We start from the raw sequence: 57,671 nt of genomic DNA on the forward strand, positions 1-57,671 counted from the left end.
GGTTTTGTGGCGCAAATAGCGCCGTTAGATCCTTTAACATTGTTGCTCCGTTATAGAGTCAGCGCCTCTTGCCGGTTGAGAGTGCTGTATAGATAGAGATCGAGGAGTCTATACATTTCTTGCCGGGCTTACACTTTGAAATTGCAGGGGTATGTCATCAACGATGCCACTCCTGATGCGGCAGTTAATAATGTGGGGTGGCTAACAGGGGCGCTGGTCAATTCACAAGAAGATTGATGCACTTTTAAAAGCGATGGCGCTGGCACGTGTTCTCACCTCTGACAATTGGCTTTGCGCGGACCAGTCAAGACCTGCAACAACCATCACAGGTAACTCATCGAAAAACGCTATGAAAATCTTGTACATGAAATTACATTGGTACAAGTTTTATGGCTGCGGAGCATCGGATAGCTGGACCTGATGTGCTGGCTGCAGCCTGACGCCACAGCTTTTCAGATCCTTGCAGACGCCATGCGGAGCCTCTCCATTGACTCAACCCCCTCGTCTCCACCTTGTCCTCGGCGATCAGCTTTCCTTCGATCTCGCGTCTCTGAAAGACCTGAACCTTGAGCGCGATACGGTCCTGTTGGTCGAGGTGATGGAGGAGGCGAGCCATGTGCCGCATCATCCGCAGAAAATCGTGCTGATCTTCAGCGCCATGCGTCATTTTGCCGAGGCGCTGCGTGAGCGCGGCGTTCGGGTGCAGTACGTCACGCTCGACGATCCGCAGAACACAGGCTCAGTGCCGGGTGAGTTGCGGCGCTGGCAGGCCCTGCTGCAAGCCAAAGAGCTGCACGTCACCGAGTGCGGTGACTGGCGGCTGGAGCAGTCGATCAAGGACAGCGGGTTGCCGATTCAATGGTATGCCGATACGCGCTTTCTCTGTTCCCGCGAAGAGTTTTCGTCGTGGGCGCAGGGTAAAAAGCAGTTGCGCATGGAGTTCTTCTACCGGGAGATGCGGCGCAAGAGCCGGTTGCTGTTGAACGGCGATGGCACACCGGTGGGCGGTGCCTGGAATTTTGATGCGGAAAACCGCAAGGCGCTGCCCAAGGGCGTCGCTGCGCCTTACCCGATGCGCTTCTCGGCAGACGGGATCACTCGCGACGTGCTGACACTGGTAGCTGAACGTTTTGCCAGTCATTACGGTTCGCTGGATGATTTCGATTACCCGGTGACGCATGTCGATGCTCAGGCGCTGTGGGACTACTTTCTCGACTTCGGGCTGGCCTGTTTCGGCGATTATCAAGACGCAATGGCCACTGATGAGCCGTTTATGTTTCACGCGCGGATCAGCGCTGCGCTGAACATCGGCCTGCTGGATCTGCGCCAGATCTGCAGTGACGTTGAGTCCGCGTACTGGTCGGGCAGGGTGGCGCTGAATGCCGCCGAAGGTTTCATTCGCCAATTGATCGGCTGGCGGGAATATGTGCGTGGCGTTTACTGGCTGAAAATGCCCGAGTATGCCGATGGCAACCTGTTCGGTAACAGCAGGCCGCTGCCGGAGTTTTACTGGACCGGCGAAACGAAGATGAACTGCATGAGTCAGGCGATCGGCCAGAGCCTCAAGCATGCCTATGCCCATCATATTCAGCGCCTGATGGTGACCGGCAACTTTGCGCTGCTTGCCGGTATCGTGCCGAGCCAGATCTGCGAGTGGTATCTGGCGATTTACATGGACGCTTTCGACTGGGTCGAGCTGCCCAATACGCTGGGCATGGTCATGCACGCCGATGGCGGCTATCTAGGCTCCAAGCCCTACTGCGCCAGCGGCCAGTACATCAAGCGCATGTCTGACTACTGCCGTGGCTGCGCTTACAAGGTCACTGAAAGCACGACTGACGATGCCTGCCCGTTCAATGCGCTCTACTGGCATTTTCTGATGCGCCATGGCGATCTTTTGCGGCGCAACCAGCGTATGGGCATTATTTACAAGAACCTTGATCGCATGGCTGAACCCAAACAGCAGGCGCTGTGGGAGCGAGGCGAGGCATTGCTGGCCAGGCTCGATGCCGGAGAGGCACTTTGAGAAAGAGTGAACTGCCGGTCAAAACCTGTGTGGTCTGCGGGCTGCCGTTTACCTGGCGCAAGAAGTGGGCGCGCTGCTGGGATGAGGTGCTTTATTGCTCTGAGCGTTGCCGGCGAAACAAGCGCACTGCAAGCCAGTAGCGTTTTCAAAATATTTCGAAATGAAAAGTGCTGAACTATCGCTTCGCCAGCATGATCCTTTTCTATGCGCATTCAGCGCGACCCTGACAGGCGAGTGCATTCGCACTGAGCATTGATCCAGGGTCGCCGAACGAAAAGGAGCCGTCATGACCGTAACCACCCATCCCGTCTACCGATATACGCCAGGCCCGCTACACGCGACCCTGCTTGCAGGAACCGTTCCTCTGTTTCTTGGCGGATTGCTGAGCGACATCGCCTACTACCAGACCTTTCAGATTCAGTGGAGCAACTTTGCCGCCTGGCTGATTGCCGGAGGCTTGCTGTTCTGCGGGCTGGCGTTGCTGTTCGCGCTGGTTAATCTAGTGCGTGCGGATCACAAGGCCGGTCGTCCTGTGGTGTACTTTCTGTTGTTGCTGGTCACCTGGGTGCTGGGTCTGGTCAATGCTTTCGAGCATGCGAAAGACGCTTGGGCGGTCATGCCGTCTGGCTTGATCCTGTCGGTTATCGTGACCGTACTGGCCGGTGTTGCGACATGGACAGGGCTGACCAGCCTGCGTTCGGGAGGTGCAGAATGAAGCACTCTCACGCACTGACAGTATTGAGCATGGCGCTGCTGCTGAGCGCCTGTGGTGGCGAAGCGGACAGTACCCAGGCACGCGGGCCGGACCCGAAACTACCGGAACCGCAACGTGGCCTGTTGCCGAGCATGAAGATTGCCGAGCCCGTTGCATGGGGCGATCAAAAGCCGACCGTACCCGAGGGGTTCAGCATCACTGCGATTGCCACCGACTTGAGCATTCCGCGCCAGTCCCTCGTGTTGCCGAACGGCGACATCCTCATTGCCGAAGGTCGCGGCGGCAGTGCTGCCAAGCTCAAGCCCAAGGATGTGATTGCCAGCGTCATCAAAGCCCAGGGCAATACCAAGGTCAAAGGCGGCAATCGTCTGACCTTGCTGCGCGACGCGGACGGTGACGGCAAGTACGAGCTGAAGACAGTCTTTGCCGAAAACCTCAATGCCCCTTATGGCTTGGCGTTTGCCGATGGCAAGCTGTACGTGGCCAATCAGGACGCGCTGGTTCGCTTCGATTACCAGGACGGTCAGACCAAGGCCAGCGGTGAGCCGGTCAAGGTTACCGATCTGCCTTCGGCAATCAACCACCACTGGACCAAGGCACTGACTGTCAGCCCTGATGGTCGCTCCCTGTACGTTGGCATCGGCTCGAACAGCAACGTGACCGAGCGTGGCATGGAAGTCGAAATCGATCGCGCGATGGTCTGGCAGATCGACGCCGCAACCGGTGCCCACAAGCCTTATGCGACCGGTCTGCGTAACCCGACCGCGTTGACGATTCAGCCGGGTACCGGGCAGTTGTGGACGGTGGTCAATGAGCGTGACGAGTTGGGCCCTGATCTGGTTCCGGATTACCTGACCTCGGTGAAGGAGGGCGCGTTCTACGGCTGGCCTTACAGCTATTGGGGCCAGAACGTAGACACGCGTGCCCAGCCACAGAACCCGGCCAAGGTCGCTGCGGCGATCAAGCCGGATTACAGCCTGGGTTCGCACGTTGCCGCTCTGGGTGTGGATTTCTCCATCCCGGCCATGGGTGACAAGTTCGCTGACGGCGTCTTCGTTGGCGAGCACGGCAGCTGGAACCGCGATAATCCGGTTGGCTACAAGGTCATCTTTGTGCCGTTCAGCAATGGACGTCCTGCGGGTGAACCGGTGGACTTCGCAACGGGTTTCCGTGGTGCTGATGGCAAGACTCGCGGGCGGCCGGTAGGTGTGACGGTTGATCCGAAGGGCGCGCTCATCATCGCCGACGACCTGGCCAACACCGTCTGGAGAGTGACCCGCAACAAGTAGGTCACGACTGCCTGTGTGAGCGTTCCCATGCTCTGCATGGGAACGCCGTTAGTGACGCTCTGCGTCACCGACGAAACCTCGACGCAGAGCGTCGGCCTGATAGCCAGTTTCCGCAGAAATTATCGCGGGTCGTTGACACAGAATTTCTCTCGCAAGGTGGCTTCGTCAAGGCTTTACACGGTAGGGTTAGGCGCATCCACGCGCTGGCCCGACGGGTCAGCTGCTGACATCCCCGAATTCTGGAACCGCTGTGAGTCGTTTTGAAACTGCTGGAAACCTCGTAATAAAACCCGCTTCATGGTGGGCTGTAGGCAGTGTATCCCTTGGGTCATTCGCTACCGTCACTACTGAATTTCTCCCTGTCGGGCTGCTGCCCGATATTGCTCGTGACCTGGGAACCAGCATCAGCCAAGCGGGCTTGATGATGGCTGTCCCCGGCATCCTCGCGGCCATTTCAGCACCTTCCTGTATTGCTCTGTTCAGTCATGTTGATCGCAAGCGCCTGCTGCTGGGGCTGCTGTCGATATTGCTGGCGTCCAACCTGATCGTGGCGCTGTCGACGCACTTCTGGCTGACGCTTGCCGGCCGGGTCCTGCTTGGCTTCGCACTGGGAGGTTTCTGGACGATTGCCGGTTCGCTCGGGCCTCGCTTGAGGCCCGGCAAGGAGGGCGTAAAGGCCACCGCGTATGTGCTGGCGGGCGTCTCGATCGGCACTGTTGCCGGTATTCCGGCTGGCACGTTGATCGGTGAAGCCTTCGGCTGGCGGGCGGCATTTGAAACAGCGGCGGTGGTCACGGTTGCGGTAGGGCTGTTGATCGCAGCGTTTTTACCGGCGTTACCGGGCGAGCGCTCTGCCGGCATCAGTCAGATGCTGTCGCTGGCTGGCGAGCAACGCATTCGTCGTATGTTCGCCGCCGCACTGTTGATCTACGTCGGGCACTTCGCGGCGTACACCTACCTCGCGCCCTTCGTGCAGGAGTTCGCGCATATCCAGGGGCAGGCCCTGGGAGCATTGCTCTTCGCCTTCGGTCTGGCAGCGGTGGCAGGAAATCTGGCCGGGGGAGCCCTGGCAGCCAGAAGCGCGCCGTTCTCGGTGCTGATCATGACCCTGCTGATGCTGGGATCGTTGACCGCATTGCTGATGTTTGTCGGCAACCCGTGGCTGCTCTGGCCGGTGATTCTGGTCTGGGGGTTCGCTTTCGGGATGATCCCCATCACCACGCAGATCTGGTGTTTCGAGGCCTCCAATGACCGCGTGGAGGGTGTTCAGGCGTTACTGGTCTGTGTGGTGAATCTGTCGATTGGCGGTGGGGCGTTCATCGGCGGCGAGGTGTCCGGTCGGGCCGGCTTTACCGCCGCCATCGTCATCGGTGCGGTATGTGCCGCGCTGTCCATGTTCACCGTTGCGCTGGCGATACGTAGCTCCAGGTCGGTCATTTGCACAGACTGATTTGCCGCTAATGAGGTATCCGGCGATGCAGCATCCATCGCCGAATACCTGCTCACACCGTCAGCCTGCTTTGAAAAACGCGACCTTGCGGGTAAGGCGATCTGCAAGCTGTGCCAGCTCTTCGCTGGCGCTTGCCACCTGCTGCGATCCATTGGCGGACTTGAGTGTCGAGTCGTGAATACTGTTGATGTTCATGGCAACGTCTTCTGCCACCGAGCTTTGCTGAACCGCAGCGCTGGCGATTTGCGCATTCATGTGATTGATCGCGCCCACTTCCTGATTGATTCTGGACAGAGCACTTTGTGCGTTGCGTGTCTGGTCAACGGCGCGATTGACCAGTTCGCAGCTGTCGCGCATGTTCTGCGCCGCAGTTTCAGTACCGCCTTGCAGCGTGCTGATCATGTTTTGAATTTCCTGGGTCGACTGCTGGGTACGATTCGCCAGGGAACGAACTTCATCGGCGACGACCGCAAAGCCTCTGCCGTGCTCACCCGCACGGGCTGCTTCAATGGCCGCATTGAGCGCCAGCAGATTGGTTTGCGAGGCAATCGAGTTGATCACCTCGATTACCGTTTCGATCTGCTCGCTGTGCCTGGACACCTGCTCCACAGTATTTGTTGTTTCAGTCAGCGTGGCCGCCAGTTGCTCGATGGCAGTGGTAGTGCCTTCGACAAGGCGGTTACCGGTCGCCACTTCGCTGTCTGCCAAACGTGCAGCGTCCGCTGCCTGTGCTGCATAGCCCGAGACTTCATTGACAGTGGCGGCCATCTGGCTGATAGCGGTCGCCACCTGTTCGGCTTCACGGGTCTGCACCATGATCTGGGTATTGTTGGCAGATGAAGCCGCCGACAGCACGGTGGATGATTGGCTGACCTCTTGGGCAGCCGTCCTCACCTCTGTGATGGTTTCCGAGAGACGAGTCAACGCGGTTTTCAATACGCCCATGACGCTGTCGGGATGCGCGGTGGTGATGGTTTGCTGCAGATCGCCGGCCGCCAATCTTCGAATGGCCTGCGCAACCTCTACAGGCTCCGCGCCAAGCGTCTTTTTCACAAAGCGAATGATGAAAACCGACAGCACGATGCTCAGCAGCACGGCGAAAGCCGTTGCCAGCAGCATCAGGCCACGGAACTGGCTGGCGGTCGCCTGCACATTATCCAGCTGAACCCTGATCGAGGCTTCCTCATGGTCGATGAGCGCGTTGATGCGCTTCAGCCATTCGCTGTAGTCGCCCGATGTCTGGCTCAGCAAAAGGGCCTGGGCACCGGCGATGTCACCGGTACGGCGCAAGGCAATGACGCTTTTGGTAGAGCCCAGCGTCTGCTGTTCGATTTCCTTGATGCCACGCAGCAGTTGCCGCTCTTCGGCACTTACGGTCGGCCTGGAGAACAGTTGATCCATCGGTGCAGCCGAATCGATGTAGTCCTTTTCCAGGCGGGTCATCTCTTCCAGATGGAGCGCGAGGTCCTGATCATTGTTGACCAGCACCGCATCGCGCAGGGCGATCGCCCGGTTATGCACGCTACCACGAAAGTTGATCGCATAGCGTTGCACCTTTGCGGCATTGTCTCCAACGTCTTCCAGGGTGCTGTCGATGAAGCCAACCCGCTGAATGCCGACAGCGGTGATCAATATGAGCAGTGAAACGACCGCGGCAAACCCCAAGCCGATGCGGGTAGCCAGAGAAACCGGATTTTTCATGGAAGGAACTCGAACGGGGGAAGTGGATAAAGTCGAATCAAGCGCTGGCAAACGGCCATTCATTGCGAATAGTCAGACAATACCGTGCAGCCGGTCGGTCGCCAAATAGATATTTGCGTGCGGCGAGATAGACAGGTGTTATTTCAGAAATGTGTGACGGTTACGAGTGCTGTGATGTTGTCTTCGTAATCTAAGCGTTGCTGGTCACCGTTCTATCGGATGACTGCGGTCCATCAGGTTACCGGCGACGCTGTAACGTTCGCCGGCATCGGGTTTCTGCTGTGCGGATCAGACGAATCCGGTCACCAGATGCGGTACATAAGGTGCCTCAAGGCGTTGGATCTCTTCGTCGCTGAGCACCAGCTCCAGTGCGGCGATGGCATCGTCCAGTTGGGACGCTTTGGACGCGCCGACAATCGGTGCCGAAACCCCTCGTTTGGCCAATACCCAGGCCAGTGCGACCTGCGCCATCGGCACACCTCGTTCTGCTGCGACCTGTTCCACAACATCGATCACCCGGCCGTCTTCCTTTTCCGTCGCCTGGTAGAACGACTGACCGGAGACGTCGGTCCTGGTCCGCTCGGTCTGCTGCCCATGGGGCCGGGTCAGCCTGCCACGCGCCATCGGGCTCCAGGGCATCAGGCCGACACCCTGATCAATGCACAGCGGGATCATCTCGCGCTCTTCTTCGCGATACACCAGGTTCAGGTAGTTCTGCATGGACACAAACTTGCTCCACCCGTGCGCGACCGCGACCTGCTGGGCCTTGGCGAACTGCCATGCATACATGGATGACGCGCCGATGTACCTGGCCTTGCCTGCCTTGACCACATCGTGCAGGGCTTCCATGGTTTCCTCGATGGGCGTGTCATAGTCCCAGCGGTGAATCTGGTACAGGTCGACATAATCAGTGCCGAGCCGCGTCAGGCTCGCATCGATACTGGACATGATGGCTTTGCGCGAGAGCCCTTTCTCGTTGGGCCTTGTCGAGCCTTCCCACATGTTTGCCGGGAAGAACACCTTGGTGGCGATCACGGTTTCGTCGCGGCGCGTGAACTCTTTCAGCAACTTTCCGACGATGGTTTCCGAGGTGCCTGCCGAGTAGCTGTTGGCGGTGTCAAAAAAGTTGATGCCTTGCTCGACGGCGTGCTTGATGATCGGTCTGCTTGCTTCTTCGTCCAGTGTCCAGGGATGCGTTCCGGCATCAGGTTCGCCGAAGGTCATGCACCCAAGGCACAGTCTGGAAATATCCAGCCCTGTGTTTCCAAGCTTCACGTAGTTCATGAATTCTCCATCCATCGTTGATTGGCCAGTCGCCGACCGGTTTCGATATCACTCATTACCTCTTCAACGAGGGCAATGTCTGCCCGGAAACGACTGTCCTCCGAGCGACTGCTTGTGTAGAACTATAAGCGACGATACACATTACCGGAGCGATAATATGGCCAGATTTGCACAGGTGGGTTTTCTCGGGTTCGACGTATTCGGCACTGTTGTGGATTGGCGAGGTGGTGTGGCACGCGCCGCGGCGCCCTTTCTGCTGCGTCATGGCGTGAACGTCGACCCCCTCGATTTTGCCGATCAATGGCGCGGGCTCTACCAGCCTTCCATGCAGCGCGTTCGCTCGGGTGAGCGTCCTTTCGTGACACTTGACGTGCTCAACCGGGAGAGTCTGGAAACCGTGCTGGCACGGCACGAGGTAGACTTCGGCAGCATTCCGGATAACGAACTGATCGAGCTCAACAAGGCGTGGGAACGGCTTGATCCATGGCCCGATTCCGTCGCCGGCCTCACGCGGCTCAAGCGCAGGTTCTCGATTGGCACGCTTTCCAACGGGCATATTGCCGGCATGCTCAACCTGGCAAAGTTCGCTGGCTTGCCGTGGGACGTGATTGTCGGCGCGCAAATAGCGGGTTCTTACAAACCAATGCCGCAGACCTACCTGAAATCGGCAGACGCCGTGGGCCTGGCCCCGCAAGCAGTCGCGATGGTGGCTGCGCATAACTCCGACCTCGCGGCTGCCCGTGCGAATGGCTTCAAGACGGTATTCGTCCGACGCCCGTCCGAGCACGGGCCAGGCCAGACGTCTGACCTTACTGCCGAACAGGATTGGGACGTTATTGTCGACTCTCTGACCGACGCAGCCGAGGCGCTCGGATGCTGAGCGCAGATAATGGCTAGGGGATAACTTACTCCCGTAAATCCTTCCACATATGCACCTTGGAGACGAACCGGCTGCCTACGGCAACTGCAAGCGGTTCAACGCCAAAGGTCACAAAGCCCACGCGCTCATAAAGCCCCTGTGCTGCGGCATTACCCTGCGTGACGGTGAGCTGTACGACCAGAAGCTCAGGACGGGATCTGGCATGCTCGAGCACGCTGCACATCAATTGGTAGCCAATGCCTCTGTTTCTGTGAGCCTGAGGCACGTACATCCCGAACAAGGTTGACTTGTGCCGGGCCTTATTTCGGGTTTCAACGGACAACCCGGCTACGCCCAGCAGTTTGTTGTCTTCGACGGCGGCAAACACTGCTTCGGTCGACGCATTGCTGTTATCCAGCCTGTTTTCCCACCATTCGCCAGGCAGCGTTTCACGTTCTTTCACATCAGAGGTAAAGGCGTCTGGGTGGCGATCATATGCCTCAAGCATCAACGCGCGATAAGCCACTGCATCGGTCGGGGTCAGTCGTCGGTAAGTAAGGGTCATAAAAGCAGGATTCGTCTGACTCAAGCGTTGAGTATTGCACCCGGAGGCGGGAAAAGTCTTAACCGCACGCTGGGTTTTAAACAGATGTCTGGTTCGCGCAGCAGTGCCGTTTGACGGACACTTTGGGGGTTTGTAACTTTTTGTTTGCCTCACTGCCAAAAATCATGGTTATTATCCCGGGCGCTCAGGGCCAAAAACCCAGCGTCAATGATTGCCATGGGTCTACAACCCCGCAGTCGCAGCCGATCGGGTCCACCCTGGCGCTGACACCCGGCGCAGGCCGTTCCCCGTCGTTGACCCTCAAACGGAAGATGAGGTTTCAATTGGTCACGCGGTATGCAAACGTCAGTTCCAAGGGCAGAGCGATCAGTCTCGTCAACGAGCCAGCCACCCCCCTTTCTGTATGCGAGTCGCGCCTTGCCGCGTTCGCCCGTCATTTCTCTGCGATCCCCCCAAGCGCTTCCATGTCTGGTCATGACGTGAGCGCAAGAGCACGCGCCGCACCTTCTCCCTGAGTCTCAAGGTACATCCGGCATTTCCTATGCCGTGCCTGACGGGCGGGACGCTCTGTGCCTCTGTCCGTTCATAAAAATAATCTGCTCACGGACGGTGGTTCCTGATGGTCGACAAATCTTCCTCGCGCGGGACGGGCTTCGCTCATCCTGATACAGAGCAACCCTTTGCCGAAAACCGGTGTGTACACGGCCTGTTCGAGGCTCAGGTGCGGCGCAATCCCGACGCCATAGCCGCGCGCTTCGAACAGGGCGCGCTTGACTACGCGACGCTCAATACCCAGGCCAACCGTCTGGCCCATTACCTGCGCAGCCTCGGCGTCGGACCGGATGTGCGCGTCGGTGTGTGCCTGGAGCGCTCGCTGGACATGCTGGTCGGCGTGCTTGCGATACTCAAGGCGGGCGGCGCTTATGTACCGCTCGACCCCGCTTACCCAAAAGCGCGTCTGGCACACATGCTGGCGGACAGTGCACCGCGCGTGCTACTGAGCCATGCAGCTGCGCGTCCGGCGTTGTTGGCAGCGCTTGAGGGTGGTGCGGCATCAGCGCCGCTGCTTGATCTGGCCGATACCCGGCTGTGGGCAGCGCAACCGGTAGACAATCCGGACCTGCATGCGGTCGGGCTCACGTCGCGTCATCTGGCTTATGTGATCTACACCTCGGGCTCGACCGGCACACCCAAGGGCGTGATGGTCGAGCATCGCGGGCTGATGGCGGTGAGCGCTGCATGGGAGCGGCTATACGTACTGCACAAACCCCTCAATCACCTGCAAATGGCCGGGTTTTCCTTCGATGTGTTCAGCGCCGATCTGATTCGCGCACTGGGCTTTGGCGGCACGCTTGTTCTGTGCCCGCGCGACACGCTGATGGACCCGCCCGCGCTGTATCGCTTGTTGAGCGAGGCGCGCATCGATTTTGCGGACTTCGTGCCTGCGGTGCTCAACCCGTTGCTGGTCTGGGCGCAAGAGACGGGGCACGACCTGTCTTTCATGAGCACGGTGGTCTGCGGATCGGACATCTGGACTGCCCATAGCGCGCGGCAACTGCGCAGGCTGTGTGGCGAGCGCGTGCAGATTGTTCAGGCCTACGGGGTCACTGAAGCAAGTATCGACAGCACCTGTTTTGAGTTCGATAGCAACAGCCACGTTGATGCGGTGCTGCCCATCGGGCGGGCGTTGGCCAATACGCGGATTTACCTGCTCGATGCGTTTGCCGAACAGGTTGCTCCAGGTGTTACGGGGGAGCTGTATATCGGCGGCGCAGGTGTCGCACGCGGCTATCTGAACTTGCCGCAATTGACCCTTGAGCGCTTTGTCGACAGCCCGTTCGTGTCCGGTGAGCGCTTGTACCGCACCGGCGACCTGGCGCGTTATCGCGCAGACGGCAACCTGGAATTTCTCGGGCGTAATGACTCGCAGGCCAAGCTGCGTGGTCTGCGTCTGGAGCTGGGTGAAATCGAGGCGCGTCTGGCCGAAGTTACCGGCGTGCGTGACAACCTGGTGGTGCTGCGTGAGGACAGCGTCGGTGTGCCCAGGCTGGTCGCCTACTTTCGCGAACAGGCTGATGCAGGGCTGACGCCGAAAAGCCTTCGCCAGCACCTGCAACTCAGCCTGCCGGACTACATGATCCCCGCAGCGTTCGTGCGCATGGACGCGCTGCCGCTGACCGCCAACGGCAAGCTGGACCGTAGTGCATTGCCGGAACCGGTTGCCGATGCGTTCGATCAACACGCGTTCGAGGCGGCTCAGGGCCCGCTGGAAACGACACTCGCGGCGATCTGGGCCGAGGTGCTGGGCGTGGAGCGGGTCGGTCGTCAGGATCACTTTTTTGCGCTTGGCGGCCACTCGCTGCTGGTGATGCGCGTGCTGGCCAAGGTTCGGCAGACATTGCGTCTGGACGTGTCGCCGTCTGCGCTGTTTGCCGCCCCTGTGTTGCAGCAGTTTGCTGAGCAGATGAGCAGCGCCTCGGGCAGCGCTCGTCCGCCCATCACAGCCATAGAGCGTTGCGGCGCACACGCGTTGTCGTCTGCCCAACAGCGGCTGTGGTTTCTGGCGCAGATGGAGGGCGGCAACTCGGCCTATCACATGCCCTTGAATCTGCGCCTGCGCGGACCGTTGCAGTTGGCTGCGCTGCAAAGCAGTTTCAACCGGCTGGTGGCCCGCCATGAGGCGTTGCGTACCACGTTCATCGTCGTCGAGGGTGAGGGGCGGCAGCGGGTTGCTGCGACGGGGACGATTGCTGCATTGCCGATCATCGACCTGCATGGCGAGCCTGATGCCCAAGCGCGTCTGCTTGAGCTGATGGGCGAGGAGGGCAGCAGGCCGTTCGACCTGGCGGTCGGGCCGCTGATGCGCGTCAGCCTGGTGAAGCTGGCCGAAGACGATCACGTGCTCCTGCTGACCCAGCACCACATCATTTCGGATGGCTGGTCGATGGGCGTGCTGACGCGTGAGCTGGGGGTGTTGTACGAAGCAGCCCTCCACAAACAGGCCGACCCATTGCCGCCCCTGTCGATCCAGTACGTGGATTACGCAGTCTGGCAACGCCAGTGGCTGTCTGGCGAAGTGCTGGAAGCGCAGCGACGTTACTGGCGTGAAACGTTGAGCGGTGCGCCGATACTGTTGGAGTTGCCTACCGATCACAAACGTCCAGCGGTCCAGAATTACCGTGGCGGCTTCGTGCCGCTGGTGTTTGACCGTGCGCTGACCGCACGCCTGCGCGCATTGGCAACGCAACAAGGCACCACGCTGTTCATGAACCTGCTGGCCGCCTGGTCGCTGCTGCTGATGCGCCTGTCGGGTCAGGATGATGTGGTTATCGGTGTGCCTTCGGCGAACCGCAGCCAGCAGGAGCTGGAGGGCTTGATCGGTTTCTTCGTCAACACCCTGGCCTTGCGCATGACCCGCTCCGCCAACCCGACAGTGGCGAGCTGGCTGCAACAGGCGCGTCACGTCGCGCTTGCGGCCCAGGAACATCAGGACCTGCCGTTCGATCAGGTGGTGGAAGTGCTCAACCCGCCGCGCAGCCTGGCTTACAGTCCGGTCTTTCAGGTGCTGTTCGCCTGGGAGCAGCATCAGGATTCGGATCTGACGTTGTCGGGGCTTGACGTCAGCGTGCTGCAAAGCAGTCAGCCGGTGGCCAAATTCGACCTGCAACTGGCGCTCAGTGAGCGTGACGGGCAAATAGTCGGCGGTCTGGAATATGCTTCGGGCCTGTATGAGCCCGAGACCGTGGTGCAGATGGGCGAGTACCTGCGCCGCATCCTGACGCAGATGGTCGAGGACAGTGAGCAGCCCCTTGCGACGGTCGCCCTGCTGAACGCCGAGCAACATCGCCAGATTGTGCATGACTGGAACCGCACTGAACGCGACACCTCGCGGCAGCCCGATTGTGTAACGCGCTTCGAGGCTATCGTGCAGCGCGTGCCCAATGCCGTGGCGTTGCTTGCCGATGAGCAAGCGTTGACCTATGCCGAGCTGAATCAGTCTGCCAACCGGCTGGCACATTACCTGATCCAGCAAGGTGTAAAGCCCGAGCAACGTGTGGGTTTGTGTCTGGAGCGCTCGCCGCAGATGGTTATCGGTTTGCTGGCCATTCTCAAGGCCGGTTCCGCTTACGTGCCGTTCGATCCCGCGTACCCGGCCGAGCGGCTGGCGTTCATGTTCGGTGACGCCGCACCGACCCTGCTGCTGACTCAGGCCTCCCTGCGCGCAGACCTGCCGCCGCTGCGCGACACGCTGTCGATCTGCTGCCTGGACGTGGATGCGCAGCAGTGGGCGCAGTGTTCAGATTGCAATCCACACGTGCCCGTCAGCCCCGGCAATCTGGCTTATGTGCTCTACACCTCCGGCTCGACCGGGCGGCCCAAGGGCGTAGCGCACAGCCGTGCCGCGCTGGACAATCTGATCGCCTGGCAACTGGAACAGGCACCTGTTTCGCAACGGGTGTTGCAATTCGCCTCGTTGAACTTCGACGTGTCCTTTCAGGAAATCTGCAGCACCTTGTGTCAGGGCGGCAGCCTGGTGCTGATGAGCGAAACTGCTCGCAAGGACCTCGCTTCACTGCGCCCGACGCTGGTGGCCGAAGGCGTACAACGGGCGTTTCTACCCTTTGCCGTGCTCCAGCAACTGGCCGGTCTCAGCGAGTCCGATGCCGCGCGTCCGGCGGATGGCTGTGAAATCGTCACGGCCGGCGAGGCGTTGCTGATCAATGATGAACTGCGTGCCTTTGTTTGCGGCCTTGGCGGTGCGCAGTTGCACAATCAGTACGGCCCGACCGAAACCCATGTGGTCAGCCAGTTCAGTCTGAACTGTGACGAAGCCGGACAGTGGCCGGATGCGCCACCGATTGGCCGGCCTATCGCCAATGCGCGTCTGTACGTGCTGGACGGCGACTTGAACCCGGTGCCGGTCGGTGTGGCCGGAGAGTTGTACATCGCGGGCACCTGTCTGGCCCGTGGCTACCTGAATCGTTCGGCGCTGAGCGCCGAACGCTTCCTGCCGAACCCGTTCGATCCGCAGCCCGGCGCGCGCATGTACCGCAGCGGTGACCTGGCGCGGTTCCATGCCGACGGCAACGTGCAGTATCTGGGACGGATCGACCAGCAGGTCAAGCTGCGCGGCTTTCGCGTCGAACTCGGCGAGATCGACAGCCTTCTGCAACAACAGCCGGGCGTGCAGGAAGCGGTCGTGCTGCTGCGCGAGGACGTGCCGGGCAACAAGCGTCTGGTGGCTTACGTGGTGGGCCCGGCAAGCGCTGAAACCCTGCGCGCCGGGCTACAGCGCCATCTGCCGGAACACATGGTCCCGACCGCCTGGGTTTCTCTGGCGCAACTGCCACTGACCCGCAACGGCAAGCTTGACCGTCCAGCCCTGCCTGCACCAGAGCGCCAGAACGCAAGCACTTACGTGGCCCCGCGTGATGAGACCGAGCGGCAGATGGCGCAGATCTGGGCCGAGGTGCTCAAATGCGCGCAGGTCGGCCTCCACGATAACTTTTTCGACCTGGGCGGGCATTCGCTGCTGGCCACGCGGATGGTCTACATGATCAACCAGCGCATGGGCGCGCAGTTGTCCCTGAGCAGCCTGTTCAAGACGCCTGTGTTGGTGGATCTGGCAGAGCAGGTACGGCTCGGGCGTGGCGAAGGCCATTTGGTTGAAACGCCGTTTACCCCGATTGAAGCTGATCGCGGCGCACGTTACGCGCCATTTCCATTGACCGATATCCAGCAAGCGTACTGGTTTGGCCGCGAGTCTTCGGTCAGCCTCGGCGGTGTCAGTGCCCACGGCTACGAAGAACTGCGCATTCCCGGCCTCGACGTGCCACGTTTCGAGCAGGCGCTGAACCGCATGATCCAGCGGCATGACATGCTGCGCGTGGTTTTTCGCAGCGACGGCACACAGCAGGTTCTGGAGAGTGTGCCGACGTATCGGATGCCACGCAGTGATCTGCGCGGCTTGCCCGTCGCCGCTGCGCAGCAGGCCCTGCAAGACACTCGCGAACGTCAGTCCCATCAGGTGCTGGACGCCAGTTGCTGGCCGCTGTTCGAGTTCAGTCTGTCGTTGCTCGATGACAGCATCAGCCATCTGCACATCAGCCTTGATGCACTGATCGTCGACGCGGCGAGCACGCAGATTCTGGCTCGCGAACTGATGGCATTTTATGCCGACCCGCAGTTGCAACTGCCTGAGCCGGGTTTGACCTTTCGCGACTACGTGCTGGCCGAACAGCGCCTGCGCAGTGACCGCCGCTACGAACAGGCGCTGGGCTACTGGCGCGAGAAGGTTGCCACGCTGGCACCCGCACCGGACCTGCCGCTGGTGTGTCAGCCGGAAAGCATCAGCCAGCCGCACTTTACCCGCCGCGACCGCGAACTGTCGGTGCAGCAGTGGTCGCGACTCAAGGAGCTGGCCAGACAATTTGCCGTGACGCCGTCGGTGATGCTGCTGACCGCGTTCAGTGAAGTGCTGGCTCTATGGAGTCGGCAGCCGCGCTTCACCTTGAGTCTGCCGTTGTTCAACCGCATGCCCTTGCACGCGGATGTCGATGACATCATCGGCGACTTCACCTCGCTGATCTTGCTCGAAGTCAGCCTTGAAGCGGCAGCGAGCTTCACTGACAAGGCGCGCGCCGTGCAGGCCAGGTTGTGGCAAGACATCGACCATTCAGTGGTCAGTGGGGTCCGGGTACTGCGCGAGCTGTCCCAGGCCCGTGGTGTGCAGCAGACCGCCATGCCGGTTGTCTTCAACAGCACGCTGTCGGAGGCCGCGCCGGAACTGGCTGAATTCAATCTGGCCGACGCCCTGAACGCCGAGCACATGCACAGCATCACCCAGACCCCGCAGGTGTGGCTGGACCACACGTTGCTGGAGCTGGAAGGGCGCCTGCTGTTCAACTGGGACAGCATCGACGAATTGTTTCCGGCGGGCATGATCGAGCAGATGTTCGTCGCCTACAACGCGCTGCTGGACCGCCTGCTGGCGCCGGATGCCTGGAGCGCCAACACCGCGCAGCTGATACCGCTGGCACGCTTGCCTGTGCCGGATGCCGCTCCTGTCGACTCGACGCTGATGCACGAATTGTTCGACCGCCAGGCGCTTGCTGCCCCGGACGCACTGGCGGTGATCGGCACGCAGCGCCAGTTGAGTTATCGACAGCTGCGAGCCGAAGCGCGGCATCTGGCGGCGCGGCTTCAGCGTATGGGCGTGGTGCCCAACAGGCTGGTCGCGGTGGTCATGGAACGTGGCTGGGAACAGGTCGTCGCAACCCTGGCGATCCAGTACGCAGGCGGTGCCTACCTGCCGCTCGACCCGGCGTTGCCGACAGAGCGTCTGGAGCACATTTTGCAGCGTGCCGAAGCGAGTCTGGCTCTGACTCAGCCTGCACTGTTGCAACGCATCGAATGGCCCGAGCAGGTCAAGGTCATCAGCGTGACCGACCCGGTCATTTCCGGCGATGCCATTCCCGATCAGCCTGAATTGCACGCTATAGACCTCACGCCAGACGACCTGGCCTATGTGATCTACACCTCGGGCTCGACCGGCATGCCCAAGGGCGTGGTCATCGATCATCGCGGCGCGGTCAACACGTTGCTCGACATCAACCGGCGCTTTGCCGTCGGCGCCACGGACCGGGTGCTGGCGATTTCTTCGCTGAGTTTCGACCTGTCGGTCTATGACTTCTTCGGCATGCTGGCTGCGGGCGCTGCGGTGGTGTTGCTCGAACCGCAGCAGGCGCTCGACCCGGCGCACTGGCTGGCGCTCATCGAGCGGCATCGGGTCAGCCTGTGGAACTCGGTGCCAGCCTTGTTCGGCATGTTGCTGGAGTATGCCGAAGGCGAGCGCAGTGCATTGCCGTCGAGCCTGCGGGTGGCGATGCTGTCGGGCGACTGGATTCCCCTGACGCTGCCCGAACGCGCCTGGGCGTCGCAGCCGACCTTGCGACTGATCAGCCTGGGCGGGGCGACCGAGGCGTCTATCTGGTCAATCCTGTATCCGTTGCAACAGGTCGATCCCCACTGGCGCAGCATTCCCTACGGCAAGGCAATGGATCACCAGCGCTTCTATGTGCTGGATGATGCGTTGCAGGTTCGCCCGACGTGGGTGGCCGGTCAGTTGTATATCGGCGGTATCGGTCTGGCCAAGGGCTATTGGCGCGATGAAACCCTGAGTGCCGGGAGCTTCTTCGCTCACCCGCTGACCGGCGAGCGTCTGTATCGCACTGGCGATCTGGGCCGTTGGTTGCCCGATGGCAATATCGAGTTCCTGGGCCGGGAAGACACCCAGGTCAAGGTTCAGGGGCATCGTATCGAGCTGGGCGAGATCGAAGCTGCGCTCAATCGCCATCCCGGCGTGCAAAGCGCTGTGGTGCGGGTGCTGGGCGAAGCGCTGGGCGAGAAGCGGCTTGCGGGCTACGTACTCAAGGCCGATCCCTCGTTGCAGGCCAGTGATTTTGCCCAGTACCTGGCAGACAAGTTGCCCGCCTACATGGTGCCGAGCTCGTTTACCTTCGTGCAGGAATGGCCGCTGTCGGCCAACGGCAAGGTCGACAAGAAACGCCTGCCGGAACCGACTCAGGCTCAGGCGTCAGGTCCCGCGCTTGAAGTCGAAGGGCCACAGGAGCAACAACTGGTGACGATTGTGCAGGGCGTGCTCAAGCGTCCTTCGATTGCTGCCGACGCCAATCTGCTGAACCTGGGCGCAACGTCGATCGACATTGTCAGGATCAGCAATGCGCTGTCTGGCGAGCTGCAGTTCCGCCCCAACGTTGCGCAATTGCTGGCGCAGCCGACCCTGCTCAATCTGCTCGGCATGTACCGCCAGACTCTGGCCGATGGCAGCGTGGTCGACAGCGTCCGGCAACGGGCAGCTTCGCCCGAGCAGGTGATTGAAGATCCGCAGCAGCGGGCGCGCTTCAAGGCCGATCAGCGTGGGCGTCGGACCTTCACCGCGCAGGTTCCGGCGCTGGACCTTGCGCGCCCGGATGACCCGGCGTTGGTGCGGCGCTTCAGCGATTACCGCTCGGTACGTCAGTTCGCTGCGCAGCCGATCCCGACCGAGGCGTTCGCCGGCTTGCTGGCCAGCCTGGCCCAGGGGCAACTGGATGGAGAGATCAAGTACCAGTTCCCGTCCGCAGGCGGCCTGTACCCGATCCAGAGCTACCTGTACGTCAAGCCGCAGCGGGTAACCGGTGTCGCAGCGGGTGCCTATTACTACGACCCGGTTCAGCACCGCCTGCTGAGGCTCGACAGTGGCGTGCTGGACCCGGACACCTACGACTACTTCGTCAATCGTCCGGTATTCGAAAACGCTGCGTTCTCGCTGTTCTTCATCGCCGACATGGCCGCAATCCGGCCGCTGTATGGCGAGCGCAGTCGCGACTTCTGCCATATCGAAGCCGGAGGCATGGCGCAATTGCTGACCATGACTGCGGTGGAGCAGGGCCTTGGCCTGTGCGGCATGGGCTCGCTCGAAGAGCAGCAATTGTCGGCGTTGTTCGACTTGGGACCGAATCATCAGTTGATCTACTCGATGGTGGGCGGCCTGCGCACTGCTGATGAACATCGCCGCACGCAGATCGAGGTGTTCGCTTCTGCTGCGGATCAAACGGACGACGCCAGCGACATGGAGGAGATAGAGATATGAATGCCTATCAATTGCTGGAGTTGTTCGGTCGTCATGCCGTGGTGCTTGAAGTGGACGGCGACAAACTGCGTTGCAAGGCTCCACGCGGGTTTCTCAGTGACGAGATGTTGCAGGCACTCAAGCAACACAAGGCAGAGCTGATCGCCTTGCTGAGCGGCACCGACCCGGCGGCGATCCCCCGTCGTGCTGTCGGGCTAACGGCGCTGCCGCTGTCCTTTTCGCAACGCCAGCTGTGGTTTCTCGACCAGATGGAACCGGGCAATGCGTTCTATAACGTGCCCACTGCGATCTTGCTGAAGGGCACGCTGGATGTGCCGGTGCTGGAAAAGGCGCTGAACGAATTGATCATGCGCCACGAAATGCTGCGCACCACGTTTGCCAGTGTGGACGGCGAGCCACGGCAGATCGTGCACCCGGTGATGGCGCTGGCGATGCCGAAGGTCGACCTGCGTGACCTGTCGCCAGAGGCGCGTGAAGTGCAGGTCGGAATGGCTGTCGATCGGGAGGCCAAAGCGCCATTCGACCTGGCCAGCGGCCCGCTGTTGCGGGCTTCGCTGCTGCGGCTGGCCGATGACGAGTATCTGTGGCTGTACAGCGTGCACCACATCATTGCCGATGGCTGGTCGATGGGGGTGATCCTTCATGAAGTGACCACCTTGTATGGAGATTTTTTGCGCGATCAGGCGTCCAGTCTGGCACCGCTGGCAGTGCAGTACGCCGACTACGCCTGCTGGCAGCAACAGCGTCTGAGCGGCGAGGCGCTGGCGGGGCAACTGGCTTTCTGGCAGCGCACGTTGGCCGACGCGCCGCCGCTGCTCGACATGCCTGCCGACCGACCACGCCCGACCGTGCAGCGTTACGCTGGGGCGACCTTCAGCTCGACAGTCGATGGCAGCACCTTGCGCGGTCTTAATGCACTGGCCAGACAAACCCAGGGCACGCTGTTCAACGTGTTGATCGGCGCGCTTTCCGTGCTGCTGTGGCGCCACAGCGGTCAGCGGGACCTGTGCATCGGTACGCCGTTTGCCAACCGCAGCCGTCCTGAAATCGAGCCTCTGATCGGCCATTTCGTCAACACCCAGGTGATTCGCCAGCGTCTCGATGCGCAGCAGACCTTTGCTGAACTGTTGCGCGAGGTACGTGCCACGCTGCTGGATGTCCACGCCCATCAGGATGTGCCTTTCGACCGTGTGGTCGAGGCCGTCAACCCACAGCGTGATACCGGTTATTCGCCGTTGTTTCAGGTGATGATGGTGCTACAGAACACCCCGGATACCGCTGTGCAGATGCCGGGGCTGAGCATGACGCCATATGGCACCGGCAGTGCCACGGCCAAGTTTGATCTGGCCTTCGAATGGGTCGAGCGCGACGGTGCGCTGAACCTGTTGGTGGAATACAACACTGATCTGTTTGACCAGGCCAGCATCGAGCGCCTGAGTGGGCATTATCGACACCTGCTGGAGCAGGTTGCGCTGGACCCGAAACAGCCGGTTGGCGCACTGACGCTGATCACAGAAGCCGAACGTGAACAGATTCTGCACGACTGGAACAGCCCGGCAGCGTTGACGCAGCCTGTCGATTGCGTGCATCGCCTGATCGAGGCTCAGGTAGCGCGTCGCGAAGATGAGTGCGCGGTCATTTTCGAAGGTCAGTCACTGAGTTACAGCCAGCTCAACAGCCAGGCCAACCGGCTGGCGCAGCACTTGCTCACCCTCGGCGTCGGCCCGGACGTGCGCGTAGCCGTCTGTATCGAGCGCTCGCTGGAACTGCCGGTGGCCTTGCTGGCGGTGCTCAAGGCCGGGGGCGCCTATGTGCCGCTGGACCCGGATTATCCGTCAGGGCGCCTGCGTCATATTCTCGACGACACTTGCCCGGTGGTGTTGCTTGCTCTCGGACCGACGCGCAAGATTCTCCGCGAGGCCCTGCAAGTTGCAGACTGCGAGGTGCCGATCCTCGATGTGCAGGCTGATGCCGTGCTCTGGGCTCAATGCTCGCCAGACAATCCAGACCCGCAGCGTGTCAGGGTCAACGCCGACCATCTGGCGTACGTGCTGTACACCTCCGGCACCACGGGGCTGCCCAAGGGGGCGATGGTCACGCATCGCGGGCTGAGCAACCTGCTGCTCTGGTGTCAGCAGTTCTGTGGCGAACGCGGGAGCATGCTGCACAAGATTCCATTCGGTTTCGACGCTTCGGCCTGGGAGATCTTCTGGCCGTTGCTTACCGGGGGCAGGCTGGTCATCGCCCGTCCCGGCGGGCATTTCGAGCCCGGTTACCTAGCGCAGGTGGTACGCGAACAAAGCGTCACCGCGATGGTATTTGTCCCGGCCATGCTGCAACTGTTTCTGGAGGTCGAAGAGGTCAGCGCCTGTCACTCCCTGAAGGATGTGTTCAGTGGCGGCGGGGAGCTGTCGCCCGCAGTGGCCAGACTGTTTCAGGAGCGTCTGCCGCATGCGCGCTTGCACAATGTCTATGGCCCGACCGAAACCACAGTGATCAGCAGTGTCTGGACGCTGCAGCCCGGCGCAGAGGTTCCGCCGCGCCAGCTGCCCATCGGCCGACCTATCGCCAACACCCGTTTTTATGTGCTCGACGAGCGCAATGCGCCAGTTCCAGCCGGTGTTACCGGTCAGTTGCACATTGGCGGCGTCGGTGTTGCGCGGGGCTATATGGGATTGGCCGAACTCACTGCCGAGCGGTTTATCGACAACCCGTTTGTTGCTGGCGACCGGCTTTACCGCAGTGGTGATCTGGCGCGCTATCGCCCGGACGGTCAGCTGGAGTTTCTCGGTCGTAACGACTTTCAGGTCAAGCTGCGCGGCATCCGCCTGGAGTTGAGTGAAATCGAAGCGCGGCTCGACTTGTTTCCCGGCATCCGTAGCAGTGTGGCACTGATCGTTGGCGATACCGCGCAGAACCAGCGTCTGGTGGCGTGCTGTGTCGCCGACGGCGCAGTGGACGAGTCCGCGCTGCGGGCCCACTTGGCGACGACCCTGTCCAGCGCCGTCATGCCCAGCACTTATCTGTGGCTGGACGCCTTGCCGTTGACGGTCAATGGCAAGGTCGACCGTGTGGCTCTCGCGGCATTGGCCGATCAGGACCTGGCCGAACGGCAGGTCAACCTCGGCAGCCCCAGGGACCATATCGAGCTGGCGCTGTATCAGATCTGGAAAGACCTGCTGCTGGTGCCGCAAATCGGCATCCGCGACAACTTCTTCAACGTCGGCGGGACATCGATTGCGGCGATCAAGATGGCCTACGAAATTGGCCGGGCGTTCAGCGTCGAGGTGCCTGTGCGTGTGATCATCGGCCACCCGACCATCGAGGCGCTGGGCGGCTGGCTGCGTACCGGCGCCAGCCTGACTTCGGCGCAGGGCAACCTGATCGAATTCCGCCGCGGTGCCGGGCAACGCAACGTGGTGTGCATTCACCCGGCGGGCGGCACTGCGTTCTGCTACCTGTCGCTGGCCAAGGAACTGCCGGACGCTATCGGTGTGTACGGTGTGCAATCGCCGGGGTTGAACCCTGGAGAGAGCACCGAGCCGAGCGTCGAAGCGATGGCCGACGCCTATCTACGGCGCATCGCGCCATTAACGTCTCAACCGCTGATACTCACCGGGCTGTCGTTCGGCGGTCTGGTGGCTTACGAAATGGCCCGGCGCCTGACGGCTGCCGGCAATCGTCAGGTCACGGTGGTGCTGCTCGATACCCAGGGCTCGGATGATCCGGGGTTTCGGCAACAGATCGGCACCGTCGACATGGCTGAATTTCGCGACAAGCTGGTGCGCTTCAACGGCATGTACCCCGGTATCGAAGACGCGCAGGTCGAGCGTTATTTCCACCTCTACAACCACAACCGCCTGGCAATGGCTGCTTACGAATGCGAACCGCACGCCGGGCGCATCGTGCTGATTCAGGCCCGTGAAGGCTTCAGCCGCACGCAGTTGCGTGAGCTGCGCAGCTTCTGGCGTCGCCGCGCGGGTGACGGTTACAAGGCCCGGCTGGTGCACGGCGGGCACTGGGACATGCTGGAAAGTGCCGAGGTGCATCGTGTCTCGCAGACGCTCAGGCAGGAATTGCAACGTTTCGACACGCAGGAGGCGCAATGATGAGCAGCCACAAGGAGGGTATGGTCTGGCACCCCGCGACTCTGCTGTCGCGCTTTGCCGAGCAGGTGCGACGCAATCCCGAGGCAATGGCGGTGATCGATCAGCACGTAAGGCTGAGCTACGCGCAACTGGCCAGCGCCAGCGAGCGCATCGCCAGGGGGTTGCTGGCACAAGGCGCAGGGCGCGGCGATCCACTTGCCCTGTGCATGCCGCGTGGCTGGCAGTGGGTGGCGACAATCATGGCGGCCCTGAAGGTGGGGGCCGTCGTGGTGCCATTGGATCGTGCCAGTCCGCTACGGCGTCGGGAATTGATGCTGGAAGATGGCGGGTGTGTCGGGCTGGTTACCCTGGGTCAAGATTCTGATGCTGTGTCGGCGCTGCGTGGCTGGCACATCAGCGTCGAGGCGCTGCTGGATTACCCTGATCAGCCGCCGCAGCCTGTGCCTGATGACTTCGCCGAGCTGAGCTTTCTGTTCTACACCTCGGGCACTACCGGCACCCCCAAGGCAGTGGAAGTGGGCGAGCGCGGCCTGTTGCGTCTGGTCCAGGCCGACAGCTACATCGAGATTCGTGCAGGCGACCGTTTTGGCTGCCTGTCCAACCCGGCGTTTGACGCCTGTAATTTCGAACTGTGGGCACCGCTGCTCAATGGCGGTTGCTGCGTCATCATTGCCGACGCAGACCTGCAGGACGCACGGCGGCTGGCCACAGTGCTGGAAACACAACAGGTCGATAACCTGTTCATGACCGTTTCGCTGTTCAACACGCTGAGTGCGGATGACCCCGGCTGTTTTGCCAGCCTGCGCCAGCTACTGATCGGCGGCGAGCAAGTCAGCGCCGCTGCGGTGCGTGCCTGGTATCAAGCCAATCCCGCCAGCCGTTGCCGGATTTTCAACGCCTACGGCCCCACTGAATGCACCACCTTTGCGCTGTGCCATCCCATTGCCCGTGACTTTGCCGGCGATACAGTGCCAATTGGCCGGCCTTTATCGGATACAGGCGTGCGTGTGCTGAGCCCGCAACAGCGACCTGTTGCTGTCGGCGAGGCGGGCGAGCTTTACCTGAGTGGCAGCGGGGTGGCACGCGGTTACCGCCACCGTCCCGCAGAGACCGAACACAGTTTCGTGCGCCTGCCCGCGCTCGACGCTGCAGACACACTTTATTACCGCACCGGCGATCAGGTACGGGTCAATGCCGAGGGGCTGATCGAGTACCTGGGCCGCATCGACCGCCAGGTGAAGGTGCGCGGTTTTCGTATCGAGCCGGGCGAGGTCGAACAACGCATTCTGGACCATCCGCGGGTGGCGCAGGCGCATGTCTGTACCCGCAGGCAAGCGGCCGAAGACCATCAGTTGCTGGCGTTCATCGTGCCGCGCGAAGGGCTGGACTATCGCGAGTTGGACCAGCACCTGCGCGAACACCTGGCGGCATGGATGCGCCCGCATCAGCTGTTTCTGCTTGAGCGTCTGCCGCTGACAGCCAATGGCAAGATCGATCAGCGTGCGCTGCTGGAGCAGCCCTTGAAACCATGGCGACCGCAAGCCTGCTCACTGCCTGACGATCAGCACTCGCCCGCACTGGACTGGCTGTTGACCCAGGCCCGCAGGCTGTTGGCACAGCCCGACCTCAACGGCCAGGATGACTGGCTGGGCAGTGGTGGCGACTCTCTCAAGGCCATGCGCCTGCGCTCTGCAATCCGCACGCACTGGCGACGCGAAATTATGCTGGGCGCGGTGCTGGGCGAATCGTTCGCAGCACTGGCCGAACGCCTGAGCGATGAACAGGGCGCTGCGTCTGCCTATCCACCCGCGCCACCCGTCAACAGGGTCGGGCGTGCGCCAGCCACTGCCGAGCAAAGCCGCTTGTGGCTGATGCAGCAACGCACGCCGCAAGCCACGGCCTACAACGTGCCGCTCATTCTGCACCTTGCGGCAGGCATTCAATTGCCCGCGCTGGCTGAAGCCGTGCAGCGCCTGCTGGCCCGACACAGCGGGTTACGCACGGCCTTCGTGTCCGGGGCTGACGGGCTTTATCAGGAGGTTTGCGAGCGCGACGTGCTGTGCCGCACCTTTGCTGTGGGGGCGTTCAGCGAACAGACCTGGCGTAGCTTCGCGACGCTGGTGTTCGATACACCCTTCGATCTGGCGACATCAGCCCTGTGCCAGGCCTGGCTATTGCCGTTTGCCGATGGCAGTTGTCGCTTGCTGATGAACCTGCACCACATTGTCATCGATGGCTGGTCGATGAACCTGTTGTTCGATGATCTGGTGCAACTGTACGACGATGCGCTGCACGGGCGGGCAAATGCGGAGCCTTTGCCTGGGCTGGGCACGCTGGAATTTGCGCTCTGGCAACGGCAATGGCGTGTCGACCCGCGCTATCGCGACCAGCGCCGTGCCTTGGCCGGGTTGCATCGCCAGCAGCCAGCATGTTCTCCACCGCTGGTGGCGGTTCGTGAACCAGGCCCGCAGGCACGGCTGTACCGCCAGCCGCTGGGTGCCATGCGCAGTGCCGCACTGGATCGGTTTTGCAGCCAGCAACGCGTCACCCGCTATGAAGTGTTGTTCAGCGTTTATGCCTGGAGCGTGTACGCGCTGACCGGCTGCGAACGGCCGCGAATCGCCAGCCCGGTCTCCAACCGTCCATTGACCGAGTTCGAAGACGCAATCGGCATGTTTGCCAACACCGTGCTGATCCCGACGGTGCTCGACAACAGCATGACGCTCGACCAGCAGATGCACCGCCAGACTGCCACAGTGCGCGAGGTGCTGGCCTTGCAGGACGTCGCCCTGGCTGATCTGGTCGAAGACCTGCGGCTGTCGTCGAGCAGTGCGTTGTTCGATTTCATGTTCGTGCTGGAAAATACCGACTACGCCAGACTCGCCCGTACCAGCTTGCGAGCGACGTTCGAACTCACCGAGACCGTGCAGGCCAAATGCCCGCTGACCTTGTCGGTGGTCGATGCCGGTTCGCAACTGGAATGCTGGTGGGAATACCAGTGCAGCTATTTCGACGCCGCGCAAATGAACGCCGTCAACCAAGTGTTTCAACAGGGTCTTGATCTGCTCCTGGAAAAACCTTCGGCCATCCTTGACGATCTGCTCACGCCGTACCGCTTCAGCCTGCCGCCCGCCAGTCAGGGTGGCAGCGATGAGGCTCCGTTCGGAACCCTGGCCGACTGGTTCGAACATCAGGTCAATTGCACACCGGATGCCCCGGCGCTGGTCGCTGATCAGCAGCGTATCAGCTACGCCGAACTGGATGCGTTGGCCGACACCCTGGCGGCGACTCTGGTCGAGCAATGCCCATTACCGGAAGGGTATGACGCACCGCTGCAAGTGGTGCTGTACCTCGAAGCGTCGGTCGAGCACATCGTGGCCTTGCTGGCGCTGGCCAGACTCAACCTGACGGCCGTGCCGCTGGACCCTGGTTATCCACTGGCGGTGCAGCGTCAGGTCATGCAGCAGGCACAGCCGTGTTGCCTGCTGTACAGCACTGTCACCGAGGCGGCACTGGATGAATTGAATGCTGGTCGGGTGGCCCGTCATCGGGTCGACCTGAGCGCTGCGCCACGGTCATTCGAACGTCGCCATCATGCGGGCGAGCGACCTTTGTACACGCTGTTCACGTCCGGCTCGACGGGTACGCCGAAAGGCGTTCAGGTGCCGGACCGAACCCTTTGCAACCTGTTGCACTGGCAGCGTAACCAAGGTCATTTGCCAGCCAGATCGGTAACCCTGCAATTTTCCATGCTGTCGTTCGATGTGTCGTTTCAGGAGATTTTCAGCACGCTTTGCGGCGGTGGCTGCTACCACCTGATCAACCCACGCTGGCGGCAGGATGCCCAGGCATTGTTGAGCTATCTGCAGCAGGCGCGCATCGAGCGGCTGTTCCTGCCGTGCGTGGCCTTGCAGCACTTGGCGCAGACGGCGGTCAGCCAGGACGTTTACCCGCAGGCGTTGCGTGAGGTGATCACGGCCGGCGAGCAACTGCTCTGCACCGATGCACTGCGCAGCTGGTTTGGGGGCATGCCGCAGGCGCGTCTGTTCAATCATTACGGGCCGACCGAAACCCACGTGGTCAGCGCCTGGCGTTTGCCAGCGGCAGTTCAGGACTGGCCTCTGCGAGCGCCCATCGGGCTGGCGGTGAACAACGCGCGGCTGCTGCTGGTGGACGAACACGACCAGCCAGTACCAGGTGGCAGCCGGGGTTATCTGCTGGTGGCGGGGCCGATGATTTCGCGCTGCTACCTGGCCGACCCGGCGCTGAATGCCGCGCGGTTTGTCGAGTTGCCGCAGCCCGAGGGCAACATGCTGTTCTATCGCACCGGCGACCTCGCCCGGGCTGATGCCGATGCCTGCCTGCACTACCTTGGCCGTGACGACCAACAGGTCAAGGTGAGTGGCCAGCGTCTTGAGCTGGGGCAGATCGAAGCCGCACTGGTGCAGGACGCTCAGGTGAGCAATGCGGTGGTGGCCATGCACGGCCAACCGCCACGTCTGGTGGCCTGGTTGCAGGTCGAAGGCACGCCGCCTGACGTGCAGCAGCTGGATCGCCAGGTCACGCTGCACTTGCCTGCGCATGTGCGTATCGACGAATACCGCTGTGTCGATGCCTGGCCGCGTACGCCCAGCGGCAAGATCGACCGAAAGGCGTTGAGTTCGCTGGGCGAGGCACTGCAACGGCGTCGCAGTGCACTTGCGCAAGTGCCGCTGAGCGCGCTTGAACAGCAACTGAGCGAGTTGTTCGTGGCGGTCATCGGCCGTGATATCGAGCTTGATCAGACCTTCTTCGAGGCCGGTGCCACCAGCCTCGGCCTGATGCGCCTGCATGCCCGTTTCAACGAACAACTGCCACAACCAGTGGCGATGGCAGCGCTGTTCGAACATGTCACTGTGCGCCGTCTGGCGCAGCATCTTTCGGCCTCGCCATCGGTTTCAGTGGCGCGTGCGCAAGGCTCCGTAGCTGGCGAGCAACCGATGGCAATCATCGGCATGTCGGTAAATGTGGCGGGGGCCGGCAACCTCGCCGAGTTCTGGGCAATGGTCCAGGGAAACGAGTCGGGCATCGAGCTGTTCGACGCCGCCGATGGGTTGGTCGGCGCGCGTAGTCAATTGGCGGGGATGCTGGATTTCGACCCGGAATACTTCGGCATCAGCCTTCAGGAAGCACGGCTGATGGACCCGCAACAACGGCACCTGTTGATGGGCTGTGTGCAGGCGCTGCAACATGCTGCAATCACGCCCACAGCCGATGGCCCACGCATTGGCCTGATCGCCAGTTGCGGCGAAACCACGTATTTCCAGCAAATGCTGCGCGAAACTGCTGAGGGTGATCTGCTGGACGGCTTTCAGATGGCGCTGCACCACGACAAGGACTTTCTGGCCACCAAGGCGGCGTACCACTTGGACCTCGGCGGCCCGGCGCTGAGTGTTCAGGCAGCGTGCGGCAGTTCGCTGATTGCCGTGCACCTTGCGGCGGCGATGCTGCGCCAGGGCGACAGTGATGTAATGCTGGCCGCCGGGGTGCTCGTCGACCCGACTTTGACAGATGGCTACCGTTATCGCCCGCAACACATTTTCTCTCGTGACGGGCTGTGCCGTCCTTTCAGTGACGATGCCAGCGGGACCATCGGGGCCAGCGGCTATGGGGTGGTGGTGCTCAAACCGCTGGCCCGCGCCCAGGCCGATGGCGACCGAATCTATGCGCTGGTCGAGGCCTCTGCGCTGAACAACGATGGCCGGGCCAAGATGAGCTACACCGCGCCGTCGGTGGCGGGGCAGAGCGCGGTGATCAGCGAGGCCCTGCGCAAGGCGGGTGTCACAGGGGCTGACATGGGCTACATCGAGGCCCACGGCACAGGCACGCTGCTGGGCGACCCTATTGAAGTGGCCGCACTGAGCAAGGCGTTCGGCGCAACGCCCGCTGCCAGTTGCGCTTTGGCGTCAGTGAAAAGCCAGGTTGGCCATCTGGGCGCGGCAGCGGGTGTGGTCGGGCTGATTCGTGCGACGCTTGCGGTGTTTCATGGGGTGATCCCGCCCAATCTGGGCTTCGCCCGGATCAACCCGCAAATCGACCTGCAGCACTCACCGTTCTACATACCCACCGCCTCACGGCCATGGCCCGAGGGCCGTCGACGGCTGGCCGGGGTAAGCAGTTTCGGTATCGGCGGAACCAATGCGCATGTGATTGTCGGCGCGCCGCCATCGCAGGCAGACAGCGCCGAGGAATGCCCGCCGTGCCTGTTGCTGTCGGCACACAGCCGTACAGCGCTGGAGCGGGACGTCGCGGCAATCGACGCTTGGCTCAATACCTTTCCCGAACAACAGACCGCGCTGCTGCGTTACCTGCAAAACGGGCGACGCGCATTGCCCTGGCGCTTTGCGGTGATCTGCCAGCAGGGTCAAACGCTGCGTTTGCAACCTTCTTCGATCAAACGGGTGACGATCTCGGACCTGCGTCTGAAGGCCAGTGAGCACTCGCCGCAGGCGTTGCTGGAAGCTTGGTATGCAGGGGCCAGTATCGAGGTGGCGACGCGTTCGGCACCGCCACCGTGGAACTTGCCGCCGTCGGCGTTCGACTTACAGACCTTCCGCTTCAAGCCATCCGCCGCTGTCGAGCCGCAGCCGCCGCAAACCGCTGAGCGCGAGCTGATGGCGGACTGGTTTTATCAACGCCAGTGGCAGCGTGTGCGTCGTCTGGGCACACAACCGATTGGCGAACGTCGCGACAGGCTGGTGGTGTGCAGTCACGAGCGCGTTGATGCCGCACTGCTTGGCTGCCTGCAGGGCGTTTATCGACACGTCATCGAGGTGCAGGCCGGTAATGGTTATCAGCAGTTTGGCCCGAACCTTTATGAGCTTGATCCACTGGACCCGTTAGCGTTTAGCCGACTGATCACCGAGCTTGATCAGAGTGGGCAGGCGGCGACCGAACTCGACTGGCTGCATGCCTTGCCACTCTCGGTTGGCGGGGTGGTCAACGAGCAAAGCCTTGCCGCCGCGCAATGGGCGTGTCTGGACACGGTCAGCGCGTTTTTGCAGGCCTGGGGGCAACGCGCACAGAAGACCGCTTTGCGACTCTGGCTGCTGTCCTGGCAGGCGTGCCCGGTAAATGGTCAGGTCATGCGGCCGGAGCTGGCGGCGCTGGCAGGTATTACCGAAGTGGCCCCGCAGGAGTACCCGATACGCTGTCACTGGCTGGATCTGCCCACTGCGCAATGGGGCACACAGGCTCGGCAACTGGCGACGCTGCTCGCCGAACTGACGTCGCTGCCACGGCGCATGGCCATTCGTGACGGTTATCTGTGGCAGCCACAGTTGCAGCCGAGCTCGCTCGCGCTGCCAACGGTCGTTTCGAATCTGTTGCCGGTAAACGGCACGTTTCTGGTACTCGGCGGTACAGGCGGTATCGGCCGTACGTTGTGCGAACACTTGCTGCAATCAAGCCAGCGGCGGGTAGTGCTGCTGTCGCGCCGTGGGGAATGTCCGCAGGAGCTGGGCGATTATGCCGCGCGTATCGATAGCGTTCAGGCGGATATCGCCGATTTGGCACGCTGGCCCAAGGTGCTTGAGCAACTGCGCGAGCGTTATGGACACTTCGACGGGGTAATCCATGCTGCCGGGACCGGAGCGGGCAGCCTGATTCGTCAGCGCGATGCTCACCTGTTGTCTGAAGCGATGGCGAGCAAGACCCGCGGCATGCTGGCGGTCGAAGCGTTGATCGAACAGATGACGCCAGGGTTTGTGCTGTACTGCTCATCGATGTCGGCACTGTTCGGCGGTGCCGGACATCTGGATTACGCCGCCGCCAGTGCGGTGCTCGACGGCTTCGCCCATTACCGCCCGAATGGCGAAAATGGCTGCGTGCGCCTGGGTATCAACTGGGATATCTGGAGGGAAACCGGTATGGCCGCTGCCAGCGGCATCGGTGATGAAGCGCATCAGCGGCATCTCGCGGTCGGCATGTCGGCGCAAGAGGGCTGCCAAGTATTCGACGCCGCCATGACTGCACAACTGCCGCAATTGTTGATTTCGACGACCGATCTGAACACCGCACGCCAGTTTTACCCGGCTCGTCATAGCGGTGCTGGCTTGACGCTGGTCGACACTGCGCCAGCCGTTGCGGCAGAAACCGGTCTGCCGGAGCGTCTGCATGGCTGCCTGTGCAAATGGCTTGGCGTAAGCGCTCTGGATCCGGATGACTCGCTGTACGAGCTGGGGGCTGATTCCCTGACCTTGCTGGACCTGATCGACGAATTGCAGGCCGCGACGGGTGTGGTATTCCAGTTGTCACAGTTCAGCCACAAGGTCAGCCTGCGCGAGGTACTGGCGCTGGTGCAGTCAGCGCAGGGCGGTGCGGCTGCAGTCGAAGACCAATGGACCGACGCGGTTAGGATTGACCAATGGCATGCGGGGGTTGACCGCGAGCGCCTGTACCTGATCCATCCGGTGGGCGGCGATGTTCAGGCGTATCGCGAGCTGGCCTCGGCGCTGCACCCTGATCTGGGTGTGTGGGTAATCGCCGACCCGGCCTTGCGCCTGCCCGAGCTGCCGAATATCAGCCTGGCCGAACGGGCGCAGCTGTATCTCGACGCGTTGCAGGCCCATCACCCCGACGGCACAGCATGGCGGCTGGCCGGCTGGTCGTTCGGCGCGTGGGTGGCGCAGGCGATGTGCAACCTGCTGGCGGACGGTTGCGAGCAGCCGGTGCTGTACCTGATCGATCCGCCTGCGCCGGACGCTGGCACCGAGCTGGCGCGGATCGACGAAGAACATATTCAGCAGGTCTTCCAGCGCGAGTTTTCTGCACGGCGGGCCCTCAACACTGCCGCCAGCACGGCCAGCGAAGAGGCGTCACGTTACCTGCAAAGCCTGATTGTCTGCTGCCAGAACAACATGGCGAGCATGGCTGATCATCGGCCCGCGCAACTGCCTGATACCAGAGCGCGATTGTTCATTGCCACGCGTCCAAATCCATATGGCATGGGCAGCGCCTGGCAAATGGCAGACCTGCAGCGTGCCTGGCAGGACATGTTGCCGCACCTGCTGAGCTGGCAGCCTCTGGACACTGATCATTACGGCATTGTCGCAGCGCCGTGGGCGCAATTGATTGCCGAGATGATCAACGCAGACCTGCTAGCAGGGGAGGGCTGAACGCGTTACCGGCACGCTTTTCAGACGGGGCTGATGTCCCGGTAAACCAGTTACGGACATGGTGATCGACCATGCCAACCATTCAAGGGTGAGGGATCATGGATCAAATGGCACTCAAGGCCATCGAAGGCATCGCGGGGGCGCCTCGCGCGCCGTATCACAGCATCACGGTCAACCGCCTGACACCGATCATCGGTGCCGAAGTCGGCGGTGTCGACCTGTCGCAGCCACTCAATGCGGAGCAACTGACGGAAATCCGCCGTGCCTTTCTGGAGAATCACGTGCTGGTGTTTCGTGATCAGCACTTGACGGTCGAACAGCATAAAGCCTTTGGCCGGCTGTTTGGACCGTTACGTGCCTTGCCGGTAGAAAGCATTGATGGCGATGACCCGGAGCTGGTCGTGGTGCGCGCCAACGCCCAGTCACGCTTCGCTGCTGGCGAGCTGTGGCACACCGACGGCACCGCCGACCTGGAACCGTCGATGGGCTCGATGCTGTATGTCAAAGAGACGCCCGCCATTGGAACCGGTGGCGACACGCTGTTTGCCAACATGCACCTGGCCATAGAAATGCTCTCGCCTGCGATGCAGGCGTTTCTTGGCGAACTGACGGCCATTCACGATGGCGAGATTCCGTGGAAGGGCTATCAGCCGCCTGCCAACCTTCCCAAAAGCGAGCACCCGGTGGTGGTTCGCCACCCTGAAACCGGACGCCGCAGCCTGTTCGTCAATTCCGGTTTCACCTCGCATATCGTGCAACTGTCCGCAGGAGAGAGCCGCACGCTGCTGAACATGCTGTTCGACCTGATCGCCCGTGAACCCTGTCTCAGTTGCCGCGTGCGCTGGGAGCCCAACACGCTGGTGTTCTGGGATAACCGCTGCACCCAGCATCACGCGGTGTGGGATTACTTCCCGCACTCGCGCTATGGCGAGCGAGTGACGATTCTGGGAGGGCGGCCCAAAGCCTGAGCCGCTTGCCGCAGCCTGGCGAACGCTTGGCTGCGGGCTTGTCACCTCAGTCGCAGGTGATATTTCAGGTCATCGAACCACTGATCGCCGATCTGATAGGCCTGCGGGACGCGGCGTTCGAAAGAGAAACCGCATTTCTCCAGCACCTTGCAGGAGGCAATGTTGCCATCGGTCACGGTCGATTCCAGTGAATCGAGGCCGATGGCGGCAGCGTAGTCGATGATTGCCCGGCGGGATTCGGTGCCGAAGCCTTTGCCTTGGTGTTCCGGCAGCAACAGACAGCCTACTTCGGCATGCCCTGGCGACATGATGCGAAAGCCGCTGACCCCCAGCTCCACGCCGCTCTGCTTGTCGACGACCACCAGGCACAGCCAGTGATCGGACTCTGGCGTCCACACCGGGAGGCGATGATCAAAGCCTTTGCGAACTTGTGCTTCTTCGATTTCCCCGAAGACGTACTGCATGGTCTGAGGCTCGGAGTGCAGCCTCAGAAACAACGGCCAGTCACTGGCGAACAGGGTCCGCAGATAAAGCCGCTCGGTGTGTAGTTTCAGCATCCGTTGCTCCTTGCACGATCAAAAAGGCACAGGGTTTTGTACCCGGCCTGCGGCCAATGATCAATAATGCACGCGCATTTCATTGCCATTGCTCACGGCAATCGTGGCGCAACGAGGCAGGGTCACATCCTTCTGCAGGTCAGGGACGAGTCAATGGCATTTCGCGTATTGGTCATCGGCGGCTACGGTAACTTCGGCAGCCTTATCTGCAATCATCTGGTGATGATGCCGGACATTGAACTGGTCATTTCCGGCCGTGACAGCCGCAAGCTGGCGGAAAAAGTCGCTGAGTTGCAAACACTGGGTAGTAAATCCTGCGAGAGCTGGTGTGTGGATATCATGCAAGACGGCGCTGGCAGCCAACTTCGCGCGCTGGGCATTGACCTGCTTATCCACACGGCGGGGCCTTTTCAGGGGCAGTCGTATGCCGTGGCCCGGCATTGCATCGCGGCGGGTGTGAATTATTGCGACCTGTCGGATTGCCGGACCTTCGTCTCCGGTATCGCCACTCTGGATGCCTTAGCGCGTGAGGCGGGCGTCTGTGTGCTGAGCGGTTGCAGCTCGGTGCCGACGCTTTCGGCGGCCATCATCGATCAGCATCGCCAGCGTTTTCTGCGCATCGATTCGATAGAGCATGGCATCTCCTCGGCAGCGAAAATGCCCGGTCTGTCGACCGTGCGTGGCGTACTGGCCAATGCCGGGCGGCCGATCAGGCAACTGCGCAACGGCAAGGTCCACGAAGTCCATGGCTGGATGGACCTGACCCTGCGCCGGATGCCCGGCATGGGCACACGGCTGGTGGCCAATGTCGACGTCCCGGACCTGGATGTATTCGCGACACGTTATGCCGCGCAGCATCTGAGCTTCAAGGCCGGCTCCGCGCTCAAGGCCGGCGGCATCGCGACCTGGCTGCTGGCGCTGGCGATTCGCTGTGGGCTGCTGCGCGATCCTGCGTCGTGGGCCGAGCGCCTGTACCGTTGGGGCGCGCGCTTTGAACACTGGGGTGATCGAAAGAGCGCGATGTACATCGATGTCGATGGCGTCGACCTCACCGGCCAGCCGCTGCACATGCGTGCGCAATTGACTGCACTGAACGACAAGGGCCCAGAGATCCCCGGCAGTGCTGCCGTCGCGCTGAGCGGCAAAATGGCCGGTGGCTATCGCCCACAACCGGGCGCACGGGCCTGCGTCGGAGAAATCACCGTAGACGAGTACCTGGCAGCGATCAACGAGCCGGAAAACATCCGGCTGGATGTTCATTTCACCGACCGCAACGTCTGACGCTGTTGCCAATCTCCGATGGCTCCGTACAGGCGAAGATCAAGGCAGTTTCATTGCGTGATCTTCCGGTTTCGCGCGGTGCCAATCATCGGAAAAATTCTGCTCAGGCGATTTAAATAAATATTCATCATCGCGCTCCGGCCACGTAATTCTTGGGCTTCAGGGTGCCTTCGATTGGCGCGTGCGTGATTCCGATAACGTTAACTATCAAGTTAAATCTTTCAGCGCCGATTCACGTGCATCCCGAAAAATCAAAGGCACACACGTAATGAGCGCAAAATGGTTGGACAATCTGAAAGTCAGCAAGAAGCTCGGACTGGGCTTTGCCGCTATTTTGCTCGGAGTACTGACCGTCACCGTCATCGGCTACTCCAGCACCAACCTGCTGATCGAGCGCATGGGTAAAAGCAGCAAGGTCGCGGAGATCAAGGCTGACGTTCTGAATGCCCGGATTGCTGCGCAAGCCTATGCGACCGGCCCTACCGCCGCAGGTGTGCAGAATTACGCCAGCGCGCTGGATACCTTGAGCCGCAGTGTCGATCAGGGCCTGCAAGTGTTCGTGATATCGAGCAACCTGGCCAAGCTGCGCGAGATCAAGGAGCAGGTGGGCGGTCTGAAGCAGACGTTCGACCAATTGGTCGGCATCAATCAGAAAGTCGACGAGGCGTTGAAACCGATCATCAAGGTTTCCGATGACGTCAGCGCGACCTTTGAGAATTTGCTGAACAAGACCATTGACGACACCTTGCGTTCGCCGAATGAAACCGGCATCAGGCAGGTCAAGATCGCTGGCGACCTGCGTAACGGCATGACCAATTTCCGTCTGGTGTTTCGCCGCTACCTGAGCGTTCCGAATGCCGACAACCGTCAGGCCACCTATAAGGCCGCCGACGCCCTGATCGCACAAGTGGACGCCGCTCGCAGCCAATTGCCTGTCGAGGCAAATGCTGCAGTGGATGCCGCGTTGGTGGCGTTGAAACAATACAAGGTCCTGATGTCGTCGATTTCGGACATGCTGCAGCAGACCGAGCAAGTCCGTACCGATCTGCAACAGCAATCCATAGCGACCGCTGCCCGTGCCGATGATCTGGCGGCGTTGCAGGTCATCAGTGCCAAGAAGGAACAACAAACCGCTGTGGTGCAATTGCTGAGCGTAGCGCTGGTCGTGCTGCTGGTCGGCATCTTTGCTGCGTTCCTGATCACGCGTCAGATTACCGTGCCGTTGAACAGCACCGTGATTGCGGCGCGCCGGATTGCGGACGGTGATCTGACCCATGACAGCAGCACCACCCGCCAGGACGAACTGGGCCTGCTGCAGAACACCATGCAGCACATGACGGTTTCTCTGCGCGGCCTGATCGGTGGCATCGGCAACGGTGTGACACAGATCGCCACGGCGGCCGAACAATTGTCTGCTGTCAGCGAACAGACCAGTGCCGGCGTCACGTTGCAAAAAAACGAAGTCGACCAGGTTGCCACCGCCATGAACGAAATGGCGTCGACCGTGCAGGAAGTAGCACGCAATACCGAAGACGCTTCGCTGGCGGCCAAACAGGCCAGCGAACGTGCCGCTCACGGTAGCAGTGTGGTGCAGCACGCCACTCGCGAAATCGGCCAATTGGCCGGTGAAGTGAAACAGCTGGGCGAAGCCATGCAGCGCCTCACCGAAGACAGTGGCAAGATCGGTAGCGTGATTGACGTGATCAAGGCCGTTGCCGAACAAACCAACCTGCTGGCGCTCAACGCGGCCATCGAGGCTGCACGTGCGGGTGAGCAGGGCCGTGGTTTTGCGGTGGTGGCTGACGAAGTACGTTCGCTGGCTCAGCGTACCCAGAACTCCACCACGGAAATCGAAGCGCTGATTCAGGCGTTGCAAAAAGGTACAGGTGCCGCATCGGGTCTGATGGATGCCAGCCTGCAACGCACCGAAGGCACAGTCGTGCTGGCTCGTCAGGCCGAGCAGGCACTGGTTGAGATCAATCAGTCCATCGGTACGATCGAGCAGATGAGCCAGCAGATTTCTGCCGCGGCCGAGCAGCAGAGCGCCGTGACCGACGAAATCAACCGCAGCGTGCTTAGCGTGCGCGACATTGCCGATCAATCGGCTTCGGCAACCGAGCAAAGCGCCGCATCGACTGTAGAACTGGCCCGTTTGGGCAGCGATTTGCAGAGCATGGTGGCGCGTTTCAAGATTTAACTTCCCTGCATCAGGCGCCTTGTGACTCGGTCACGAGGCGACCTGCCGCGCTTCCGCCCGTACGACCATCCACACACCGACACCCGACACCGCCATGCCTGACGCCATCTGCCAGGACAGCGGCTCGTTGAACTTCACCCAGGCCCAGAGCATTGTCACCGGTGGGCTGAGGTACAGCACGCTGGCAACGCGGGTGGCTGATGCGCGGCGCAGACACACCCAGTAAAGTCCGTAGCCGCCAAGCGTCGCCAGCCCCACCGTCCAGATCACGCTCAACGCAAACCCGGTACTGGGAATGGGGGCCAGGCTGCCCTGTGTTCCCTGGATGATGGCGAACGCGAAGCTCGATATAAAACATTGCAGCCACAGGTTGGGAAGCAGGTCCATGGGCTGCATGTGGGTCGAATGTTTCTGCCACAGTGTCGCGATGGCTAGCGACAACATGCCCAGCAGTGGCAGGCCGTAAGCCCACAATGGCGCATCTCCCACCGCCAGCGCGCTGTACGTGACCAGCACCACGCCGACCAGACCGACCACCAGCCCCGCCCAGATTTGCCAGACAAGTCGCTGCCCGAGCACGGCGGCAGCCAGCAGTGCCATGCCCATCGGCAACAAGTCGGCAAACAGCGCCGCGAGTCCCGCAGGTACGCCCAGCGCGATGCCCTGCGTAACGCCTGCGACATAGCCCGCCATGGCCAGCAGACCGATGCCCGCATTTTTCAACAGCGTGGCAGGCGGTATCGATCTTAGTTGCCTCGCGACGAAAGGCAGCAGGATCAACGTGACCACCACACAACGCCAGAACACCACCAGCAATGGTGGTGCGTAATTAAGCGAAAACCGCGCGCCGATGAAACCCGAGCTCCAGGTCAGGACAAGGGTTGCTTCCAGCAAGATAAGGGGAATGGCCTGATGCCAGGCAGGCCGCGTTACGCTCGGAGAAATCGATAGGTGCTGATTCATGGACACAGGTTACGAAGTCAGCGTAATCTAATAAATCAAAATTAAGTGCAGTAGTTATTCAGGTTTTATGAATCATGAGCGCAATTCTCGATATCGAACTGATACGTACTTTTCATGCCGTGGCGCGAATAGGGAAGTTTTCTGCGGCTGCCGAGCAACTTCACAAAAGCCCCGCGGCAGTCAGTGTGCATATCCAGCGGCTTGAGGCGGTAGCGGGCGGGCGTTTGCTCAATCGGGACAACCAGGCGGTGTCTCTCACTGCGCTGGGCAAGCGTTTGCTGGTCTCGACGACGGAATTGCTGTCCACCCATGACCGCGTGCTGGCTGATCTGCAAGGGACTCATCTGGCTGGGCGCATCACGCTGGGTGTTCCGGATGAGTACGCCGTTCATGTCATCCGCGACATCCTGCCGGTGTTCGCTGCGGCCTGGCCCAATGTGGTGCTGGAATTGAAAACCGCACCCAGCTACACCCTGCGCGAGCAGGTTGCGCGCGGCAAGTTGCAGACAGCAGTGATCGCGCAACCCAAAGGGCAGCCAAGTGCTGATACGCAGTTTCTGGTATCTACCAAGCCGGTCTGGGTCGGGCCGGCCAGCGTCGCACTGGGATCTGCGGACCCGTTGCCGCTGGCCATTCACGCAGCGCAATGTCCTTATCGTGAAGCCATGATGGCGTCGCTCAAAGACAACGGCCGCAAAATCCGTGTAGTTCTCGAAAGCCCGTCCAATCAGGCGATCAAAGCCTGTGTGGAAGCGGGCCTGGCGATCAGCCTTATTGATCGGAGCGGAGTCACGGAAGCCATGCAGATTCTCGATGACCTGCCTGAAATTCCCGAGCACGAAATCGTCTTCCTGCGCTCGCCGTCGTCACAGAACGACGAGGCGGTGAGCCTGCTGGCGCAGGCGCTGCAGAAGTATTTTCGGCTTTGATAGTGAAGCTGTGTGCACAGTAAACGTGTCTGCGGTTCACCACACGGGGGGCGATTGTCTTCTGGTGTGGAAAATCCTTAGAACCTGTAGCCGGCCGCTACGGATGCGATATGGAATCAGGTAAGGCAGGTCTGGCAGAGGCCATTCTCTGGTTCCGGCAATCCGTCCTTCCCGGCCCATGGCGGGAAAGCTCGCGAGCTGCGTCACGCTTGATTGAATTGCTTTCACGAAAACTGCGGCAGCAGCTGGATTGTCCTGTGCGATATACGCTGCCTCCTCATCCAGATTCTTTAGCGCCGTTTTAAGCCACTCAACCTGCATTGCCAGACCATTTGTCCATGACAGCTTTTACGTCCTCTGTACTGGCGAACTCGCCAGCGTCGGCTTCTTCAATCGCGCGCTGAATTTCGGCAATCTGCCATGCCTCGCGAGTCAGGTATTCGCGGAGCGCGTCGAGGGCCAAAAATGACTTGCTGCGCCCGGTCGCCTTTGCAAGGTGTGCAAGGGTATCCGCCATTTCGTCCGGCAGACGTAGAGACATTGTGGACATATACACCTCACACGTAGTTATTTGTATTACATAAGGGTGCAGTGTAATACATGTGAATACACCTGTGGATGCAGTTTCCGTTTCAGGTCTGTCGGCTTTTTGAGCAGGTGCAAAATGGCCCGCGAATTCGCGGGCCATTCAGGCAACTTTCGGGATGGCTTAACCGTCCTTGAACAGAAAACTGTAGGCATTCAACGCCGGTACGCCGCCCAAATGTGCGTAGAGCACTTTTGAGCCCTCGGGGAATTCACCATTGCGCACCATGTCGATCATGCCGTGCATGGATTTGCCTTCGTAGACCGGGTCGGTCAATACGCCTTCAAGGCGCGCGCAAAGGCGAATGGCTTCAAGGGTGCCCTCGTTCGGCAGGCCGTATTCGGGGTAGGCGTAGCGGGTGTCGAGCACCACGTCTTCGGCGGTGATTTCGCGGCCCAGTTCCACCAGTTTTGCGGTGTTCTGAGCGATGCGCAGAACCTGCGCGCGGGTCTTTTCCGGTTTGGCCGACGCATCGATACCGATCACACGCTGTGCCCGGCCATCGGCCGCGAAGCCGACGAGCATGCCTGCGTGAGTGCTGCCGGTCACCGAGCAGACCACGATGTAGTCGAATTTGAAGCCGAGTTCTTCTTCCTGCTGGCGTACCTCATCGGCAAAACGCACGAATCCCAGGCCGCCATAAGGGTGTTCCGAGCAGCCCGCAGGAATCGGGAACGGCTTGCCACCGCTTTCCTCGACGTCGGACATGGCCTTTTCCCAGCTCGGCCGAATGCCGATATCGAAGCCTGCCGAGTCCAGGCGCACATCGGCCCCCATGATGCGTGACATCTCGATATTGCCCACTCGGTCGTACAGGGCGTCTGAATAGTTGACCCAGTTTTCCTGAACCAGCACGCATTTCATACCCAGATGCGCCGCGACTGCCGCCACCTGGCGGGTCTGGTTGGACTGGATGCCGCCGATCGACACCAGTGTGTCGTAGCCGCCGTCGATGGCTTCCGGCACCAGGTATTCCAGTTTGCGGGTTTTGTTACCGCCAAAGGCCAGACCGCTGTTGCAATCCTCGCGCTTGGCATACAACTCGACCTTGCCACCCAGATGCTCGCTCAAGCGTTTCAGAGGGGTGATGGGCGAGGGGCCGAAGGTCAGAGGGTAGCGCTTGAACTTGCTCAGGTTCATATCGGGGCTCCGTTGATAAGTTGATTCAGGCCTGCAAGGAATGAGTTCGACGTTTGAACGGTGTGCCTGAAGTGGTTCCTATCATAGGAAATAGCTGAATAATCGTGGTTGCAAAGAATTGTCTATTTGCAAAATCAGCGTTAGTGTCATGCCACTAATGCAAACTTTTATTTTGTGAAATTCATCATGAAAGCAATAAATGAACGCACTAAAAAGTCCGCTGGCGATGTAGCACCGCTGCTGGACAGGATTGACCGCGCCATTCTCAAGACCCTGCAACGTGACGCCTCGATTTCCAACGTGGCACTCGCCGAGAAGGTCAAGCTGAGTCCGCCTGCTTGTTTGCGGCGCGTCGAGCGTTTGAAGGAGGCGGGCGTTATCAAGGGCGTGGTAGCGTTGCTCAATGGCGACGTTCTGGACGCGGGCATGGTGGTGCTGATCGGTGTGGTGCTGGACCGCTCGACACCGGACTCATTTGCCCAATTTGAACAAGCCGCGCAGAAGGTGTCCGGCTGCATGGAGTTTCATGTGGTCACCGGCGAGTTCGATTACTTCATGCTGCTGCGCACCAAAGACAGTCAGAGTTTCAACCGCCTGCATGCCGAACAGCTGCTGTACTTGCCCGGTGTCAGACAGATCCGCTCGTTCATGGGACTGCGTCAGGTGGTGTCGACCACGCAATTACCCATTTAACCGGTTGCTCGACGTGGCCTGCCTGTACTACGCAGCGTCAAACGTTCACGTCTGATGAAGGTCAGAGTTGTTGACTGCCACACGATTGACCCTGGCGCATGATTCAATCAGTGCTATTTCCTTTTTTTACTTGCTCAAGGATTTTTATTTTGGCTGCTGGAAGCTTGCTTACCCTGCTCGACGATATTGCCACCCTGCTGGATGACGTGGCACTGGCCACCAAGAAAACCGCGGGTGTGCTGGGGGATGATCTGGCGCTCAATGCCCAGCAGGTCACCGGTGTTTCAGCCGATCGCGAACTGCCCGTTGTCTGGGCCGTGGCCAAGGGCTCGTTGCTCAACAAGGCAATCCTGGTTCCGGCGGCACTGTTGATCAGCGCCTTCGCGCCCTGGGCGATTCTTCCCTTGTTGATGATCGGCGGCGCGTTCCTATGCTTTGAAGGTTTCGAGAAAATCGCCCATAAATGGCTGCATCCCGAAACCGGCGAAGAGCATGATCAGCGCAAGCAGGCGGCCACGGATGCTTCAGTGGACATGGTGGCGTTCGAAAAGGACCGTATCAAAGGCGCGATTCGCACCGACTTCATTCTTTCGGCAGAAATCATCGTGCTGGCGCTGGGCGTAGTGTCGGCCCGACCGTTCATGGATCAGGTCGGTGTACTGGTTATTGTCGCTGTGCTGATTACCGTGGGTGTCTATGGACTGGTGGCAGGTATCGTCAAACTTGACGACCTGGGCCTGTACCTGAAAAAGACTGCAAGCTCTGCGGCGCAGAAAATCGGTGGTGCTTTGCTATGGCTTGCGCCGGTATTGATGAAGGTACTGTCGATTGTCGGTACTGCGGCCATGTTCATGGTCGGCGGCGGGATTCTGGTTCACGGTCTGCCGTTTGCTCACCATTGGGTCGAAGGCGTGACCGAAGCTGCAGCCGGTGCGGTGGGCGGGCTGTCGATGGTCGTCCCGACGCTGATCGATGCGGTCGCCGGGGTTATCGCTGGCGCGTTGCTGGTGTTGGTCGTAACGCTGATTGGCAAGGTCTGGAAAGCGGCTAGGGAGTGAGTGGAGGCGGGCGCCGCGCAGGAGTTGAATATCGTGCCAATGCTCCGCGTTGGCATGCATCCCGTGACGCTCCGCGTCACAGATCTGCGCAGCAACACCCTCTCAAGGTTGGGCGCAGGGGCTTCAGAAATGCGTTCCCGCGCTGAGCGCGGGAACGAGCGTCACAACCGGATCGTGCTTAGAAGAACACCTTCACCAGCAAACTCGCGGTGTTCTGGTCGGTGTCGAACGAGCGGCTGTCCTTGATGCCGTATTTGTTGGTCCAGTAATCGTATTCGATACCGACGTACAGCTGACGCTCAGGGTAATTCAGTGCCTTGCCCAGGTCATATTTGATCTGCGGGTTGAAGTGCAGGTTGGAGTGGTAAGTACCACGCGACGTCTTGTCGTTGTCCACTACCCAGTCCATGAAACCGTCGATCAGCACATCCGATTTGCCCATGGGGATGGTGTAGGACCACACCGGGGTAATCTGCCATACGCCATCGCCCGGACGGTTGCCTTCAGTCTGGCGCTGGTAGAAGTTCAGCTGGAAGTAGTCGAAACCCGGGATCTTCAAATCGAACGCCGGGCCGATCAGGTAAGACTCGTTATCGCCTTCGCCAAATTCGTAAGTTGCCGCAATCAGCACATCGCTGATCGGGCCGAACTCAAACTTCTGGCCAAATATCTTGCCCAGCGACAGGCGGGGCGAGAATTCACCGTAATAGGTGTTATCGCCAGCCGTTGCGTCTCCCTTACCGTTGTAGAAGATCTTGTCGACGAAGAAGAAGTTGTCGCCGTACTTCCAGCTGTCAGCATGTTCAAAGGTGAACGTCTGCTGGTTTGCCGGGTTGACGGCAAAGTCTCGTCCATTGAGATAGGTCAGGCTATTGCTCTGCCACTGGAAGATATCCCCGGCCATGGCTGGCGCAGCGGCCAGCAGACTGCTGGCCAGTAACACGCTGGAAAACGTACGGTTCATGCGGTGAGTCCCTTGAAGTAGATCGTGATTTTTTCAGACTGACGTTCTCTAAGTGACGCCTTGTCTGTGGTTGCAGTAATTTGTCTGTCTGGTCAGCTTTGTGTTGTTAGCAAGAGCTGCGCCAAACAGTGAAAAAAAGTTGAAGTAATCCCCAAACCGGCATCAACGTGTCGGTTTCAAGTCATTTTTTCGGGTCGACAGAGTCCTGACCGTACAGTCAGCTAGTTGGCTGTTCGGTCAAAGTCAGCGTACAAGGAGCGGTTGTCCGGTTTTGCAGCGGCGGCGGAGAATACTGACTTGCGTCGTCTGGCTCAAGTGCTCCAGCGCAGGGCGTCTGGAGCGAAAGTGGGGCGAGTGCGCCCCGTGTCAGGAGCGCTTGGTTAGCGAGGGGCTCAGTTAGTGTGTGCGCCTTGATCGACCCAGGCACCGACCAGTTCGCGTTCCTGCTGAGTCATCTGGGTGATGTTGCCCAATGGCATGATCGGCGATGTGACGGCCTGCGCCTTGATGCGCGGGGCCTGCTGCTGAATCTGTTCTGGTGTATCGAACATCACTCCCGCAGGCGCAACGCTGAACAACTGACTGGTAGGCGTGGCCGAATGGCACACCGTGCAACGATGCTGAATCACTTCATGCACTTTGGCGAAGTCCGCGCCGGTACTGGCAGGCTTGGCCTCGACCGGCGCGGTGACCGGCTCCGGAGGTTTCTCGTCGGCCCGATGACCGCCAACTGCGGTGCCGGGCAGCGGTTGGTAGACGATTTTCGCGGGAGGTTGCGCATGGCCGGTGACGTACGCCAGGCAGAGCATGCCCAGCGCAGCGACCGGCAGGGTCCAGGCGAATCGATGGCTGTCATGTCTTGTATTGAAATAGTGGCGCACCAGGACCGCCAGCAGTGCGATGCCCGCCAGAATCAGCCAGTTGTACTCACTGCCGTATGTGCTCGGAAAGTGGTTGCTGATCATGATGAACAGCACGGGCAGGGTGAAGTAGTTATTGTGACGCGAGCGCAGCAGGCCCTTGGCGGGCAGGCTTGGGTCAGGCGTGCGGTTCTCGGCAATTGCCGCCACCAGGGCGCGCTGGGCTGGCATGATGATGCGGAACACGTTGCCGACCATGATGGTGCCCATGATCGCGCCCACATGCAGATAGGCACCGCGACCGCTGAACACTTTGCTGAACCCGTACGCCGCGGCCACCAGCAGCAGGAACAGAATCAGGCCCAGCAGTGCAGGGCGCTTGCCCAGTGGCGAGTCGCACAAAAAACTGTAGATGAACCAGCCGACAAACAAGGAACCCAAGCCAATGTGCACGCCTTCGGCACCACTGAGGCTGCTGCCCGGCGCCAACAGGTACAACGTCGGATTGGCGTAGAACACCACGCACAACAGGGCCACGCCCGACAGCCAGGTTGAATACGCTTCCCATTTGAACCAGTGCAGATTCTCCGGCATGGTCGGCGGCGCGAGCTTGTACTTCTCCAGGTGATAAATGCCACCGCCGTGGATCGCCCATAAATCACCAGACAACCCTTCACGCGGGTTGCTGCGGTTGAGGTTGTTCTCCAGCCAGACAAAGTAGAACGATGCGCCGATCCAGGCCACGCCCACAATCATGTGAATCCAGCGTACGCCCAGATTCAGCCATTCCATCATATGTGCCAGCACGGTTTTTACCCTTCCAGTGGGTTGGGATCGAGAACCAGCAACTGGCTCTCGGCAAAGTAATGCTCGTCGCAGTTGTTGCCTTCGCCACTGCGATCAACCACCAGGAAGTCATCCCGCTTTTCGATCGTCAGCACCGGATGGTGCCAGACGCCGCGATGGTAATTGACACCCTGCCTGCCGTTCGACACGAAGGCGCGGGTCAGCTCTGATTCAGGCGCATCGCCAACCGGCGCGACCACGATCAGAAAGGGGTTGCCGAGCAGCGGGATGAAGGCCTGGCTGCCCTGCGGGTGACGCTCCAGCATGCCAATGGTCAACGGCATCGGCAGCGCTTCGGCGCGGAATATGCTGATGATCGCCTTGTCATCCGGTTGCGCGGTTTGCACTTCAGCCAGACGATGAAAGCGCATGGTCGAGCCGTTATTGATCATGAAATGATCGCTGCCATCGGTTTCGATCACATCACCGAATGGCGCAAAAGCTTCCTTGGTCAGTGGCTCGATTATCAGTTTGCGCATGCGGATTCTTCTTCAATGGCTTCAGGGTTTATCGCACTTGGCGCGCCTGGAATACGGTTCTCGCCTGCTTCTGCCCGAAGGGCGTGGGAGCGAACTTGTTCGCGAAAGGGCCGGTACACCCTCTGAAGATGTACCGTTTGGAACAACGCCTTCGCGAACAAGTTCGCTCCTACAGCCTTCGGCCAGAATCCAAATCAGGCCTGTGTACGATGCGGAGCGTGGGAACGAGAGTTCACACGTTGTTACCTGGACACCTTGCCCAGCACTCGCAGGCGGCTCACGCCACCGTCAGGGAATACGTTCAGGCGGATGTGGGTGATCGGGCCGATCGCCTTGATCTGCTCGGCGAACTCGTGTTCGGCGTGCATGGTCAGCTTCTGGCTTGGTAGCAGTTCGCGCCAGAACAGGCTCCGGGTTTCGATCTGGCTGTCGGTACCGCCCTTGACGAAAGCACCCTGGATCGAGCAGCTGTCCGGGTAATTGCCCTTGAAGTGCAGGGTGTCGACAATGACTTTCTCGACTTCGCCCTTGTGCCCCAGCGCCACAATGACCCAGTCGTTGCCCGGTGTGCGACGGCGGGCGGTTTCCCAACCGTCGCCCATGTTCACGCCACGGCCGGGGTTGAGGATGTTGCTCATGCTGCCGTAGTGCTCGTCCGAGCAGGCAATCGACCGGCCACCGTTGAGTGCCGCCACCAAATCGATCTGCTCGTCTTCGCTGACTTTCGACCAGTCGCGATGCGGCACGCCGTAGACCCGCAGGCGCGCTACGCCGCCGTCCGGGTAGATATTGAAGCGCAGGTGGCTGAACGCCTGATCGTTGGTGATCTCGTGGTAATGATGGCTGTTGCCTTGCAGCTCCACAGACGGCAGCACTTCGGTCCAGGCGGTGTTTTCATCGGGTTCGCCAGAGGCCAGAAAGCACGCTTCCAGCGAAGCGGAAGGCGGAAAGTTGCCGGTGAAAAACGAGGTATCAATGTCTACACCCTTGATGGTGCCAGCTACACCGAGGCGGATCACTGCGCTGTCGTATCCTTCGAAACGCTTGCGGCGCGACTCCCAGCCGTCCATCCACTTGCCGTTGTCGTCGAACACGCCTTCTTTCCAGACCGCCGGGGTCGGCTGGAACAACCGGTTGGCATCTGCGAACCAGTCATCGGTGACCGAAAGGATTTTGGTGCCCAGGCGCGCGTCGGCCAGGTTCACGAACTTCTCGAACGGTGCGGCGTAAACTTTCATGCTTCTTGTCTGCCTTCTGAACAGGTTGATAACGGCGACGCTCAAAGCGCCTGTAGACGAAACAGTGCGATTTTGTTGATCTCGGCCAGGGCGCAAGCGAACTCGGCCTCGGGCGAGTGATGGATGCGTTGCTCGAACGCCGCCAGGATTTTATGTCTGTCGCTGCCCTTGACCGCCATGATGAACGGAAAGCCGAAACGTGCCTTGTAAGCCTCGTTCAACTCGGTAAAACGCTGAAACTCTTCAGGCGTGCAGTGGTGGATACCGGCGCCTGCCTGTTCATCGGTACTGGCCTGAGTCAGCTCACCCTGGATAGCCGCCTTGCCGGCCAGGTCCGGGTGGGCATTGATCAGCGCCAGCTGTTGCGCGTGAGGGGCACCGAGCAATAGTTTGCTCATGCGGGCGTGCAGGGCCTCGACCTGATCCAGTTCGGGGCCAGCGTCCTCGTCGAAGGCCTGCTGCGCGACCCAAGGCGAGTGTTCGTAGATGTCGGCAAAGGCTGCGATGAATGCGTCCCGGCCCAGGCTTGAAGGTGTCAGTGTTTTAAACGTGCTCATTGCTCGGCCTTGCCGGTAAACGGATGTTCAGTGTGCCAGTGCCTGGCGATATCGACACGTCGGGTAAACCATACCTGCTCATGGCCTTTGACGTACTCAATGAAACGCTTGAGCGCCGCCAGCCGGGCAGGGCGACCGATCAGGCGGCAATGCAGACCGATGGAAAGCATCTTCGGTTCGTCTTCGCCTTCGGCATACAGCACGTCGAACGCGTCCTTGAGGTACTGAAAGAATTGCTCGCCATTGTTGAAGCCCTGCACCTGGGTGAAGCGCATGTCGTTGGTGTCCAGCGTGTAGGGGATGACCAGATGCGGCTTGCCGGTGGGGTTGTTCGGCTCCCAGTACGGCAGGTCGTCGTCGTAGGTGTCGCAATCATAGAGAAAACCGCCTTCCTCCATCACCAGTCGCCGCGTATTGGGCCCGGTGCGCCCGGTGTACCAGCCCAGCGGCCGTTCGCCACTGATCTCGGTGAGGATCTGAATAGCCTGGCGCATGTGTTCACGCTCGTCGGCTTCTTCCATGTTCTGATAGTCGATCCAGCGATAACCGTGGCTGCAGATTTCGTGACCGTCGGCGACCATGGCGCGGATCACCTCGGGATGACGCTGCGCGGCCATGGCTACGGCGAAGATGGTCAGGGGAATATCGAACTGCTTGAACAGCCTGAGAATGCGCCAGACACCTGCGCGGCTGCCATATTCATACAGCGATTCCATGCTCATATTGCGCTGGCCCTGCAATGGCTGCGCAGCAACCATCTCGGACAGAAAGGCTTCTGATTCCTTGTCACCGTGCAGAATATTGCGCTCGCCACCTTCCTCGTAATTCAGCACGAATGACAAGGCAATGCGCGCGTTGCCCGGCCAGCGTGGATGAGGCGGGTTGTTGCCGTAACCGATCAGGTCGCGTGGGTAGTCAGCGCTCACTGCAAGCTTCCTTTTGTGCGTTATGTGCGTTAAGCCAGGTGCGGTGCGAATGGCAGACAAGGCACTGCAATGCGCAGATTGTATACAATTTTATTTTCGGCTTGTAACCCTGTAGGTTTCGTTACCGATTTGTGCCGGTTCAAATAAAGCAAGCAAGAAACCTGCCTGAGTGGTCAGCTAATCGAAAAAAATCTGATATTTTTCCTTTGCTTCCTTTCTTTTCAGGTAATTCGACGATTGGCGAGCAGCACAGGCGTCAGCTGCAATCCACTGAAGATTTTATTGTGTACAGGTTTTTGCGAAAGTGTCTTAATCGGTCGCAATCGCACCATGCAGAGCACTTCATTGGTGCACTGTTTCACCATCGCCGGATGTGAGGAGTGAAGTTTTGGGGAAATTGACCACACACGTGCTGGACGCTGCCCACGGTTGCCCAGGCAGTGCCATCCGCATTGAATTGTATCGGGTCGAAGGCCAGCAGCTTCTGCACGTTGTCAGCGCTGTCACCAACAGCGACGGACGTTGCGATGCGCCCCTGTTGCAGGGAGACACTTATCAGTCCGGGGTTTATCAACTGCACTTTCAGGCTGGCGATTATTACCGTGCGCGAGGCGTGGTATTGAATGAACCGGCCTTTCTCGATGAAGTGGTGCTGCGCTTTGGCATTGATGCAGGTCAGGAACACTTTCATGTACCGCTGTTAATCTCGCCGTACAGCTACTCGACGTATCGGGGCAGCTAAGTGCCTCTTGCCCGCCCCACACTGCGGGCCTTTTTTTGCGCGCGTTTCCGGTTTTGCCCTGTGTACAATGCGCCAGTCCCAACGCCGTAATCCATCTGCGCACGAGTGCCCATGAACGACCAGTCCCTGCCTCTCAAGAAACAGCCGCGCGGCACGACCAGCGCCAGCCGCAGCGTTACTCAGGACGATGTCGTTTACGAGCATATTTTCGATGCCATTCTGGAGCAGCGGCTGGCGCCGGGCACCAAATTGAGTGAAGAGGCGCTGGGCGAGATCTTTGGTGTCAGCCGCACCATCATTCGTCGCGCTCTATCGCGGTTGGGGCATGAAGGTGTGGTGCTGTTACGCCCTAATCGTGGCGCGGTGGTCGCCAGCCCCAGCGTCGAAGAGGCGCGCCAGGTATTTTTTGCCCGGCGCATGGTCGAGAAGGCAATCACTGAACTGGCAGTCGCGCACGCCACTGCCGAGCAACTGGCCGAACTGCGTCAGATGGTCAGCGACGAGCGCGACAGCTTTGCCCGCGGTGATCGAGGTGCAGGCATCCGTCTCTCTGGCGAATTCCATCTGCAACTGGCCGTAGCCGCCAGAAACGCGCCGCTGATCAGCTTCCAGCGCAGCCTGGTATCGCAGACTTCATTGATCATTGCCCAGTACGAAACCGGCAACCGCACACATTGTTCCTATGACGAACACACTCAGCTGATCGACGCTATCGAAGCGCGCGATGCGCCGCTCGCCGTCGAGTTGATGATGCATCACATGGACCACATTGACGGCAAGCTCAACCTCGACCAGGACAGTGCCTCGGACGATTTGCATGCGGTGTTCTCGCACGTCATGGGTCGGAAAAAGACCGGGCGTTGAGGCTGGATGAACAATTATCGTGCGACGCTCTGCGTCGCATGCCGTTCCGGACGCTCCGCGTCCTCTTGCGACGCAGAGCGTCGAGACCCGCATTCCCACGCGGAGCGTAGGGAACGATAACCTCAACTTCGTGCTGAAGCTTTGACCATCGTGCGACGCTCTGCGTCGCATGCCGTTCCGGACGCTCTGCGTCCTCTTGCGACGCAGAGCGTCGAGACCCGCATTCCCACGCGGAGCGTAGGGAACGATAACCTCAACTTCGTGCTGAAGCTTTGACTATCGTACGACGCTCTGCGTCGCATGCCGTTCTGGACGCTCCGCGTCCTCTTGCGACGCAGAGCGTCGAGACCCGCATTCCCACGCGGAGCGTAGGGAACGATAATCTCAACTCCGTGCTGAAGCTTTGACTATCGTGCGACGCTCCGCGTCGCATGCCGTTCCGGACGCTCTGCGTCCTCTCGACGACGCAGAGCGTCGAGACCCGCATTCCCACGCGAGCGTAGGGAACGATAACCTCAACTTCGTGCTGAAGCTTTGACTATCGTGCGACGCTCCGCGTCGCATGCCGTTCTGGACGCTCCGCGTCCTCTTGACGACGCAGAGCCTGCGTGAGCGTGAGGGACGATTTAGCCCCTGTCATGCACCAACCGCCCACCCGACCAAGTCTGCTTCACCGTCCGGTCATCACCAATCGTCATCAGCACAAACAGAATCTCTTCGATGTCTTTAGCCTGTTTCAACCGGTATGACAGCAGCGGGGTGGCGTTGTAGTCCAGCACCAGAAAGTCGGCTTCGTTGCCGGGCTTCAAGCTGCCGACCTTGTCTTCCAGTCGCAATGCGCGTGCGCCGCCCAATGTCGCCAGATAGAGCGACTTGAACGGATTGAGCCGTGCGCCCTGCATTTGCATGACCTTGTAAGCTTCGTTCAAGGTTTGCAGAATCGAAAAACTGGTGCCGCCGCCCACGTCGGTGCCCAGGCCTACATTCACCTTGTGCTTTTCGGCCATCGGCAGGTTGAACAGGCCGCTGCCCAGAAACAGGTTGGAGGTCGGGCAGAAGGCAATCGCCGAACCGGTCTGCGCCAGTCGTGCGCACTGTTCGTCGCACAAGTGCACGCCATGGGCGAACACCGAGCGCTCGCCGAGCAGGTTGAAGTGATCGTATACATCCAGGTAATGCTTGCGCTCGGGGAACAGCGCCTTGACCCACTCGATCTCCTGAAGGTTTTCGCTGATGTGGGTCTGCAGGTACAGGCCGGGATGCTCAGTAAGCAACTGCCCAGCTAGGCTCAATTGCTCCGGGCTGCTGGTCGGCGCGAATCGCGGGGTCACTGCGTAGCTCAAACGCCCTTTACCGTGCCAGCGCTCGATCAGCGCCTTGCTGTCGGCATACCCGGATTCTGGCGTATCAACCAGATAATCCGGCGCATTGCGGTCCATCATCACCTTGCCGGCGATCATGCGCAGATCGAGTGCCTGAGCCGCATTGAAAAACGCCTCGACCGATTCTTTATGCACGCTGCCGAACACCAGCGCTGTGGTCGTACCGTTGCGCAGCAGTTCCTTGATAAAGATGTCCGCCACTTGCGCTGAATGCTCGGGGTCGGCGAACTGGCTTTCGCAGGGGAAAGTGTAGGTGTTGAGCCAGTCCAGTAGTTGCTCGCCGTACGCGCCGATCATGCCGGTTTGCGGCAAGTGGATATGGGTGTCGATGAAGCCCGGAGTGATCAGTGCGTCCGGGTATTCGATAAGCTCGACATCGCTGTCGAGGCTATCGAGCAAATCGGCAGCAGGGCCCACTGAAATGATTTTGCCGTTTTCGACCTGCAACAGGCCATCGGCAAAATACTCATAAGACGCCTCTACTGCCACCTCCGCGGGGTCGGCAATGCTGTGAAGGATGGCGGCGCGGTAGGCTTTACGGCGGGAAACTGAACTCATGGCACTCTCGTTGTGACTCATTGCGACTGACTGCGGCGTGATGCGGGCAGCAGTCTGGCGATTGGTTCGGCATTGGCACTGTGCTGGCCAAAGCTTGCGTTGTAGGTGGCGATTATTTCGGCGGCGATGGACACCGCGATCTCGATAGGCAGCTTGCCTTTGACTTCCGCGAGGCCCATCGGGCAACGCATGCGTTGCAGCAGGCTGGCGTCGAAACCGCGTTCCCGCAAGCGATGTTCGAACTTGACGCGCTTGGTTTTCGAGCCGATCAGCCCGAAGTAAGCAAAGTCGCCGCGCTTGAGGATTGCAGCAGTCAGCTCAAGGTCCAGTTGATGGTTGTGGGTCATGACAATGCAGTAAGTGCCGACTGGCAACTGCGCGACCTCGTCGACCGGCTCTTCACTGACGATCTTCAACACGCCCTCGGGCATCGGCTCGGGGAATTCGTTCTCACGTGCATCGATCCAGCGCACCCGGCAGGGCAGGCTGGCCAGCAGTGGCACCAGCGCACGGCCAACATGACCGGCACCAAACACGGCGATTTGTGCGACTGGTTCGCCCATGGGTTCGAACAGCAGCACATTGACGCCGCCACAGCACTGACCGAGGCTTGCGCCGAGGTTGAAACGTTCCAGACGCGTCTGCCGGCTGCCGCTGGCCAGCATCTCACGGGCGATTTGCATGGCCTTGTACTCCAGGTGCCCGCCGCCGATGGTGTCGTGGATATGCTCGGCACAGACCACCATCTTCGAGCCGGCGTTGCGTGGCGTCGAGCCCAGCTCCTCGATGATGGTCACCAGAATGCCGGGTTCTCCACGGGCCTGTAGCTCGGCCAGGGCGCTGATCCAGTTGTTCATTTCTGCTCCAGGACAGAATGATCCAGGCCAGGCGCCTTCTCGAGCAAGCTCGCTCCCACGGGGGCATCCTGAATAGGTGAAGGCGAGCCTGGCGAAGCTTCACTTACCCGCGAAGGGGCGGAAACAATCGGCTCGGCACCTTCGCCGGATGCGCGACGCGCAGCGCTTTTCTGGCGCATCTGCTCACAGCCCCACAACACTTTTTCCGGAGTTGCAGGCGCGTCAATGTCCGGTTGATGGCGATAATCACCCAGGCTCGCCACAGCGTCCTTGATTGCGCACCAGGCCGCGATGCCGAGCATGAACGGTGGCTCGCCCACTGCCTTGGAGTGGAATACGGTGTCTTCCGGGTTCTTGCGGTTCTCCACCAGCTTGATGCGCAGATCAAGCGGCATGTCCGCCACCGCAGGGATCTTGTAGGACGCCGGGCCGCTGGTCATCAGCCTGCCCTTGTCGTTCCACACCAGTTCCTCGGTGGTCAGCCAGCCTGCGCCTTGAATGTAGCCGCCTTCGACCTGGCCGATATCGATGGCCGGGTTCAGCGAGGCACCGACGTCGTGCAGAATGTCGGTGCGCAACATCTTGTACTCGCCTGTCAGCGTGTCGACGATGACCTCGACGCATGCCGCACCAAACGCGTAGTAATAGAACGGTCGGCCACGCGCCTGGCTGCGGTCATAGAAAATCTTCGGCGTCTTGTAATAGCCGGTGCTGGACAACGAAACCTGGCCCATCCATGCCAACTGTGCCAGCTCGGCGAAGGGCAGGAAAATATCGCCGATCCGCACATGGCCGTTGCGAAACTCGACTTCTGTTTCTGCCACCTGATAGTGCCGGGCTGCGAACTCCACCAGCCGCCGCTTGAGGGTTTCAGCGGCATTCTGCGCGGCCTTGCCGTTCAGGTCGGTGCCGCTTGAGGCCGCAGTGGGCGAGGTGTTCGGCACCTTGTCAGTGTTGGTGGCGGTGATCTGAATACGGTCAATGTCCACCTGAAACACTTCAGCCACGACCTGCGCGACTTTGGTGTTCAAACCCTGGCCCATCTCGGTGCCGCCATGGTTCAGGTGGATGCTGCCGTCGGTGTAGATGTGAATCAGCGCGCCTGCCTGATTGAGGAAGCTGGCGGTAAAGGAAATGCCGAATTTGACCGGCGTCAGCGCCAGCCCTTTTTTCAGGATCGGGCTTCCGGCATTGAACGTGCGAATGGCTTCGCGGCGCTCGGCATACTGGCTGCTCTGTTCGAGGTCGGCGGTCATCTCTTCCAGCAGGTTGTGCTCGACCGTCTGGTAATAGTGCGTGACGTTACGCTCGGTCTTGCCGTAATAGTTGGCCTTGCGCACCGCCAGCGGGTCCTTGCCGAGGAAACGTGCGATGCAGTCCATGACCTCTTCGATGGCGACCATGCCTTGCGGGCCGCCAAAGCCACGGTAGGCCGTGTTGGACGCGGTGTGAGTCTTGCAGCGGTGGCCGTTGACCGTGGCTTCGCCCAGATAGTAGGCGTTGTCGGCGTGAAACATGGCGCGGTCGACAATCGACGCGGACAGGTCCGGCGAGTAGCCGCAGTTGCCTGCCAGATCCAGCTCTATACCCTGCAAACGACCCTCGCCGTCGAAGCCCACGTCGTACTCGATGTAGAACGGGTGGCGCTTGCCGGTCATCTGCATGTCTTCAAAACGTTGCAGGCGCATCTTGGTGGGCTGGCCGGTCAGCCGGGCAATCACGGCGCACAGGCAGGCCGGGCTCGCCGCCTGGATTTCCTTGCCGCCAAAGCCACCGCCCATGCGCCGCATGTCGACCACGATGCGGTTCATCGGCACGCCCAGCACCTCGGCCACCAGCTTCTGGATTTCCGTGGGGTTCTGGGTCGAGCAATAGACAATCATGCCGCCGTCTTCAGTCGGCATCACCGAGGATATCTGGGTTTCCAGATAAAAATGTTCCTGACCGCCGATGTGCAGGTTGCCCTGCAAACGGTGGGTTGCGCCTGCCAGCGCTGCGGCCGAATCGCCACGTTTGTGCGTGTGGCTGTCGAGCACAAAGTGTTTCTGACGCAGCGCTTGAACCACATCCAGCACCGGCTCCAGGTCCTCATATTCGATAATCGCCGCCATTGCCGCCTGCCGGGCAATGTCCAGATCGCGAGCAGCAACGGCAAGCACCGGTTGACCGACAAACTCCACCGTGTCGATGGCCAGCAACGGATCGCCGGGCAGCAACGGCCCGATGTCCTTCAGCCCCGGAATATCCTGATGAGTAATCGCAATGCGTACGCCGTCGAAGGCGTAGCAGGGCGAGGTGTCGATGCTGATGATTCGCGCGTGGGCACGGTCGGAAAGATGTGCATACACATGCAACTGATTGGGAAACTCCAGGCGATCATCGATATACACCGCTTCGCCGGACACATGCTTGTCGGCGCTGTCATGCTTGACGCTGCGACCGACGCCAGTGCTCAAGCCCTGCTGAAACACGGCGAGCATTTCGGCCTGGGTAATGGATGGAGAATGCTCAGACATAGTCAGTCACCCGCGTTGCGACGGCAGGTGTCTGCACTTCGATGAAATACTTGCGCAGCAGGTTCTGCGCGCTCAACAGGCGATATTCCTTGCTGGCACGGAAGTCCGAAAGCGGCGTGAAATCTTCGCTCAGTGCGGCGCAGGCCTGCTCAACGGTTTCATTGCTCCAGAGCTGACCGACCAGGGCTCGCTCGCAGGCCGCTGCGCGCTTCGGAATCGCCGCCATGCCGCCATACGCCACACGTGCCTCGCGGATCACGCCGTCTTCTATGGTCAGGCGGAATGCCGCACAGACCGCCGAAATGTCGTCATCCAGGCGTTTTGAAACTTTATAGGCACGAAAGGTCTGCAGTGGATTGGCGGTCGGCACGATGATCTTTTCGATGAACTCACTTTCCTGGCGAGCCGTGACCTTGTAGTCGATGAAGTAATCCTCCAGCGCCAGCGTGCGTTGGCTGTTGCCTTTGCGCAGCACGATCTGCGCGCCAAGGGCGATCAGCAGGGGCGGGGAGTCGCCAATCGGCGAGGCATTGCCGATATTGCCACCCAGCGTGCCCTGATTGCGGATTTGCAACGAGGCGAAGCGCTGCAGTAACTCGCCAAAGTCCGGGTATTCGGCCTTTAGTGCTGCATAACAATCGGTCAGCGGAGTGGCCGCGCCGATCTCCAGACGGTCGTTGAAACGCTTCACGCCCTTCATCTCGTCGATGTGTCCGACGTAAATCATCACCGGCAACTGTTTGTGAAATTGGGTGACTTCCAGCGCCAGATCAGTGCCGCCCGCCAGCAGACGGGCCTGCGGATGGCTGCCATAAAGGTCGGCCAGGTCTGCCACGGTCAGCGGAATGAAGCAGTTTTTTTCGCCGTCGCTCAGTGCTTCGGTCTGGGCCGGGGTGATTGCCCGCAGGCGCTCGACCGTCTCAGCCTGGCGCTGATCGAACTGATCCGGCTGGCGCTGGCTGCAAGACTGCTCGGCGGCGGCCAGAATAGGGCGATAACCGGTGCAGCGGCACAAATTGCCTGCCAACGCTTCGTGAGCCTGATGCGCGTTGGCGTCGGTGCTGTTCTTTTGCAGGGCAAACAGCGACATCACAAAGCCTGGGGTACAGAAGCCGCATTGCGAGCCGTGACATTCGACCATGGCCTGTTGCACGCTGTGCAACTGACCCTGGTGCTTGAGGTCTTCGACGCTGATCAATTGCTTGCCGTGCAGCGACGCCATGAACGTCAGGCACGAATTGAGACTGCGATAACGCAACGTTTGCTTGCCATCGGCGTCACTGTGCAACTCGCCAACCACGACGGTGCAGGCACCGCAGTCTCCGCTGGCACAACCTTCCTTGGTACCGGGCTTGTGTGCCTGCTCACGCAGGTAGGTCAGCACGGTCATGTTCGGATTCAGGCTGCGCTCGGTTTTTAGCTCTTGGTTCAAAAGGAACTGAATCACGGCGCAAAGCCCTCATATTTATTGTCATCAGACATGTCGATGAATCTATCAGCTCTGCTTATTGGGTCAATTTGTTTCTGACTTAAGAGTCAGGAAATTGAGTTTTTCAGCAATCTGCCGATCAGAGGCACACTGGTTCTTGAGTCGCCCATTGGGTTGTATTCAAGGTTTTGCGTATTTCGTGCCAGTTTCCGCGTCTATGGCCCTGCGCCATCCGTACCGGTTGCGCTACACTTCGCGGCTTGCATGCAGAAC

Annotated in this window: 35 protein-coding genes and 1 pseudogene; 18 read left to right on the plus strand and 18 right to left on the minus strand. The window is 60.4% G+C overall.

Annotation, left to right across the window (positions count from 1 at the left end; all coding sequences use genetic code 11):
* Nucleotides 1-487: 487 nt before the first annotated feature.
* The 5 genes from RYB66_RS22425 to RYB66_RS22445 all read left to right on the plus strand — a co-directional run bounded on the left by RYB66_RS22425 (nucleotide 488) and on the right by RYB66_RS22445 (nucleotide 5,480).
* Nucleotides 488-2,026, plus strand: coding sequence for a cryptochrome/photolyase family protein (locus tag RYB66_RS22425; protein ID WP_042916473.1), 1,539 nt, complete (start codon nucleotides 488-490; stop codon nucleotides 2,024-2,026).
* Nucleotides 2,023-2,166 carry a DUF2256 domain-containing protein gene (locus tag RYB66_RS22430; protein WP_005744285.1) on the plus strand — a complete coding sequence of 48 codons (144 nt, stop codon included), beginning with the start codon at nucleotides 2,023-2,025 and terminating at the stop codon, nucleotides 2,164-2,166. The genes RYB66_RS22425 and RYB66_RS22430 overlap by 4 nt, the downstream gene beginning before the upstream one ends.
* A 146-nt stretch (nucleotides 2,167-2,312) precedes the next feature.
* Nucleotides 2,313-2,741 (plus strand): DUF2231 domain-containing protein, encoded by a 429-nt coding sequence (locus RYB66_RS22435; protein ID WP_002552775.1) that lies wholly within the window; start codon nucleotides 2,313-2,315, stop codon nucleotides 2,739-2,741.
* Nucleotides 2,738-4,030 (plus strand): PQQ-dependent sugar dehydrogenase, encoded by a 1,293-nt coding sequence (locus tag RYB66_RS22440; protein ID WP_005744287.1) that lies wholly within the window; start codon nucleotides 2,738-2,740, stop codon nucleotides 4,028-4,030. Before RYB66_RS22435 ends, RYB66_RS22440 begins: the two co-directional genes overlap by 4 nt.
* 250 nt (nucleotides 4,031-4,280) lie before the next feature.
* Entirely contained in the window at nucleotides 4,281-5,480 is a 1,200-nt protein-coding gene (locus tag RYB66_RS22445; RefSeq protein WP_044299287.1) for an MFS transporter, read from the plus strand.
* 60 nt (nucleotides 5,481-5,540) lie between these two features.
* On the opposite strand, the gene RYB66_RS22450 is transcribed toward RYB66_RS22445, so the two are convergent.
* A complete protein-coding gene (locus RYB66_RS22450) occupies nucleotides 5,541-7,181 on the minus strand; it encodes a methyl-accepting chemotaxis protein (RefSeq protein ID WP_005744289.1) in 1,641 nt (546 codons plus the stop codon).
* 288 nt (nucleotides 7,182-7,469) lie between these two features.
* The gene (locus RYB66_RS22455) at nucleotides 7,470-8,465 is read right to left on the minus strand and encodes an aldo/keto reductase (protein ID WP_005783136.1); all 996 of its coding nucleotides are present in this window, start codon (nucleotides 8,463-8,465) and stop codon (nucleotides 7,470-7,472) included.
* 157 nt (nucleotides 8,466-8,622) lie between these two features.
* On the opposite strand from RYB66_RS22455, the gene RYB66_RS22460 reads away from it, so the two are divergent.
* Entirely contained in the window at nucleotides 8,623-9,345 is a 723-nt protein-coding gene (locus RYB66_RS22460; protein ID WP_005783134.1) for a haloacid dehalogenase type II, read from the plus strand.
* 25 nt (nucleotides 9,346-9,370) lie between these two features.
* Here RYB66_RS22460 and RYB66_RS22465 read toward each other — a convergent pair whose 3' ends face one another.
* The gene (locus RYB66_RS22465; RefSeq protein WP_002552781.1) at nucleotides 9,371-9,889 is read right to left on the minus strand and encodes a GNAT family N-acetyltransferase; all 519 of its coding nucleotides are present in this window, start codon (nucleotides 9,887-9,889) and stop codon (nucleotides 9,371-9,373) included.
* Between the two features lie 619 nt (nucleotides 9,890-10,508).
* Between RYB66_RS22465 and RYB66_RS22470 the strand changes: the two genes are divergently transcribed.
* From RYB66_RS22470 to RYB66_RS22485, 4 genes are all read left to right on the plus strand, one after another.
* A complete protein-coding gene (locus tag RYB66_RS22470; protein ID WP_316895478.1) occupies nucleotides 10,509-19,544 on the plus strand; it encodes a non-ribosomal peptide synthetase in 9,036 nt (3,011 codons plus the stop codon).
* Complete coding sequence (locus RYB66_RS22475; protein WP_316895480.1) at nucleotides 19,541-23,653, plus strand: amino acid adenylation domain-containing protein; 4,113 nt, start codon at nucleotides 19,541-19,543, stop codon at nucleotides 23,651-23,653. The genes RYB66_RS22470 and RYB66_RS22475 overlap by 4 nt, the downstream gene beginning before the upstream one ends.
* Nucleotides 23,653-32,808: a non-ribosomal peptide synthetase gene (locus RYB66_RS22480; RefSeq protein WP_316895507.1), complete on the plus strand. Its 9,156-nt coding sequence runs from the start codon at nucleotides 23,653-23,655 to the stop codon at nucleotides 32,806-32,808. Before RYB66_RS22475 ends, RYB66_RS22480 begins: the two co-directional genes overlap by 1 nt.
* Nucleotides 32,809-32,906: 98 nt before the next feature.
* Entirely contained in the window at nucleotides 32,907-33,776 is an 870-nt protein-coding gene (locus RYB66_RS22485; RefSeq protein ID WP_005744301.1) for a TauD/TfdA dioxygenase family protein, read from the plus strand.
* A 41-nt stretch (nucleotides 33,777-33,817) separates the two neighbouring features.
* On the opposite strand, the gene RYB66_RS22490 is transcribed toward RYB66_RS22485, so the two are convergent.
* Entirely contained in the window at nucleotides 33,818-34,333 is a 516-nt protein-coding gene (locus RYB66_RS22490; protein ID WP_005744303.1) for a GNAT family N-acetyltransferase, read from the minus strand.
* Between the two features lie 153 nt (nucleotides 34,334-34,486).
* Here RYB66_RS22490 and RYB66_RS22495 point away from each other — a divergent pair, with 153 nt between their 5' ends.
* The 3 genes and pseudogenes from RYB66_RS22495 to RYB66_RS26725 all read left to right on the plus strand — a co-directional run bounded on the left by RYB66_RS22495 (nucleotide 34,487) and on the right by RYB66_RS26725 (nucleotide 37,811).
* Nucleotides 34,487-35,614 (plus strand): saccharopine dehydrogenase family protein, encoded by a 1,128-nt coding sequence (locus RYB66_RS22495; protein ID WP_044299297.1) that lies wholly within the window; start codon nucleotides 34,487-34,489, stop codon nucleotides 35,612-35,614.
* A gap of 397 nt (nucleotides 35,615-36,011) precedes the next feature.
* Nucleotides 36,012-36,905, plus strand: a pseudogene (locus tag RYB66_RS26720) (methyl-accepting chemotaxis protein); the annotation flags it as partial.
* 201 nt (nucleotides 36,906-37,106) lie between these two features.
* Nucleotides 37,107-37,811, plus strand: a complete 705-nt coding sequence (locus tag RYB66_RS26725) for a methyl-accepting chemotaxis protein (RefSeq protein WP_371217786.1) — start codon at nucleotides 37,107-37,109, stop codon at nucleotides 37,809-37,811.
* A 30-nt stretch (nucleotides 37,812-37,841) separates the two neighbouring features.
* Here RYB66_RS26725 and RYB66_RS22505 read toward each other — a convergent pair whose 3' ends face one another.
* Nucleotides 37,842-38,774, minus strand: coding sequence for a DMT family transporter (locus RYB66_RS22505; protein ID WP_316895484.1), 933 nt, complete (start codon nucleotides 38,772-38,774; stop codon nucleotides 37,842-37,844).
* Nucleotides 38,775-38,848: 74 nt separating this feature from the next.
* On the opposite strand from RYB66_RS22505, the gene RYB66_RS22510 reads away from it, so the two are divergent.
* Nucleotides 38,849-39,703 carry a LysR family transcriptional regulator gene (locus tag RYB66_RS22510; protein WP_054996354.1) on the plus strand — a complete coding sequence of 285 codons (855 nt, stop codon included), beginning with the start codon at nucleotides 38,849-38,851 and terminating at the stop codon, nucleotides 39,701-39,703.
* Nucleotides 39,704-39,739: 36 nt separating this feature from the next.
* Here RYB66_RS22510 and RYB66_RS22515 read toward each other — a convergent pair whose 3' ends face one another.
* The 3 genes from RYB66_RS22515 to RYB66_RS22525 all read right to left on the minus strand — a co-directional run bounded on the left by RYB66_RS22515 (nucleotide 39,740) and on the right by RYB66_RS22525 (nucleotide 41,429).
* Nucleotides 39,740-40,024, minus strand: a complete 285-nt coding sequence (locus RYB66_RS22515; protein WP_005755973.1) for a type II toxin-antitoxin system RelE/ParE family toxin — start codon at nucleotides 40,022-40,024, stop codon at nucleotides 39,740-39,742.
* Nucleotides 40,014-40,253, minus strand: a complete 240-nt coding sequence (locus RYB66_RS22520) for a CopG family ribbon-helix-helix protein (protein ID WP_011168200.1) — start codon at nucleotides 40,251-40,253, stop codon at nucleotides 40,014-40,016. The genes RYB66_RS22515 and RYB66_RS22520 overlap by 11 nt, the downstream gene beginning before the upstream one ends.
* Before the next feature lie 159 nt (nucleotides 40,254-40,412).
* Complete coding sequence (locus tag RYB66_RS22525) at nucleotides 40,413-41,429, minus strand: 1-aminocyclopropane-1-carboxylate deaminase (RefSeq protein WP_011168201.1); 1,017 nt, start codon at nucleotides 41,427-41,429, stop codon at nucleotides 40,413-40,415.
* Between the two features lie 186 nt (nucleotides 41,430-41,615).
* Between RYB66_RS22525 and RYB66_RS22530 the strand changes: the two genes are divergently transcribed.
* Together RYB66_RS22530 and RYB66_RS22535 are read left to right on the plus strand one after the other, a co-directional pair.
* Nucleotides 41,616-42,122, plus strand: a complete 507-nt coding sequence (locus RYB66_RS22530) for an Lrp/AsnC family transcriptional regulator (RefSeq protein WP_004658394.1) — start codon at nucleotides 41,616-41,618, stop codon at nucleotides 42,120-42,122.
* Nucleotides 42,123-42,271: 149 nt separating this feature from the next.
* The gene (locus RYB66_RS22535) at nucleotides 42,272-43,180 is read left to right on the plus strand and encodes a DUF808 domain-containing protein (RefSeq protein WP_316895487.1); all 909 of its coding nucleotides are present in this window, start codon (nucleotides 42,272-42,274) and stop codon (nucleotides 43,178-43,180) included.
* Between the two features lie 178 nt (nucleotides 43,181-43,358).
* Here the strand turns inward: RYB66_RS22535 and RYB66_RS22540 are convergent, their stop codons facing one another.
* The 6 genes from RYB66_RS22540 to puuE form a co-directional block, all read right to left on the minus strand.
* Entirely contained in the window at nucleotides 43,359-44,144 is a 786-nt protein-coding gene (locus RYB66_RS22540) for an outer membrane protein OmpK (protein ID WP_002552796.1), read from the minus strand.
* Nucleotides 44,145-44,536: 392 nt separating this feature from the next.
* Nucleotides 44,537-45,811 (minus strand): urate hydroxylase PuuD, encoded by a 1,275-nt coding sequence (locus tag RYB66_RS22545; protein ID WP_316895489.1) that lies wholly within the window; start codon nucleotides 45,809-45,811, stop codon nucleotides 44,537-44,539.
* 5 nt (nucleotides 45,812-45,816) lie between these two features.
* Complete coding sequence (locus RYB66_RS22550; protein WP_004643995.1) at nucleotides 45,817-46,329, minus strand: ureidoglycolate lyase; 513 nt, start codon at nucleotides 46,327-46,329, stop codon at nucleotides 45,817-45,819.
* 242 nt (nucleotides 46,330-46,571) lie between these two features.
* A complete protein-coding gene (gene alc / locus RYB66_RS22555; protein ID WP_316895491.1) occupies nucleotides 46,572-47,567 on the minus strand; it encodes an allantoicase in 996 nt (331 codons plus the stop codon).
* A gap of 41 nt (nucleotides 47,568-47,608) precedes the next feature.
* Nucleotides 47,609-48,124: a 2-oxo-4-hydroxy-4-carboxy-5-ureidoimidazoline decarboxylase gene (gene uraD / locus RYB66_RS22560; RefSeq protein WP_057401051.1), complete on the minus strand. Its 516-nt coding sequence runs from the start codon at nucleotides 48,122-48,124 to the stop codon at nucleotides 47,609-47,611.
* Entirely contained in the window at nucleotides 48,121-49,050 is a 930-nt protein-coding gene (gene puuE, locus RYB66_RS22565; RefSeq protein ID WP_316895496.1) for an allantoinase PuuE, read from the minus strand. The genes uraD and puuE overlap by 4 nt, the downstream gene beginning before the upstream one ends.
* A gap of 388 nt (nucleotides 49,051-49,438) precedes the next feature.
* On the opposite strand from puuE, the gene uraH reads away from it, so the two are divergent.
* Both uraH and RYB66_RS22575 read left to right on the plus strand, forming a co-directional pair.
* A complete protein-coding gene (gene uraH, locus RYB66_RS22570; protein WP_002552802.1) occupies nucleotides 49,439-49,792 on the plus strand; it encodes a hydroxyisourate hydrolase in 354 nt (117 codons plus the stop codon).
* Nucleotides 49,793-49,903: 111 nt separating this feature from the next.
* On the plus strand, nucleotides 49,904-50,656 hold the full coding sequence (locus RYB66_RS22575) for a GntR family transcriptional regulator (protein ID WP_002552803.1): 753 nt from the start codon (nucleotides 49,904-49,906) through the stop codon (nucleotides 50,654-50,656).
* 626 nt (nucleotides 50,657-51,282) lie between these two features.
* Here the strand turns inward: RYB66_RS22575 and guaD are convergent.
* From guaD to xdhA, 4 genes are read right to left on the minus strand one after another with little or no spacing between them, the layout of a single operon-like run.
* The gene (gene guaD, locus RYB66_RS22580) at nucleotides 51,283-52,596 is read right to left on the minus strand and encodes a guanine deaminase (RefSeq protein WP_117139966.1); all 1,314 of its coding nucleotides are present in this window, start codon (nucleotides 52,594-52,596) and stop codon (nucleotides 51,283-51,285) included.
* Nucleotides 52,597-52,613: 17 nt separating this feature from the next.
* Nucleotides 52,614-53,453 (minus strand): xanthine dehydrogenase accessory protein XdhC, encoded by an 840-nt coding sequence (gene xdhC, locus RYB66_RS22585; RefSeq protein WP_117139967.1) that lies wholly within the window; start codon nucleotides 53,451-53,453, stop codon nucleotides 52,614-52,616.
* Nucleotides 53,450-55,969: a xanthine dehydrogenase molybdopterin binding subunit gene (gene xdhB, locus RYB66_RS22590; protein WP_316895498.1), complete on the minus strand. Its 2,520-nt coding sequence runs from the start codon at nucleotides 55,967-55,969 to the stop codon at nucleotides 53,450-53,452. Before xdhB ends, xdhC begins: the two co-directional genes overlap by 4 nt.
* Nucleotides 55,962-57,416 (minus strand): xanthine dehydrogenase small subunit, encoded by a 1,455-nt coding sequence (xdhA, locus tag RYB66_RS22595; RefSeq protein WP_316895500.1) that lies wholly within the window; start codon nucleotides 57,414-57,416, stop codon nucleotides 55,962-55,964. The genes xdhB and xdhA overlap by 8 nt, the downstream gene beginning before the upstream one ends.
* Nucleotides 57,417-57,671 lie beyond the last annotated feature (255 nt).

The organism is Pseudomonas syringae group sp. 243L2 (genome assembly GCF_032587875.1).
Classification (GTDB): domain Bacteria; phylum Pseudomonadota; class Gammaproteobacteria; order Pseudomonadales; family Pseudomonadaceae; genus Aquipseudomonas; species Aquipseudomonas amygdali.

Excerpts from the sequence above, each read along its gene's own strand:
- RYB66_RS22530 (WP_004658394.1), top strand. The coding sequence starts at position 41,616 with ATGAAAGCAATAAATGAACGCACTAAAAAGTCCGCTGGCGATGTAGCA.
- RYB66_RS22450 (WP_005744289.1), bottom strand. The coding sequence starts at position 7,181 with ATGAAAAATCCGGTTTCTCTGGCTACCCGCATCGGCTTGGGGTTTGCC.
- RYB66_RS22550 (WP_004643995.1), bottom strand. The coding sequence starts at position 46,329 with ATGCGCAAACTGATAATCGAGCCACTGACCAAGGAAGCTTTTGCGCCA.
- alc (WP_316895491.1), bottom strand. The coding sequence starts at position 47,567 with ATGAAAGTTTACGCCGCACCGTTCGAGAAGTTCGTGAACCTGGCCGAC.
- RYB66_RS22435 (WP_002552775.1), top strand. The coding sequence starts at position 2,313 with ATGACCGTAACCACCCATCCCGTCTACCGATATACGCCAGGCCCGCTA.
- RYB66_RS22575 (WP_002552803.1), top strand. The coding sequence starts at position 49,904 with ATGAACGACCAGTCCCTGCCTCTCAAGAAACAGCCGCGCGGCACGACC.
- RYB66_RS22510 (WP_054996354.1), top strand. The coding sequence starts at position 38,849 with ATGAGCGCAATTCTCGATATCGAACTGATACGTACTTTTCATGCCGTG.
- guaD (WP_117139966.1), bottom strand. The coding sequence starts at position 52,596 with ATGAGTTCAGTTTCCCGCCGTAAAGCCTACCGCGCCGCCATCCTTCAC.
- RYB66_RS22540 (WP_002552796.1), bottom strand. The coding sequence starts at position 44,144 with ATGAACCGTACGTTTTCCAGCGTGTTACTGGCCAGCAGTCTGCTGGCC.
- RYB66_RS22460 (WP_005783134.1), top strand. The coding sequence starts at position 8,623 with ATGGCCAGATTTGCACAGGTGGGTTTTCTCGGGTTCGACGTATTCGGC.
- RYB66_RS22475 (WP_316895480.1), top strand. The coding sequence starts at position 19,541 with ATGAATGCCTATCAATTGCTGGAGTTGTTCGGTCGTCATGCCGTGGTG.
- RYB66_RS22520 (WP_011168200.1), bottom strand. The coding sequence starts at position 40,253 with ATGTCCACAATGTCTCTACGTCTGCCGGACGAAATGGCGGATACCCTT.
- RYB66_RS22515 (WP_005755973.1), bottom strand. The coding sequence starts at position 40,024 with ATGCAGGTTGAGTGGCTTAAAACGGCGCTAAAGAATCTGGATGAGGAG.
- RYB66_RS22490 (WP_005744303.1), bottom strand. The coding sequence starts at position 34,333 with ATGCTGAAACTACACACCGAGCGGCTTTATCTGCGGACCCTGTTCGCC.
- RYB66_RS22485 (WP_005744301.1), top strand. The coding sequence starts at position 32,907 with ATGGATCAAATGGCACTCAAGGCCATCGAAGGCATCGCGGGGGCGCCT.
- RYB66_RS22455 (WP_005783136.1), bottom strand. The coding sequence starts at position 8,465 with ATGAACTACGTGAAGCTTGGAAACACAGGGCTGGATATTTCCAGACTG.
- RYB66_RS22505 (WP_316895484.1), bottom strand. The coding sequence starts at position 38,774 with ATGAATCAGCACCTATCGATTTCTCCGAGCGTAACGCGGCCTGCCTGG.
- RYB66_RS26725 (WP_371217786.1), top strand. The coding sequence starts at position 37,107 with ATGGCGTCGACCGTGCAGGAAGTAGCACGCAATACCGAAGACGCTTCG.
- RYB66_RS22465 (WP_002552781.1), bottom strand. The coding sequence starts at position 9,889 with ATGACCCTTACTTACCGACGACTGACCCCGACCGATGCAGTGGCTTAT.
- RYB66_RS22480 (WP_316895507.1), top strand. The coding sequence starts at position 23,653 with ATGAGCAGCCACAAGGAGGGTATGGTCTGGCACCCCGCGACTCTGCTG.
- uraD (WP_057401051.1), bottom strand. The coding sequence starts at position 48,124 with ATGAGCACGTTTAAAACACTGACACCTTCAAGCCTGGGCCGGGACGCA.
- RYB66_RS22525 (WP_011168201.1), bottom strand. The coding sequence starts at position 41,429 with ATGAACCTGAGCAAGTTCAAGCGCTACCCTCTGACCTTCGGCCCCTCG.
- RYB66_RS22470 (WP_316895478.1), top strand. The coding sequence starts at position 10,509 with ATGGTCGACAAATCTTCCTCGCGCGGGACGGGCTTCGCTCATCCTGAT.
- xdhB (WP_316895498.1), bottom strand. The coding sequence starts at position 55,969 with ATGTCTGAGCATTCTCCATCCATTACCCAGGCCGAAATGCTCGCCGTG.
- RYB66_RS22440 (WP_005744287.1), top strand. The coding sequence starts at position 2,738 with ATGAAGCACTCTCACGCACTGACAGTATTGAGCATGGCGCTGCTGCTG.
- xdhC (WP_117139967.1), bottom strand. The coding sequence starts at position 53,453 with ATGAACAACTGGATCAGCGCCCTGGCCGAGCTACAGGCCCGTGGAGAA.
- RYB66_RS22495 (WP_044299297.1), top strand. The coding sequence starts at position 34,487 with ATGGCATTTCGCGTATTGGTCATCGGCGGCTACGGTAACTTCGGCAGC.